The following is a 57,193-nucleotide window of genomic DNA, read 5'->3' as shown; positions in this document are numbered from 1 at the left end:
GCGCGGTTTGCGTCCGGCCTTTCCGTGTTCGATTTCCTCAAACGCACGACAACCATCGCGACCGGCCCGGACGGGCTGCGGCGCATCGGTCCCGCGGGCGTGGCGCTTGCGCAGGCCGAAGGGCTGGATGCCCACGCTTTGAGCCTGTCGGCCCGGCTGGACGCTCTTACAGGCGAAACGTGACCTTAAAGACGACCCGGAAACGGTATAAAGCCGGGTTTTGCTTGACGGAACGCGCCTTGATCCGCACATAACGCGCTGACCGATTTCCGGGAGCCCGCGCTCCCGCTTGGCAGGGCTCTTTTCCCGCCCCTTCCTCAACGAGACGAAAGACACGATGTCAAAAGAAGATATGATCGAATTCAGCGGCACCGTCACGGAGTTGCTGCCCAATGCCATGTTCCGCGTCACGCTGGACAACGAGCACTCCATTCTCGCTCATACCAGCGGCAAAATGCGCAAGAACCGCATTCGCGTTCTGGCGGGCGACCGCGTGAATGTGGAAATGACCCCCTACGATCTCTCCAAGGGCCGCATCACCTTCCGCTTCAAGTAAGAGCGTGATGGACTCGACGGTTCAGCCCGAGCCGACCGCTCTCTTGCGACCGCGCCTGATCCTGGCCTCGGCTTCGCCCCGGCGTCTCGACCTCCTGCGACAGATCGGCATCACGCCCGATGCGGTCGCCGCTGCGGAACTCGACGAAACGCCGAGGCCAAACGAACTCCCGCGAGACTGCGCCAGACGGCTCGCCCGTTCGAAGGCGCACTTCGTCGCGACGCAGGCCGATGAGCCTGCCCTTGTCATCGCCGCGGATACGGTTGTGTCGCTCGGACGACGCATTCTCCCGAAAGCCGAGAATCGCGACGAAGCGCGGAAATGTCTCGAAATGCTTTCCGGTCGCCGCCATGTCGTCATGACGGCGGTGACAGTCATGCCTACGGCGAGCTGGACACGCGGACGCGAGGTCCATCGGCTCGTGGAAAGTGCCGTTACGTTTTCCCGGCTCACCCCCCAACAGATCGACTTCCTGCTCGATCAGGGAGACTGGGAAGGCAAAGCTGGCGGCTACGCCATTCAGGGCATGGCGGCTGCCTTCGTCCGCATGCTGGGCGGCAGCCACTCGGCCGTCATGGGGCTTCCTCTTTTCGAAACCGCGCAGATGCTGCGAGGCCAGCCGGGACATTTCGTCGCATGATGGAAATCCGCGTCGCCTGTAGTCCGGGCGAAGCGCGGATCGCGGTGATCGACGGCGAAACGCTTGAAGATTTTGCGTTTTGGCGCCCTGGCCGTCCCGACGGTTACGGCGATCTCCACACAGTTCGGGTCACGGCCCCGATGGACGCCATGAACGGCGCCTTCGTTGTCCTCGCCGACGGGGGCGAAGGCTTCCTGACGGGGCGCCACAAGGAGGGAACGCTCGTCACCGCACGCGTGACCCGCAGCGCCCAGGGCGGAAAAGGACCCCGTTTACGTCCCGTCGAGGGAAAGCCCCGTGCTCATCCAGCCCTCATGGCACCTGGCCCGACGCCTCTGGAGGTCCTGGCGGACACCCATCCCGACGCTGACATCCTGATCGACGACCCTGCCTTCGCCGCCGCCCTGCCGACATCTCTGCGTTCGCGTGTCCGACGCGTGCTGTCTGCTTTCGATCCCGTTACGGAGGCTCTGTGCGACGCCCTCTCCGACCCAACCGCCGAATTGGACGGCGGCCTTCGCGCCACCTTCACGCCGACGCCCGCGCTCATCGCCATCGATCTCGACAATCCGATGCCTGACGCGCGCCGACTGCGCCCCGTCGCGCAGGTTGCCGCGAATATCGCGGCCATTCCGTCGTTGTGTCGCGAGATCCGCCTTCGCAATCTGAGCGGCGCGATTGTCATTGATCCCGCAGGCATCATACCGCGTAAACGCAGCGCCCTGCTTCCCGCGATGGAAGACGCGTTGCACTCGGACCCGCAATCGCCGCAGGTTCTGGGCGTCACCGGTCTAGGGCTGATCGAAGTCGTCCGCCCGCGCGGCCGGGCGCCCTTGCATGAACTGCTGCGGAGCCCGCATGGCATTGGGCTGGCGGCTCTGCGCGCCATGCTTGCACGCAAACCCGAACACGTCTCGGAGCCCCCAATTCTGCGGGCGTCCATTCCCGTGATCCGCGCGCTCGAGAACGATCCTCTGGCGCTGAATGCATTCGCACTCGTCTATGGTGCTGCCGTCGCCCTCGAAATCGCGCCCGACTTCCCTGTGACCTTCTGGAGCCAGGACTGATGACCACTTGCCCTATCTGCAACAAACCTGCGACCGCGAACTTCAGGCCTTTCTGCAGTCGCCATTGTGCCGATGTCGACCTCGGACGCTGGTTCAACGGCGACTACCGCGTGCCCTCGACACGGGAAGAAGACGATGATGTGGAAATAGAGTCAAAAACTTCGCGCTCCCCGCTTGATCCGGATGACAGCATCCGGTAAATCCCCGTTCGCACCCGGACGAAACGCTTTGCCGGACGCTCGGTGCCCAAGTAGCTCAGTTGGTAGAGCATGCGACTGAAAATCGCAGTGTCACTGGTTCGATCCCGGTCTTGGGCACCATTTACGCATCCGCCAGAGTGCGGGAAAGCTTGAAAATCCCCAGAAATCAGCTGATGTTGTTTCCGCCCATGTGCGGTGACGTGTGTCTTTACGCGCCATCAGCCGGAGCATCTTGGAGTATGGCTGGGGGTAGTTCCGCCTGTCCTGCCTCCGCATCGGGGTATCGGCCAAGGTATGAAACAGCCTCTCCCAGACGCCCGCATGCGACCAGCGCCGAAAACGGGGGTGGAGTGTGGCCCTTTTGCCAAAAACCTCCGGTAGATCACGCCAGTGAGCCGCATTATCGGCCATCCACAAGGTCGCATCTACGAACAGCCGATTATCGATCCCGCTTTGGCCAGGCCGTCCGATCCGGCCGGGGAGATGGTTTTTGATCCGGTTCCATTGTTCGTCTGTTAGTGTCCGTTTAGTCAAGGCTCGCCCTCCATGGACAGCCTTGAATCAGAACTGTAATCCAAGTGGAACTCCTGAATGCAGACAGGCCCTAGGTGTTTGGTCCCGGGGTTTAATGGTGTGATATTTTCACGTGAGTGGAAGGAAGCATTATGGGACAGATACGTCATGGCAGCGCCACGACCACGCACGCCGTGTGAGCAGCAATACAGCGATCGCAGGCTTCGCTCGCGGCGCTGAGCGGGGAGTTCGAGATCAACCCGAAAACCGTTGCGAAATGGCGCAAGCGTCGGACGGTTGAGAATCAGAAGACAGGTCCTAAAGAGCCGTGCTCAACGGTCTTTTCCGAGACGGACGAAGCGATGATGGTTTTCCTGCCGAACGCCTTGTCGGAGATGAAGGCATCGCATTCGAGACCGTCAATCAACGGTGGCACGTCCACACTGTCAAAGCACTGCCCGGGCATCAGACGAAAACGCACGAGATTGTTCAGGGCATCCATCAGCGCGAGGATCTTCGTCGTCATGCCGTCTTTCGAGCGACCCATGGTTTCCCCTCTTTTTGCGCCCTGGCGTGCCTGTAAACCTTCATAATCATTGCATCGACCATGGCATATTCCATATCCGGATCACCCGACAGAACATTGAAAATCCGTTCGAAGACATCGGCATTGCGCCAGTCTCTGAAGCGTCGGAATGGAGTGCTCCAGTTGCCGAACACGGCGGCCAAATCACGCCCTGGACTTGCCGTTCGGACAATCCAAAGCATCACTTTCACAAAAAGCCGGTTGTACCGACCGCTTCGACCTGGACCCGTCGATTTGCCAAGTTCCCAAGACATTAGGGTTCAGTCAGCGTCCATTGGGTGTCCGTCAGTACAAACCGTGCCATCAGAAGTTTGAATCATAGCTCAAGCCTTAAACGGATATCCGAATTCCGACCTCGAATGACAAACATGGGACATGGAAAAGATAAGGCATACGGTCCCGATGAAGAGCGAACACTAGGGCTGTTATGGCTTGAAGATGCAGTGGGTCTGCATAGCTCTTTGTGATGAGCATGATACAATCTGTGATTTCTGATGATGCTTGGCGGGTCTGGGAGACTCTGATCGAGGCGGTGCGACCTAAAGGCAAAACACCGCCGCGCAACCTGCGCCAGACGGTGTCGACGATCTTCTGACGTCACCAGAACGGCGCGAAATGGCGATCTATCCCCTCTGAATTCGGCCCCTGGTGGACCGCAGCCCAGCTTTTCATTCGATGGGCGAAGCTCGGCGTCTGGGAAGGACTCTGCGAGCGAGCAAAAAACCGGGATCTAGTCATAGGAATGGTCTTTCTCGATGGCAGGAACATCAGGGCGCATCACAAGGCAGCGGGAGCAGCCAAAAAGGGGGATTCCGAAAGAGCCAAAGCGATTGTCAGGCACTTGGTCGCTCGCGTGGAGACTTTGGCAGCAAGGTCTGCAAGCGGCCAATGGGCGCGGAAAAGCCCTGTCGTTCACCCTGGCGCCAAGACAGGCGCACGAACTGCCCTCTGCCATGGCGCTCTTGGACGCGTTGCTGGACACACCGCGCTATGTTGTCTGTGACCTGGGATACGCTTCGAACCGGTTTCGTGAAGCCCTGTGGAGCAGAGACTCACGGCCGGTCATTCCACCCAAACGAAACGAGCTGCCCGTCTCGTGCCCGAAATGGGCCTACCGGAACCGCCATCTGGTCGAGAACCTATGGGCGCGCCTAAAGGAATGGAGAGCCGTTGCCACCCGCTACGAAAAAACCGCCGCTTCCTTCATCTCCGTGATCTGCATCGCAGCTGCCGCACATCATATCAAGAACTAACAGGGCCTAACGAATGGCACTCACGGGACTGGCGCCTAACCGTTCAAGCGCATGATGACGAGACATACTATTCGAAACGGCCGCGACAATAAAAGTGTGAGTATTTAAATATATATTAAATTATAAGATCCGAATACATCTAAAGTATAAATTTATAAATAGTAGTTCTGTAAGAAAGTTATAATTTATAAATAATGTATAATACACTTAACAATTATTTTTAAATTCACTCAAGCCTAGCAACAGCATTAATTTTTACGTTATGTGAGATCTCCGCAAATGATAAAACATATATTATAGGCTTAAGCCTTTCCATTACAGATTTTACAGACAACCTAATCTCTGGATCAACAATTATCACCACAGGCCCGTTAGAGAAAGATTGATTAATAACACCCCGGATCTCATTTAAGAATTTATTAAGCTCCTGTGCGGCAATTCCTCCGATCCCTCCGCCCCTTGACGCGTTCAAAAAAACAGAACTCCACAATCCACCGAGTAAAATAGCGGAAATCTCACCCTTTTCATTGGAAAATTTTGCACTAATTTGACGAGATAAACGTAATCTCACATGAGCGACAATTTCCGGAACGAGCTTTAAACCTAGAGTAGAGGCTTCTTGTATAGCCTCCAATATCACTGATATATCTCTAATTGAAATATTTTCAGAAAGTATTGATTGAAGTATTCTATGTACTGTTCCAACAGATACAATATTTGGAATTATATTTGAAATTATTTTCATATCCTCCTCTGAACATGAAGAAATAATTTTATCAGCATCATGATATGAAAATAAATCAGATATGTTATTTTTTATAGATTCCGATAAATGAGTTACAATAACACCGATAGAATCAACAACAGTATATCCTTCCATTAAAGCCACCTCTCGATCCCGAGGATCGATCCAAAGTGCTTTGATGCCAAAAGCTGGATCTACTGTTTCCTCACCAGAAATTTTTGGAATCCCTCCTTTGGGATCCATTGATAATAATCCATTAGGCTTTACACGGCCGCTCGCAACCTCAATATCGCGCACCTTGATTGAATATGCTTCTGCCGGAAGAGAAAGATTGTCTTGTATTCTAACAGGCGGAAGTATAAATCCTATATCATTAGCAAGTAGTTGTCTTATAGTTTTTATTTTAGAAGTCAACCTAGAAGATTCACTATTCATCACAGCCAAAAGCGAAGATCCAAGCTCTATTTTCAAAGGATCTATAGTTGGGACTATAACCCTCTCGCACGCATCTACTTTCGATTCCGGAATGATCGATGAAGCATTCAGGGCAAATTCACCATGCTTATTATTATTGTAATATCCAAGTAATAAAATAGATATACAGAAAAAAGAAATTAAGAAAAATATCCAAGACGGCAAACCCGGTATAAATGAAAATATTAAACATATTATAGATGTTATTAGAATAGGTTTTTTTTCGGACGTTAACTGCCTTGACAAGACCACGTCTGTTCGCTCAGTTCCAGCCCCTTTCGTCACTACAATACCGGCAGCAGTGGAAACAAGCAGTGCTGGAATCTGCGCGATAAGCCCATCACCCACAGCAAGAGTCGAAAATGTATTCAAAGCCTCAAAAAGAGACATGTTATGTCTTACGAGGCCGATAATAAGACCTCCACATATATTTACGACTGCGATAATAATTCCTGCTATGGCATCACCTCGTACAAATTTTGCAGCACCATCCATCGTGCCAAAAAATGCACTTTCTTCCTCTAGATGACGCCTACGCGACCGAGCAACCTCATCATTAATCGCGCCCGAGGAAAGTTCAGCATCAATAGCCATTTGTTTTCCAGGCATCGCATCTAGTGAAAAGCGGGCAGCAACCTCAGCTATACGGCTGCTACCCTTCGTAATCACCATAAAATTTACAATCAAAATTATTATAAATATTATAGAACCAATAAATAAATCCCCTCCCATAAGAAGAGACCCAAACGCCGCCACAACATGACCAGCAGCATATGTGCCCTCAAATCCATGAGAAAGTATCAGTCGCGCTGTTGCCACCTCTAGAGCCAGCCTTAAAATAGTCGTAAACAATATTAGCGAAGGAAATGAGCTAAAATCCAGGGGTTTTTCTATAAATAAAGAAACCATAATTACTAAAACAGAAATAGTTAGAGACAATGACAAACCCAAATCTAAAAACACAGGGGATACTGGAAACACTATAATAGACAAAACTAAAATTACAGAAACAGCCAAAACTACCCCTGAATTTATGCGAATATTACTAATTAATGGAAATTTCTCTAAAATTAAGGTTAATTTTTTTATGCATACGTTAGAGATATGATTTATGTTTATATTTAACATACTTTAATATACCGTATTTTTAATTTGTTTTATCTTCTTCAACTCTATCCATTTTTACGATTTCCGTCATAGTAATTCCTAATTTGCTCTCATCAAGCATAACAATTTCACCTCTTGCTATTAGTCTGTTATTGACTAAAATATCGATTGATTCGCCGATACGACGATCCAGTTCAACTACAGCTCCCCGTCCTAATTTAAGGAGTTGACTAACTTGCATATTCGCCCGCCCTAAAACAGCGCTTACAGTAATAGGAACACTATAAATTGCTTCGAGTTCATGTGTATAGCGCGGATTTTCAGAAGGAAAAACCTGCTCCTCGGAGAAAGTCTCATTTTTTTCCATTATTATCTTCCATTATAGCCTATTAAGTTTTAAAGATATTTTTCCACTTTCATTGGATATATTTAAGAGTTTATTTTTTGAACTTGCATCTATCCAAATACAATTTTTCTTTTCATTCCACTCAGCAAATTTCTTGCCTGAAAAATCGCCAGAAATAGTAATTTTATCTCTTTCAGAACAACTCGTACCTTCGATATATTTTTCAATAACTTCATTGACTGTTGATTTTATTATTTTTTCATCAAGATCGCAAGAAAATTTTAATAGAAAAGCTCTCATTATTTTTTCCAAAATCTTTCTATTTAATATTTTTTCTTTATTATTTTCTTCTAAAACGCAATTGACAGATTTTTGAAGAGAAAAATATGCTCGTCTCTTATCAGACGCTACTTTAAGTCTCTCATGAGACTCTCCCTGCACTCTTCCCTCCATTAATCCTTTCTCATACACCAAATCCTGATCGACCGTAGATATTTTAATTTCTACGGGCTCTTGATTATCTATTTTGGAAAAAAAAACTTTATCCGGAATAGTTACTTTTTTCGAAAAATCATCAAAAATGAAGTTGATCATAAAATCATCTCGTCCGAGTTTGAAAAATCAGGTATCTCTATTTGTCCATCATCAATAAGATCTTTTGCTATTTGTACAATTTCATCCTGAGCATTATCAACATCTTTCAAGCGAACACTTCCCAGAGCCTCCATATCATCGCGAAGCATACGAACACTTCTTTCTGACATACATTTAAAAAATTTACTTTTTATTTCATCTGTTGTTCCTTTAAGGGCCATAGGCAGGATAGCCTTATCAACACGCGCAACGATTGTCATCATTGCATCTTGAGGCAATCTGACTACATCATCAAAAGTAAACATGAGTGTTTTAACGCGCTCTGCATCTGCCTCGCTCTCGTCTCGTAAATCTGTCATCAAACGAGTTTCAACACGCCGCTCCATTCTATTAAATATTTCAGCCACACATGCGTGATTATCCTTCATTGATCCAGCAGATGTTGTTGTTACAAATTCAGTTCTCAACGTATCTTCTATTCTCTGTATTGCATTTTTTTGAATACTTTCTGTTTTCAGTATTCTTATTATAATACTTGTCGCTACATTTTGTGGTAAGATTGAAATAATACGAGCGGCCTGACTTGGATTAATTTTCGATAAGATAATTGCCACCGCCTGTGGATGCTCACTCTTCAGATAGTTTGCTAGCGTCGCATCAGGAACATGTGCAATTTTTTCCCAAATATTTCGCCCGGATGGTCCCCTGATTTCATCCATGATTTGGGTTACTCGTGATGACGGCAGAAATTTACTGAGCATATTTTCGGTGATGTCAGCGTTACCTACGAATGTCTCGTTCCCCTGCAATGCCTTCGAAAATTCTTCGCAGACAGACTCTACAGCTTCCGCTGAAAGTCTGCCCAATTGTGACATCGCTACAGAAATATCTTTGACTTCACCGTCGTGCATTTCCTTAAAAAAAACACCACAATTTTCCGGGCCTAAAGCAAGCATCAAAATCGCAGCTTTTTGCACGCCGTTTAGATTTACGCCGCTCATGTTAACCCCCCTCTGCCGGAGAAAGCCATGATCTAAGAACAGCCAAACTCTCGTCTGGACGAGAGTTTACGAGTTCTGCTGCAGCCTGTATCGCTGAGAGCCTTATCTGACCATCCACGCCTCGCATGGAAATTAAACTACCCTCATCTATACTTTTTCCTTCTGATACATTTTCCGGAGACTCAAGCATTAAACCTGAAGACGATGTGAGCATCGGCGTTGCACTCGCCAATTTATTGTCCACAGGCACCGCCAATACTCCTCTATTTGCATTATCAGACGCCAAAGAAGAATTATTTTTCTCTTTCAAAAGCGGCCGAACAACAAATACAGCAAGCATTATTAATGCAACAAACGCTGATACAGTCTTAAGAATTCCGTAAGCATGATCGGAATTCAATATTTTTGAAATTAATGCTTGCGGTCTTCCGTTATAACTTTCAGATATATCTGAAAAATGCATCGACTGAACGGTTACGATATCTCCACGACGGGAATCGAACCCAACTGTGCTCTTCACAAGATCAACCAGACGGGATAGTTCTTCCGAGGAACGTGGCACCTGAACACTTTTACCTGCAGAATTTTTTACGCTTACATCATCTATAACTACGGCAACTGTAACCCTCGCGATTTTTGGAACATCTTGTACGAGCACCTGAGTGGTTTTGCCAATTTCATAATTATCTGTCTCATCCTGTTGTGATGACTGGCTTCCCGAATGGTTCTGTCCAGCTTGAGCATTCGGTAAATTGTTTTCTACAGAAACGTTCTTTTCTTGATCGTTGTTGATATTCTTTTTTGTTCTAGTTTGTTGTGATCGTAATACCTGCTGATCTGGATCAAAACTTTCATGTGTTTGTTTCACATGATCAGTATTCATCGTTACATTCGTTTCGACCCGGATATGGTCAAATCCAAGGCTGGCTGCCAATATACCTTCGACCGAACGTGACAGACGAAGCTCTTCTTCTCGACGCATAGCTTCAGGGTCAGTGTCGCTGAGGCTGCCGGGTTCACGGCCGTTCGCAGCCAGCACATGTCCCCGATCATCGACAACCGAAATAGCGCCTGCCTTGAGTCCTGGAACGGCGCCACTAACGAGGTTGAGAATGGCAGAAACACTTTCCGTATCGAGTTTTTGCATATGCGTGGATGAAATAATCACACTGGCCTGAGCATCCTGCTCCGCTGCGGAAAACAACTCTCTATGCGGAAGGACGAGATGAACACGAACCGATTTAATACCGTGAATCAAGGTTATCGATCGTTCAAGCTCCCCCTCCAAAGCCCGTGTACGATCAATATTTTCTTCAAAGTCACTCGTTGAAAGACCACTTTTCTTATCAAAAATTTCGTATCCGACATTTCCCGAGGAGGGCAGCCCCGCTTTTGCGAGTTGCAAGCGCGCATCTGCCAACTTATCACTGGCAACATAAACGTTCTGAGCGTCGTCTGAGACGCGATATGCAATATGTGCCTGCTTCAACTGGTCAGCGATCTCTGCACTCTCACGGGGTTCGAGATCTCTATACAATAGAGTGCTTGGCTTACTATTCTGCGAAATGAGAATCCCGACCAACGCCGTCATGACAAGCGCGACCCCACCAAGTGCTGCCAGCTTGGGAAAACCGAGAGCTCGGAGATTCGCAATAATATTATTCACCGGCGCTCCGATTGAAGATCAGCAGACGAGCTTGCACTTAAACAACGAACGACAACGGATCGCTCCCGTCAGTGCACTCATATTAGGGAGGTTATATAAATTAACGGTTAACGTGAGACGTTAGGATGTCGCTGTTCCAGCATTGGAAGCATCAATCGCAGACAAATCGTCAATCGACGTCGTCACGGATCCAAGCTGCACATTCACGCCATTGGACGTCTTTTGCACGCCCGTCACCGTGCCGCCAGTCGTCGTCTGCAAGGCTGTCGTCGCGCCTGTTGTGGTGGCTTGCACGACAGCGACATTGTAAGCGCCATCAGTCAGTTGCGCTCCGCTGTCGCTCTTCCCATCCCACGTCCATGTATTCGTCCCGGTCGTCGGCATCAATTCGTCTGTGCGAATTGTCATTCCGGCAGCATTCGTGATCGCGATGGCTACCGGTTCCGTAGAGTTGGAATCAAACGATACCGAAGCTCTCCCATTTTGTAGAGACAGCTTTGAAGAATCCAGATTCACGCTCTTGCCAACCAGACTTTGGCTAGACGTCAGGGTGTTGTCCTGGGTCGCGGAAATAAGCGTCGAAAGATTGCTATTCGTTTTGACCTGCTGTTCAACTCCAGCAAACTGCGCCAACTCGCTTGAGAACGAATCTGTATTCATCGGGCTACTCGGATCCTGATGCTGAAGCTGCGTCGTCAGCAATGTCAGAAACGAATTGTAGTTATCCGCGAGCGAAGAGAGCGCATCCGAGGAACTGGTCGCACCCATGGAAGACGAGTTGGCGTTGGAGACCGCCGAGCTTTTTGCGGCGGTCTTTGCAGCACTGAGCAAACTTGCAGAAGATACTGAAGGTGTATGCGAAATAACGGACATGATTGATCCTCAGGCGATAACGTCGAGTAGGGAAACAAAAATACTTTTCGATGGGGATTTCGCATCGCTTCCAGCATTCTCAACCTCGCTTGAAGCGGGCAGGCTTCCGACGCTGCGGTTGAGCCAGATAGGAGTTTCCATGACAGCCAACTCAATATCGGACGAGATCGTTTCCGCAGCATGATCTGTCAGATGCGTTACGCCTGCCGCATTTTGCACGACGGCGCGCAGATCATCCAACCTGTCGGCGAGAGATGCATTCATTCCTAAGTCAGTCGCATGCACTTTGAGAGACTGCTTACCATTCTCGCTGGTTGGCCCCATATGAATAACGAGACGATGTCCTTCGCCAAGATCCTGTTCGACACGCGTCTCAACAGTGTCGCCAGCGCCCGAGATTAGGGCACGCAGTCCGGTCCGCTGAGCCGCCTCAGGCGCGGCTGCCTCAGGGTCGTTTGGATCGACAACAGGAGCAGATCCGATCTCCTTGCCAGGGTCCGGTTCCAATTGGGTTGATGCTTCTGGGAGACATTCAGCAGGAGCAGCCAGCGAGATATCTCCCATCGCGTTTCCGATCTCTGGTGACAGATCGGAACTGACAATCGAATTTTGAAGGGAAGGCTCCATCTTAGCGCCTAAGTCCTCAGTCGCGTCACTGGATGCAGGACTCAGGGACTGCCCCAACCCGGAGGCCACCGCCCCCACCGAGGCGGGCTGCGGACTTCCGGTTTCTGCAATCGTCGTCTTATTATTCGAAACCACGCTTCCGGAGAGATCTGGAGGAGCACCCAAACCAGGAGAGCCCCGATCCGCACTCTCCTTGATCTGATCGAGCGTAGCATCTTCGGATTGACTTGGACGAACTGAAGAGGCTGCCTGATCAGTATCATTTAGTGATGCGCGAGAGGAACGCGAAAGACCCGGCGATACTGATAATGGTTGCGACGCCTCCGAGACGTGCCCCCCCTCCCCTACTTCTTCACCTCCACCGGATATGCTTTTTCCGGACATGCTCTTTACAGCCAAATGAGACTTAGAATTCGAGACCGTCTCATTCCCAACCGCAATGGCAGACGGCTTCGACTTCACGTCAGCTGACGACATTTCCGTCCCGTTATGCTGCAGTGAATTGACTCGTGGAGTTCTCATATCATGAGATTGAGAAGAATTCCCGACGGTCTGAGCCGGTATTTCCTTCACTTCCGAATGCTCAAAACTTTTGAGAAACGCCTGAAAGCGCTCTTCGGGTGGGGTTGGCACACCGAGAGTAGCTACGTCGCGAGTAATGATACCCGACATTGTCAAATTCTGAATCGTAGCAGCCATAGGACGTCCCTCCTGCCGCTACTCTCCCTCAGAATTGTAAAGGAAGTCTTATGATTCGCCGAGTTTAAAGCGAATCATCCAATGATTTTCACTGCCTTTCAGGGACTTCCTCATCAAAAGGCTGAACCCTGATCGCTTTTCCGGTCCGGTCATAATAAACGATCGCGCTACCACGCCTTTCCGCGTACCCATCCGGTTGCCCATCCGGCGTGCGAAAAAGAAGACGTCCGGCATCCGGCTGCTCGATAATCTTGTCTCCCGGCGGGCAATAGCGATAGCGGCTGTAATCGGCATGCGCCTTTCTTAAAGTCGTTGATCTGGCCAGATCATGCAGAGAGGGTCCCTTGGGCCCGTCATCGTCTCCCCCCTGTGCTTGAGCGGAAGACGCGGAGGCAAAACTCATGCCAAGCCCCATACAAAGAATCGCCAATCTCGTATTTGTGACGATGCCTACCCTCATTTCCAGATCCTCCGTTTTCCAGCCCCATTGATTCAGCGGATCGCACTGTTCTTATGCGTCGCCGCTTTCGATTCGACCGTCTTCTGGCTCCATCCACCGCCAAGAGCACGGTAGAGAGTGACCAGATTCTGGTATTTTGCCAGTTCGACCGTTACGAAAGCCTGCTGAGCTTGGTAGAGGTTTCGCTGCTGTGTAAGCGCGGTAAGATAGGGATCAATACCACTGTCGAAACGCAGTTTAGCGAGATCATAGGCTCCTTGCGAAGCCTCAACCAGATCATGAAGCCTCTGTCCCTGTGCGAGATAGGTCTCCCGTCCCGTCAACGCGTCTGACACTTCCCTGAACGCCGTCTGTACCGATTTTTCATACGCGGCAATCTGCTGCAACCGACGGGCCTTGGCGATTTTCAGGTTTCCCTCGTTTTGACCCCAGGTGAAAATCGGCAAGGAAATCGACGGCGAGATGGCCCACATTTCGGAACCCGGTGTGAACAGATGACGGAACTGGAGACTGCTGACACCCTCCGATGCTGTCAGCGTAACCCGCGGAAAGAACGCTGCACGCGCGGCGCCAATGTCCGCATTGGCACCAATCAGGGTATGCTCGGCGGCACGGATATCCGGCCGACGCGCCAGCAGTTCGGAAGGCAGCCCTGCGGGCAGATCCGCAAGAAGCGTTTGCTGCCCAAATGGCGCCGGAGGGGGAAGATCGGCGGGAAGCGGCACACCCACCAAAAGTTGAAGGGCATGCTCATCAAGAGCCACCTGCCGCTGATACTGCGCCTGATAGCCTGCCGCCTGATCCACCTGTGTCTCGGTCTGATGCAACGTCAGGAGATCTGTAGAACCACGATCATACATCATCTTCGTCAGACGCAGCGTCTCGCTTTGCGAAGCCAGCGTGTCGTTTGTGATCTTCAGCAGTTCCCGATCCGCGAGCCATTGCAGATAGGTTGTCGCAACCTGGGAAACCGTCGTGATCTGCACCGAACGAGCATTTTCCTCGCTCGCAAGCGCCGTCTCGGCCTGCTGCCTGGTCAGGTTCCGGATACGACCGAACAGATCGACCTCATATGAGGAAAAACCGATTCCGACCGAATAATAGCGCAACATTGCAACGCTCTGACCGACACCCGGCGCAAAGCTGAACCCGGCATTGCTCGACGGCGCGTAATACTGCCCCTGCCCCGTGGTGCTGATGGTCGGGAACAGAGAGGCATTCTGAACCTGGAACTGTCCCTGCGCCTCCATGATCGCTCCCACCTGACTGCGGAGATCACGATTATTTCGTATCGTAAGGTCGATCAACGCCCGTAGACGGGCATCCACAAAGAAGCTTTCCCACCCGATATCGGCCGCGGCCCGGTCAGCATGCTCGTTGGGGACGTGCGTGTCGTCAGGATAGGCATTCCCGACGGGCAAGGAAGGCTTCTGGTATTTGGGCGCAAGGTTGCATCCCGCCAGAAATGTCGTCGAAACCAGGACGAGGCTCAGACCTCGCACACCGCGAAAACCAGCAGAAATCAGCATCATACACCATGCTCCTGGGTCGCGACGCTGGATCGCTGGTGAGGATCGACACGGTCCTTGATACGCGTGACCCTGAAGATACGAAGGACGAGAACGAAAAACAGAGGAACAAAGTACACCGCCAGCAAGGTTGCCGACAGCAATCCTCCCACAACGCAGGTGCCAATGGCTACACGGGCGGCTGACCCTGCACCGCTTGCGATCGCGAGCGGAAACACGCCAACGACGAACGCAATCGACGTCATCAGAATCGGCCGTAACCGCTCCCGCCCTGCCTTGAGCACAGCCTCTTCAAGACTGTCACCCTGCTCGAAAAACGCTTTGGCGAATTCAACGATCAGAATAGCGTTTTTCACCGACAGGCCTACAGTGGTCAGCATGCCCACCTGAAAATAAACGTCATTGTTCAGTCCTCGTCCGTAGGTCGCCAGAATGGCGCCCAGCACACCCAGAGGCAGGACCAGCATGACGGCAAAAGGAACCGCCCAACTCTCGTAAAGCGCGGCCAGACAGAGAAGAATTACGAGCGCCGCAAGCGCATATAGCGGTCCGGTGGAGCCACCAGAAGCGATCTGTTCAAAGGAGAGGCCCGTCCACTCATACCCGATGCCATCAGGCAGCTTTTCGAGGATCTTTCGCATCTCCTGCATCGCCTGGCCGGAGCTGGCCGCAGCGGACGGTTGACCCAGAATTTCATAGGAGTTCAGACCATTGTAATCTTCGACCTTTTGCGGCCCGACGATCCATCGCCCCTGAACGAACGTGTTGAGCGGCACCATCTGGCCCGCGGCATTTCGCAGATACCATTTGCTCAGATCCGACGGCAGCATGCGCGAAGCGGCTTCACCCTGAATATAGACCTGCTTCACACGGTCGTCGCGCAGGAACTGGTTGACATAGATCGACCCCAGCGCGCCCTCGATGGTCGTGTTGATGGCCTCGTTGGTGATGCCCTGCGCAAGAGCCTTGGAACGGTCAATATCGAGATGATATTGCGGCGCATCCTCGAGTCCGTTCGGACGCACGGCCATCAGCAGAGGATTTTTGGCCGCCATCCCAAGCACCATGTTTCGTGCCGCGAGAAGCTTCTCGTGACCGACATGCCCGCGATCTTCCAGTTCCAGATCGAAGCCCGTTGCATTGCCGAGTTCAAGGACCGCCGGCGGGTTGACGGCGAAGATCTGCGCTTCAGGGTCATTCCAGAAGTGCATCATGACCTTATTGGCGATGACCATAGTGGAATTAGCCTTGCCAGGCCTGACACTCCAATCTTTCATCTTGATGAAGAAAGCGCCGGAATTCTGGGATTGTCCTGCGAAGTTGAACCCGTTCATGGCAAAGACGGATTCGACCTGATCGCCATAAGTTTTGAGGACATAGTCCGTAACGCGCCGGTTGACGCTGGCCGTCTGCTCCTGCGTCGCACCCGGACGCATCGTGATCTGCCCGAAAATCAGTCCCTGATCTTCGTCCGGCAGAAAGCCACCCGGAACGCGCATGAAGATAAAAGCCGCGGCCCCCGTGAGGAGCGCGAATGCGAGGAGCGACAGAAAGCGGAATTTCAGCACTCGGCGAACACCGCCGAGATAACCGTCAGTCATTTTCGCGAAGTTACGATTGAACCATCCCGCCAGACCTTTATCTTTCTCGTGCTCCGTGGGTTTGAGCATCGTTGCGCACAGCGCCGGGGTCATGACCATGGCCACGAGAACAGACAACCACATCGCCGCGACGATCGTGATGGAAAACTGGCGGTAGATCACGCCTGTCGAACCACCGAAGGCCGCCATCGGCAGAAACACGGCGCTCAGTACGAGCACGATGCCGACGAGGGCGCCCGAGATCTCATCCATTGATTTGCGCGCGGCTTCACGCGGGGAAAGATGCTCCTGCGTCATGACGCGCTCGACATTTTCCACGACAACGATCGCATCATCCACGAGAAGGCCGACAGCCAGGACCATGGCCAGCATGGTCAGAGTGTTGATGGCAAAGCCCAGCGCCGACATCACGGCAAATGTTCCGAGGAGAACAACCGGAACGGCGATCGTCGGGATCAGCGTGGCACGGAAATTCTGCAGGAAGATAAGCATCACGACGAAAACAAGCGCGATGGCCACGGCGAGAGTTTTAACGACATCCTCGATCGAGAGAGTGATGAACGGCTCGGTATCGAGAGGATAAACGACCTTAAGACTTTGCGGAAAAAACTTCTGCAGTTCCGCCAGCTTCTCACGGACTGCCGCTTCGGTCTTGAGCTGATTCGCTCCGGGCGCCAGTTTCAGCGCCAGGCCGCCAGCAGGGTGGTTGTTGTAAAATCCCTCCATGCTGTACGTCTGAGCGCCGAGTTCGATCTTCGCGACGTCATGCAGACGAACCTGCGAACCGTCCTGCTGCACTTTCAACAGGATATCATTGAACTGCTGCGGGTCGGAGAAACGCGTCGGACCTATGACGGTCGCATCAAAGCCAATGCCGTTCTTGGCGGGCAGGCCGCCGAGTTCACCGGAGGAAACCTGGATATTCTGATCAGAAATTGCGGTTTGCACATCCGGTACGGTCAGGGAATATTTGAAGAGCTTCGCAGGATCGAGCCAGATCCGCATCGCATATTCGGCACCGAACAGGGTGTGATCGCCGACACCCGAGACTCGCGAGAGGGGGTCGACAACGTTCGATGCCATGTAATCAAGAATGTCGTGGCCATTCATGCTGCCATCGGTCGAGATGAAACCGACCACAAGCATGAAGTTCTTGACCGCCTTGACGACATTCAGGCCCTGCGCCGTGACCTCCGTCGGCAGACGCGCCATAGCAAGCTGCAACTTGTTCTGCACCTGCACCTGGGCAATGTCGGGATTGGTTCCCTGCTCGAACGTGAGGTCGATCTCCATCGAGCCGTTCGCGTAAGACTGCGCGGACAGATATTCGAGATGATCGAGGCCGGACATCTGCTGAAGGATCGGACGCACGACCGTATTGTTCACGGTCTCGGCGGAAGCACCCGGATCGGTGACGGTAATGCCGATCTGCGGCGGCGCCACCGAAGGATACTGCGCAATCGGCATCCGGAAAATACAAACCAGGCCAAGGAGCATGATGATGCACCCGATGACCCAGGCAAAAACCGGGCGATCGATGAAAAAACGTGACATGCCGCTTATTCCGCTCCGTTGGCCGGTTTCGCATCATGCGGCGCGACGCTCGCGCCCGGCTTGACCTTCTGGACGCCCTCGACCACCACGCGGTCACCTGCTTTGAGGCCATCCGTCACGACCCAGTTCGTGCCCACGGCACGCCCTACGCTGATGTGCCGCGATTCCACCTTGTCATCCACGCCAACGACGAAGACCGTCGGCTCGCCCTTCGTGTCGCGTGCCACGGCGATCTGCGGCACCAGAAGGGTTCCTGACTCCACGCCTTCGTCGATGCTCGCATGGACGAACAATCCAGGCAGCAGCAACTTGTCCGGGTTCGGAAACTCCGCGCGCAGGACGAGCGTGCCGGTCGCCGGGTCAATCGTGACTTCGGACAGCTTCAGTTTGCCTGGATGTTCATAGGTGCTGCCATCGTCCAGCACGAGCGACGCCTGCGGACTGCCGTCGCCATCGCGCCGCAACTGCCCTTTCGCCATCTCGCGACGAAGACGCAGCATGTCGGTATCGGCGAGGTTCACGTCGACATAAATCGGATCGAGTCTCGTGACGACGGCGATGGCGAGAGTCTGCCCCGGCGTGACGAGCGTGCCGGGGGTGACCAGCATGCGTCCAATACGCCCGTCGATCGGCGCCCGCACGGATGTCCAGTCCAGATTGACCCTCGCGCTTTCGACATTCGCCTTGGCCTGGGCGATATCGGCGTCCGCTGAGCGGGCCTGAGCCAATGTATTGTCATAATCCTGACGACTGACCGCGTGCGCGGCGGCGAGCGGTTTATAACGATCGAGCTGCGCATGGATGCTCATCGCCGCCGCTTCGGCATGCAAAAGCTGGGCGCGGGCCTGGTCGTAGCTCGCCTGGAAAGGGGCCGGATTGATCTGGTAGAGGAGCTGGCCGACTTTGACGTCCGCTCCCTGCTCGAAAGTGCGCTTGAGAATCAGACCGCCGACCTGCGGGCGGATCTGGGCCTGCTCGAAGGCTTCCGTGCGACCGGGCAGAACTGTTTCCTGCTTCACGTCCTGCGGCTGTATCGTGACGACACCAACAGCCTGCGGTGGTGGCGGGGGCGGGGGCGCTTTTTTCTGACAGGCGGCCAGACCGATCACCGATATCATGGCCGAGGTCAGCGGAAGCGCACGGCGAAAGCCGACTCCTCGCGTCTTTTTTGAAGTGAAACTCAAAAATTTCGTTCCGGCCTGCATGTCAAAGCGATCCGTTCGGCTTTTTAAAGATATCCGGACATAACGTCCGTATGAACAGAGAGAAAGGAAACTCTATGGTTTCCAATGATGGAAACTAGATGGTTTCCATTTTTCGGTCAACCGGGCTAAAAGCATGACAGGAGAGCTGAAGACCATGACCAACGACGTATGCACCGCCATCGATCTCGACACCGACGATGTGAACCCGCCTGCGGATCACGCCCGGTGCGATGCGGCGCGACGCGAAAAAATCATGGGTGCGGCCACCCGCTCGGTCGTGAAATACGGTTATCAGGCCACCTCGATGGACAGGATCGCACATGGATCCGGCATGTCCAAAAAGACAGTCTATCGCATGTTCAGTTCCAAGCAGGAGCTCTTCGAGACACTGCTGCGCGAAAAATTATTGCGCAAGGAACCTCAGGACCTGCCGCTTGAAGGCAAGAACTACGCGGACCGGCTGACCCGTGGCATATGCATGCTGGCGGACGATTTCCTTGGCACGGAACGGATCAGCCTCATGCGCGCGGTCATCGGCGAACTCGCACGCCACCCTGAGATCGGACAGTTCATGGAAAAGTATTTCGCGACAGAGAGCAAAACCTACCCCATGCGCGTCTGGCTACAGGAACTTCATGACCAGAACGCACTCAAAACCGACGATATCACCGCGACCGCCGATCGCCTTTTTGGAATGACGCTCGGCGTTCTCGCACTTGGCGAACTCACACAGTGCCGCCCCTGTCTGCCCAAGCCCGAGCGCGACGCTTTTATTGCAGAGAGTGTAAGGATCTTTCTCTCCGGCGCGGGACCGCACGCGGGCGGCGGGTTATAGATCCGCCGCATCGTAACGGATTCGCGCCCCTTCGATCTCCCCACGATTGGCCAGAGCCCATTGCCCGATCGGTTCGGTGACCTCCCTCAAGGACTGCCCGAGAGACGTTAATGCGTAATCCACACGGGGCGGCTTGCTCGGCGTCACCTCCCGGCTGACAAGACCATCACGTTCGAGATGTCGCAGGGTCACAGTCAACATGCGCTGCGAAATGCCGCCGACCGCACGCTGCAGGGCATTGAACCGGGTCGGCCCGTCGCCGAGAATGCGCAGGACGAGAATACTCCACTTGTCGCCCGCCCTCGCCAGGACGCCGCGCACCAGTGCGCAGTCATCATGATCCAGCAGATTTTCATCCGGAATTTCGCCATCCTGACCGCCCGCACGAACATTCATGTGCCCTGTTTCCCTTCATGTGCCTTCTTGCGGCATTTCGCGCTCATCGCCACAAATCACGGGTCGACGCTTTTCTCAACCTGCTCGAGGCTCTTTGCAGCATCGGCGCATCCCGTCCAGGAGACAGGATCCTTGAAACTTCTTCACATCGATTCGAGCATTCTTGGTGACAACTCTGTCAGCCGCGCACTGTCGGCCGACGTGGTGGCACACCTCGAAAACAAGGCTGAAACCGAGATCACCTATCATGATCTCGCTGCCCGCCCCATTCCGCATCTCACAGGCCGCTATCTTGCGGGAAAGAGCCCCGATGTGCAGCATGATCCGGCTCTGCAGGAGGACCTGCATCTGGGCGGCAAGGCCCTGGAGGAGTTCCTCGCTGCCGACACCGTTGTCATCGGCGTTGCGATGTATAACTTCACGATTCCAAGCCAGCTCAAGGCTTGGATCGATCGTATCGTGGTGGCCGGCAAGACCTTCCATTACACGGAGAACGGTCCCGTCGGCCTCGCTGGCGACAAGCACGTCATCCTGGCCCTGGCCCGGGGCGGCATTTACTCACCTGGCACCCCGGGAGCTGCCATTGAGCATCAGGAAAGCTATCTGCGCGCCATCTTCGGCTTCATCGGCATCACCAGAATCACGAGCATTCTGGCCGAGGGTGTCGCGCTCGGTGCGGAAGCCCGCGAAAAATCGATTGCGGTCGCCCGCGAAGCCATCGCGAAGCTCTGAAACGGCAAAAGGGCTGGAGCAGGTCACCCTGCTCCAGCCCTTTTTACCTGAATATCAAGTCCCGTCACGCGATGACGAGATGCCCTTCCTTGTCGACCAGTTCGATCGGGTAATCACCCGTGAAGCAGGCATCGCAATAACGGCCACGAGCCTCCTCGCGTCCCGCATGGCCGAGCGCGCGATAAAGCCCATCGAACGAAATGAAGGCGAGACTGTCCACACCAATGGCTTCCGCCATTCCGGCGAGATCATGCGTGGCCGCCAGCAGCTTGCTCTCTTCCGGCGTGTCGATTCCATAGAAGCACGGATGGCGGGTCGGCGGGCTCGAAATCCGCATGTGCACTTCGATCGCGCCCGCCGCACGCACCATGTCCACGATCTTGCGCGACGTGGTCCCGCGCACGATCGAATCATCGACGAGAATGACGCGCTTGCCCTCAAGCACGGCCCGATTGGCGGAATGCTTCATCCGCACACCGAGATTCCGGATCTGGTCCGTCGGCTCAATGAAAGTGCGGCCGACGTAATGGTTGCGGATGATGCCCATTTCGAACGGAATGCCGCTCTCGACCGCATACCCCATGGCTGAAGGCACACCGGAGTCGGGCACGGGCACGATCACGTCGGCATCCACGCCGCTCTCGCGGGCCAGCTCGAAACCAATGTGTTTGCGGGCCTCATAGACCGAATGGCCTTCAAGCACCGAATCCGGCCGGGCGAAATAGATATATTCGAACACACAGAAGCGCGGCGAAGTTTCGCCGAACGGCTTGATGGAACGGATGCCATCGCCCTCGATCACGACGATTTCGCCCGGGTCCACGTCACGCACGAAGTCCGCGCCGATAATGTCGAGCGCACAGCTCTCGCTCACCAGCACCCAGGCGCCGGAACGGGGCATGCGGCCCAGGATCAGGGGACGCACACCCAGCGGATCACGCATGCCGATCATCATGTCCGCCGTCAGGGCGATGAGCGAATAGGCGCCCTTCACCTGCTTGACGGCATCGATCAGGCGATCCAGGACGCTGGCGTAAAGAGAAATCGCGATGAGATGGACGAAGACTTCGGTATCTGTCGTGGACTGGAACAGGCAACCGCGTCTGACAAGCGCCTGACGCAGTGTCGCCGCGTTCGTCAGATTGCCGTTATGCGCGACCGCCAGACCGCCGAATTCATAGTCCGCATAGAGCGGCTGGACATTACGCAGCAGGGTGGCGCCTGTCGTCGCATACCGGTTGTGCCCGATCGCGGTATGACCCGGCAGCGTCGCCATGACACGCTGGTCATGGAAGACTTCACCAACCAGGCCGAGCCCCTTGTGCTGGTAGAAACGTTTGCGATCGTGACTGACGATACCGGCGGCCTCCTGCCCCCGATGCTGCAACGCATGCAGACCGAGCGCCGCGAGCGCCGAAGCGTCCTCCGCACCCCAGACGCCCACCACGCCACATTCTTCATAAGGACGATTGCTCTGTTCCGGCTCAGGCATGATGTTGATATCGCAAGGGCGGCTCATGGGCAGGCTCTCCACATGGATGGGCGGACGCGGCGGGTCAGATGGCGGCGTCATGGCCCTTCACGCGAAATGGCGCAAGCCCTGTCTGCTCCAAACCCGGTAGTGTTTCTTCCAGATAGGTTGCCGCACCCTCAATATAAGGGGCCAGGCTGCTGCCATGCAGTCCCAGCAGCACGGTTTGTCCAAAAATCATGTGGAGCACCACGAATCCCACGCTCAGCACGCCAAACCCGATCACGACACCCAGAACCATGCCAAGCAGCCGATCCATGGTTCCGAGGACGGAACCCTTCACCGCGCGCGCGATCCTGCCGGCTACAACGGACAGGGTCAGAAGCAGTACGACGAAACAGATCAACAGGGCCAGCCCCGCGGCGACCGGCGCGCCAGGCATATAAGGCAAGATCAGCAGCATGACCCGGCGATAGACATGGAGCGTGATCCAGCCCGCCAGTCCCCAGGCCACGAAACCCAGAACAAGCGCCCAGAATCCGCTGATCAGCCCCCAGAGTCCCGAAAGCGCCATGACGGTCAGGGCGACAATGTCAGCAACATGCATCAAAAAAGAGAACCCGCTTCAGGGCAGTTTGGTTGTAGCGGGACGCCAGAAGCGGCGGCGGGCACCCGGTTCCGCCTGCGCATCCTCGCTGTTGAAGCGCAGCAGCAATTCAGAAAGCTGCATCCGATGATCCAGTTCTCGATACACATCCGCACGATCCAGCCCCCGCATCGCCCAGATTTCAGCGATCAGATCCAGAAAGACTGCGCTTTCCAGCACAAGCGCCTCCCGATCCCGCACGACATAGGCCTCGGTGCAGCGCATGGCACACTCACCGAGTTGTCCCGCCACCTGTCGCATCGCAGGAGACACTGTCTTGCGCTCGACCTTCGCACGCGCGGGACGCGGCCCTCTTCGCATGGCGGCATGGTCCAGGGGATGCGCGGAGAGACGCGTCTGACGCGGTGTATTCATGGCAACAGGCTGGACGCCCGGCAACAAAACGTCAATTCGCAACGAGGCTTACAAACCGGAAAGATAAGCATGGACGGGCGGAAGTTCATCGAATGACGCTTCCACCGCGTGACCACCCTCCTCGAACAGCGTACCCGTCGTCGAACCGGTGATCACGACCGTTCCGGCCGTTATCGGAAGTCCCCGACGCATGGCGTGATTGGCGAGCCAGACAAGAAGCCGTCGCGTATCTCCCGCCGTATTGCCCCCTTTATGGGTGCAGGCCGTCACGCCATCGATCTTCAGCATCACCACGAGATCGGTGGACAGGATATCCCGCCAATCCTCTTTTCCGGGTCCAATGATGGCGACGCCATGGCTGGACTGATCCGCAAGATGCGCAAGAGGCGGCTGCGATTTGGGGGCGCGAAATCTTGTATCGACGACTTCGATCGCAGCGTGAACGGAGCCGATCGCGGCAAAGACCTCCTCCTCGGTCCACGGCGCGTCCCGTTTCGGAAGCGAACCGGCGAATCGATAGGCGATTTCGGCTTCAACCCCCTGGAAGCGACACAAGCCCTTGGGAATGGTGGCGCCATCGGCAAAAATTGTATCACGATGAAGTGGGGCGGCGCTCGGCTCGGAACTTGCGGAAGACGCGCCAACCTTCCATCCCATGACAGGTCCGAGTTCGTCGCCCATAAGGGCTGCCACCCTGTCCTGCACCTCGTAGGCCGCGGCCTCGTCGGCAGGCAGCAGATCAGCCTCGACATCACCGCTGGCGACCCTGTTTCGACGTGCTTTGACGAGATGCGCCGCCAGAGCGGATGCGGCGTGAGACACGGTCATCGGAAACCCTTTCCATGCGACGGAGATTTGGCCCGAAATGACAGGCGTTCCGTCCATTCCCATAGAGACATACAAACACCAGATCTCAAACAGGCGTGAAAATATCTCAGTCGCCCGGCATTCCCATGTGAAAGCCGCGACGTCTTCACTGTGGATGAGAGCAGACTTTTCTTAACGATCCGGAATACATACGATACAGGAATGAATACCGTCGAAACCATCCCCCATGAAACCTGCCTCAACTGCAACACAGCACTCATGGGTGCTTATTGCCACGTCTGCGGGCAGGACGTTCGGGCGGCCGAGCCGTCCCTGAGGGAATTCCTCCAGGAATTCGTGGAAATGATGACCCATGCCGACGGCAAGGTCATACGCACACTTCGGCGGCTGATACTGGAACCCGCGAGCCTGACCTGTGATTACATCCGAGGCAAACGGGCGAGCGAAATCCCGCCGGTACGGATGTTTTTCGTATCTCTGCTTTTTTTCTTCGCGTTCACCTCCGTCGAGCCTTTCCATAAAATGATCGCAACAAACCCCGCTTCGGTTGCGACCGGCTCCACCGGGAAAGATCACGATCCGCTCAAGCAGGGGGTCCGGCAGATCCATTTCGGGGGTCCCCGCGTCGTCCAGGACTGGTTACGCGCCCATCTCACCGCAGCGGCAGACGATCCTGATGAAGTCCAGCACGTGATGGGCGAGTGGGCTGAACGCGTCGTGCTTCTCCTCCTCCCGATCAGTGCCCTCGTTCTGTGGCTGCTCTATGCCTGGCCACGCCCAGTGGCGCTCTATGATCATCTGATCTTTTCATTGCACTCCCTCACCGTAATTTTCCTGTTCATGACCATTTCAAATGTCGCCGCACATATCCTGCCGAGCCGTCTTTCGGGCTGGCTGACCCTCTCGCTCATACTGGCAATGGTCGCGCATCTTTTCTTCCATCTCCGCGGCTTCTATCGAAGATCTGTCGGAGGCACGCTCATTCGAATGGTTTTGCTTGGCGTCTCGACGGGTTTTGCCGCCCTTGCGTTGCTGTTTGTCCTGGGACTGATCGGACTTCAATTGGGTGCGGAGACAGGCGGTTAAAACTGAAGGGATTCGGAAATGAAGGCGCGGGACGGGGGCGGCTGAGACCGCCCCTTTCCTGCCTGCGCCTCTATGCGGGAAGGTAGAGTTTCCCCCCCTGCTCGTGAAAGACCTCGCGCATCTGCTCCATGCCTTCCTGCCGTTCGGCCTCCTTGCGGATGTCGTGGCTGATTTTCATCGAGCAGAATTTCGGCCCGCACATCGAGCAGAAATGCGCGGTCTTGTGTGCCTCCTTGGGAAGCGTCTCGTCGTGATAGGCCCGCGCCGTATCGGGGTCGAGCGCCAGATTGAACTGGTCTTCCCACCGGAACTCGAAACGAGCGCGTGAAATCGCGTCGTCGCGGATCTGCGCCGCCGGATGTCCCTTGGCCAGATCCGCCGCATGGGCCGCAATCTTGTAAGTGATGACCCCAACTTTCACGTCGGATCGATCCGGCAGGCCGAGATGCTCCTTCGGTGTGACGTAGCAGAGCATCGCGCAGCCAAACCAGCCGATCATGGCGGCCCCGATGCCCGAGGTGATATGGTCATAGCCCGGCGCGATGTCAGTCGTCAGCGGACCGAGCGTGTAGAACGGCGCTTCGCCGCACTCGCTCAGCTGCTTGGTCATATTGACCCGGATCTTGTGCATCGGCACATGGCCCGGCCCCTCGATCATGACCTGGCAGCCCTTGGCCCAGGCGACCTTCGTCAACTCGCCCAAAGTTTCCAGCTCGGCGAACTGCGCGGCGTCGTTGGCATCCGCGATCGAGCCGGGACGCAGCCCGTCCCCCAGCGAGAACGCGATGTCGTAGGACCGCATGATGTCGCAGATGTCCTCAAAATGTTCGTAGAGGAAGCTCTCGCGATGATGCGCGAGACACCAAGCCGCCATGATCGAGCCGCCCCGCGAAACGATGCCCGTCGTGCGACGCGCGGTCAGGGGAACATGCTGCAAGCGGACGCCGGCATGGATCGTGAAGTAATCCACGCCCTGCTCGGCCTGCTCGATCAGCGTGTCACGGAAAATCTCCCAGGTGAGCTTCTCGGCCTCGCCCCCGACTTTTTCGAGCGCCTGATAGAGCGGCACGGTTCCGATCGGCACCGGAGAATTGCGCAGGATCCAGTCGCGGATGTTGTGGATGTTGCGACCGGTCGAGAGATCCATGACGGTATCCGCGCCCCAGCGGATCGACCAGACGAGCTTGTCCACCTCTTCGGCGGCCGACGATGTCACCGCCGAATTGCCGATATTGGCGTTGATCTTCACAAGGAAGTTGCGCCCGATGATCATGGGCTCGAGTTCGGGATGATTGATGTTCGACGGAATGATGGCCCGTCCGGCCGCGATCTCCGAACGCACGAATTCCGGCGTGATGAAGGCCGGAATCTCCGCGCCGAAATCCTCGCCATCCGCACGACGCTCTTCGGCGCCCTCGACCATCGTCAGACGACCGAGATTTTCGCGGTGCGCGACGTAGATCATCTCTTCCGTGACGATCCCGGCCCGCGCGAACTCATACTGCGTGACCGGCTGCCCCGGCTGGCCTTTCCAGACTTCGTGCGGCGCGGGACAGCGGGCGACGAGATGGCTCCCCGATGCGAAGCCGTTGTCCTCGGGGCGCACTTCGCGCGTGTGCTCGACGCGCGAAAAGCCGCGCTTCCCCAGCCATTCGGCGCGCACCGCCGGAAGGCCGTCCTCTACGTCGATCGAAGCCGTCGGATCCGTGTAGGGGCCGGATGTGTCATAGACGCGCACCGGCGGCTCGTTCGCGGTCGGGTGTAGGGCGATTTCACGAAACGGCACACGAATATCTTCGCGGCCTTGAGGCGAGGTCCAGATCTTCACCGAACCCTCGATCGCGCCGGTGGTCACCTGTCCCGAAGGCGGCCGCGCATCGCGGTGGATGGGTTGTTTGAGCGTTTGGTCGTCCATATCGCGCTTTCCTCATGCGAATACGGATCGCCCAAGCGTGTGAGGAAAGCATGTCGGCGCGCCGGTCCGGCTAGGCGCACGCACACCAATCCCTACGCCGGTACGAACCGGATCAGGTTCTTCGAATGCGCCTGTCGCATTCGATAGGGTCGCTGCGCTGCGGATCCTGGTTGTCCGCCAGCAGCCTCTCAGCCTCTTGTCGAGGCCCCCCCTGGTCGCGCGCAGCCTCCGCCACACTCCCATGTGATGTCAATCATTCTTATGAGGTTTTCTCCGCACGGCTTGTTCACGGTTTCGCAAGCCGATACGACACGAAGTGAATGCCCTGACCAAGCCTGCCCCATTTTCCGGACTTTTTATGCCCGATCTCGTTTCGAGCCGCTGGCCGCGCTCACACATCCTGATTTTGATCCTGCTGCCCATAGCGCTCTATCTGCCCGAATGGATGGGAGTCCTGAGCGCCGATCCGCTGCGTATCTGGGCACAGGCGGTCGATCATCCCTATGCCTTTACCGATGGCGGTCTGCTGCCCGGAAATCCGGGCTGGATCGACGGTTGCGCGGGCGTGATCGTCGAGGCTCTGGGGCGTCTCGTGGCCCATGACTGGGCCCATGGGATCGTGCCCTGGTGGAATTCCTATAGCGGCGTCGGCATGCCACTGGCGGGCGAATACCAGCCCGCCGCGTTCTTCCTGCCCTTCGTGCTGTTTCTCGGATTGCCCAACGGCCTTCTGATGATGAAATGTACGCTCCAGATCATCGCGGCCCTGTCGAGCTACGCCCTGATACGGCAGTTGCGCATGGCGCCGCGCGTGGCTCTGATCGGGGGCATCCTCTATGCGTTCAACGGCACTTATGCGTGGGCGTCGGATGGACCCTCCGAGCCGCTCGCTTTCCTGCCTCTGGCCGTGTACGGCGTGGAACGTGCACGCATCGTCAACGGCCGCGGTGGGCACTGGGGTTGGCTTGGGCTGGGCCTGTCCTATCTTCTGCTATCGGGTTTTCCGGAAACCGCGTTTCTCGTCGGAACGCTTGTGCTCGGCTGGGCCATTTTCCGCCTTTTCGGAGCCGTGGACCGGCTGGCCTTCACGATGCGCATTGCTCTGGCCGGTATCGCGTCCCTGCTGATCGCCGCGCCACAACTCATCGCTTTCCTGACCTTCGTGCCCCATGCGTATCTTGGCTCGCATACAGGGCTGAACGACGGGACGCTCCCGGCCTCATGCTGGGCGATGCTGCTTTTTCCTTACGTCAACGGCACGTTTTTCTACGGCAACCAGTTCGATAACTGGTACGCTCTCGGCGGTTATACGGGGCTTGTCCTGCCCCTGCTCGCCCTGACAGCCATCGGCGGGCGCCGCGAGCGCGGTCTGCGCTTCCTGCTGCTGGGCTATGTCGTGGCCGTGGTCGGCAAACAGGCGGGTATGCCGGTCCTGACGCCACTGGTAGATCTGATACCCGGCGTTGCCCATACGGTATTCTACCGACTGAGCGAGCCCGTGATTGAAGCAGCGCTCATCGTGCTCGCCTGTTTCACGCTCGACGACGTGGCTCGTGGCGTATGGCGAAAGCACGCGACCATCGCAGCAAGCAGCGCGCTCACGGTCATGGTGGTCGTCGCGTGGCGTCTGGACCGACCGATGCGTCATATCCTGAACCAGGTCTCGCACGGCCCGGTTTCTACCCGGCAGTATATAGTCTTCTCATTCGCTTTCGGAATGTCGCTGGTGATACCCACGGCGTGGCTGCTGCTCCGGCGGCGGCGGCCGGAGCTGATCGCTGGCGCTCTGGTGCTGGAAGCTCTGGTTCTGTTTGCGTTTCCCTTGCTCAGCGCGCGCCACGTCCGGCCCATCGACACGTCGCTGATCGGCGCGCTGCGTCAGGAAACCGGTCTCCAGCGCTTCGTAACACTCGGCCCTGTCCCGCCCAATTACGGCGCATGGTTCCGTATCGCATCGCTCAACCACAACGCCATCCCGACGCCCGCGGCTTTCATCGCACGGCTGCGCCATGATTTCGGAGACCGTCTCGATCCCGTGACGTTCGACGGAAGCTTCCCGACCGATATGGACGGTCTCGGCTACCTCGAAGGGCCGCTGGCGCGAAACCCGGTGCTCTTTTCGGCCCTTGGGGTCACGACCGTCCTCGTCCCTCCCGGCAGCGGGCCTCCTTCCGTCACGCCCTTTCCCCTGACGCAGGGCCGTCCGGCGCAGATCGAAGTTTCGCCCCCGTCACCCGAAATCCGTCTCGACATCACACGATGGAACATACCACCGTCCCGCCGGATCGGCTTTTCTGTCGGCACGTTTGGCGGACAATCGGACGGAACCCTCGCCGTTTCCCTGTGTGACGGCCCGCAATGCGCGCGCGGCCGCGCGCGCCTGCAAGGAGCCGCTGACAACGCGCTCCTGTTCATGTCTCTCGATGCCACGATTCCCCCCCATGCGCGCGAAATGACGATCCGCCTGGAGGACGCCACGCGCTCCGTCGTGCTCTGGAGCCGTGCGACAGATGCGGCGACGTGGCCCGTCACACGTTTTGAGACCAATGCCGCGAGTGCAGCCCTGACGCCGGTGCTTTCAGGCGCCGCGGCCGACCTCTATCGTCTGAACGATCCCGCGCCCTATTTCGACGCGGGGACGTCCTGCAAAGTTCAGGCCGTGGATCGCGAACACGTCGTTGCCGATTGCACCCGGCCCGCCACGCTCATCCGGCGGGAGTTGATGCTGCCGGGATGGACGGCGACGATCAACGGCGCACGCACGATCCCGGAGACCTACGACGACCTGTTCGAAAGCGTGCCGCTCCCGACGGGTCGCAGCACGGTCAGCTTCGCTTTCGCCCCGCCCGGCGCGACCTATGGCTGGTTCGGGATGCTGTTCGGGATCGGATTGCTGGTCGCGGGATTCACGCCACTGTCTCAGCGCACCGGTCTCAGCGCAGCCGATTTCTTCGGGCGCCGGCGAAAGCGGGCACGAGCTTGCCGATCTCCTGATCGTGACGCACCTGTCCGGCGGGCGTAATTTCAAATCGTCCGTCCTCACGGATACGCGCCAGTCCCATCCGGCCCAACCGCTCCAGACAGGGCTGATCACGCAGCCCCTGCGGCCGCCCGAGATCCTCGCACAGCAAAAGCCGATGCAGCGCCGAGCGACAGCAGGTTTCGAGATAAGGTTCATCCCACATAGCTCTGTGGCCTTACCCGATCGGCGTCCCGACGGAAACGACGAACTGCAGGGACCGCCATAAACTCTCGTCCCGAACACTCGCCCCGGCTCCGCCCACGCGCTATGACGCGAACCACGCCGCCAAACACACGGGACCCAAGCCGATGACCGCACTGGACGCCATTGCCACGACTCTCCTGCATCGCCTTGATCCGGAACGGGCGCATGAAGTCGCCATACACGGCCTCGCTCTCGGCCTGGGCGCCACCGCCGCGCCGGACGTGCCCGCCCTGAGCACGCGGGTTCTCGGAATGCGTTTTCCGAACCCGATCGGACTGGCGGCGGGTTTCGACAAGGATGCCCGCGCCGCCAGACCGCTGGCGCGGCTGGGATTCGGCTTCGTGGAATGCGGCACCGTCACGCCGAAACCGCAGCCGGGCAATCCGTCCCCGCGTCTGTTCCGTCTCCCCGAAGACGGCGCGATCATCAACCGTATGGGTTTCAATGGCGGCGGCCTCGACCTTTTCTGCAAACGCCTCGCCCGGCTGAACCGCCCCCGTCCCAACGGCGGACGTCACGGTATCGGACGTGCGCCGCTGGGCGCGAATGTCGGCATCAACAAGGAGGGCGCCGACCCGCTGCGTGACTATCCCGAACTCGTCGCGCGCGTCAGCCCGTATGTCGACTACGTGACGATCAACCTCTCGTCGCCCAACACCCCCGGACTGCGTGATCTCCAGAGTGCGAACCTGCTCGGCGACATTCTGGATGCGATCGCGATCAGGAATCCGGAACGGCCGCCTCTTTTCGTCAAGCTCGCGCCGGACATCAATATCGACAGCCTTGAGTCGATCGTGGAAGCCGCCGTCGCCCATGGCGCGGACGGACTGATCCTCACCAACACCACGATTTCAAGGCCCCCAGGTCTCCAGAGCCCCCTGGCCAGGGAAAAAGGCGGCCTGTCCGGACACCCTCTGCGTCCGTTGGCGGTCGACATGCTGCGGCGCGTCTCCGCCATCAATCGCGGTCGCCTGACGCTTGTGTCGTGTGGCGGCATCGCGAGTGGGCGGGACATTTTCGAACGCATTCGCGAGGGCGCGGATCTCGTTCAGATTTATACGTCGTTCGTCCTTGAAGGCCCCGGCATCCTGTCGCGACTGAAGCGCGAACTGCTCGATACCCTGCGCGACGAGGGGCTGGAAATGGTGGATGACATCCGCTCACTCCGCAGCAGATGATCGGGCAGCGCGGTTTTTCTCGACGTCGAGAGAGCTTTGCGATAGTTTGACATGATTGTTTTCCCGTCAGGACACATGCCCCTGGCAGAGATGAAAAACTTCCTGAAATCGTGCCGGAAGCAGCGCCTTGCGGCGCGCATGCTCTGGACGTCAACAGCCCATGTCCCTACCGGCCGATCATCCCACCGGCGTCTCCGACAACCTTCTCAGGCTGCCCGTCCGCGTCCAGAGATTCAATCTGCAATGCGCCGCGATCTACCTCGGGATCTCACCGCTCCGACTTCGGGTGATGGGATGGTTCGGTGCGGGGCCGGTGCCGTCTGAAGGCAGGCTGTTCCGCACGGACGACCTTGATAGCTACATCGCCCATCTCTATGAAACCGCCGATATTTCCGCTGAAGAGATGCAGCGCAGACGGCAGGCCCGCGCCGACCAGCGCAGCGCCGCTTTGATGGCGCTGACCCAGCCCGACGCCCGGAGCCGTTACCTTCCGCCTCCGGGCGATCCCTTCATGACACTGGCGACCCGCAACGACATCATGAGTCAAAGCGTCTTCATCGTCCTGAAAGCGCTCGCCCTGTTCGGCCTCATCATGCTCTGCCTCTCCATCAGTCCCCTGCTGAAGACAAGTTTCTAGGCTCTCGCGGCTTCAAGCTCTCGTCGGCGCTTGTTCGCGATCGTCACGCCGTGGCGATCGAGGGAAGCAGCATGGCCATGTCGAATTTACGGTCGTCAAAGAAAAGTTCGTTACCGTTCACTTCGGTCGAGACGATCAGCAGCGATCCGATCGCGTCCGTGAGGGCAAGACGACTGGCGGCATTGTTCTGGTCCGCCTCCATCCTCCGCAGTTTCTCAAGAGCATCCCCGACGACGGCCCGCAGTTCCTCCACGGTCAACCGATGCGTGGCCATACGGGAGAACATGTCCTCGAGCGCGGCCCTCGCATCGTCCGGCATGGTCGGCTCGGCATTGACGCGGCGGAGATGGATGAGATTGCGCCCCATCGTCATGACCGCCAGCGTGCCATGCAGATAGGTATCGACGAGCGGGGGCACATTGCGACCGGCATAGCGGATCAGGCGCTGCATGCTCTGGGTCGTGATACCGATCCAGCGGTTGTCATCCAGACTGCGCCGAACGCCCCGGCCGATATCACTCAGCCCCGTCAGAACCCGAAGACGCATGATGCGGCACACGCGCTTTTCGTCGAACGGCAGCACGCAGCGGAACACGAGGACGCCGCCGCCCAAGCCCGCAAGCAGGGCCATCGAACTGTTGAACCACGTGATTTCGTCCATGCGATGCTGGTTATCGAGACCGAGGATCGCGGGAAAAAACGTGGCGAAGGATGCCGCGGGAAGGGCCGTGCCTGGATTGCGAAGCGCCAGCCCCGAGAGGAACATCGCAGGCCCCAGAGCCAGAGCCAGCGCTCCGTAACTCGACGCGACCGGAATCATCAGAAACACCGGGATCGTGGAGACCAGCACAGCGACACAGGCGCCATAAAAGAACTGGTTGCTGACGAGGACCGTATTTTCAAATGTGCCGAAACGGCCACACACAACCGCGATGAACGACACGAAACCGGCTCCGCTCGGCCAGGCCGTCATCTCCCAGATCAGAGCGGCCAGCACGATGGCCGCCGACGTCCGCACACCGTTATGAAGGGCAGCCCGCCAGTTCGGCAGATGACGCAGCCTGTAATGGGCGGGACGGAGCTTGCGCTGCTCATCGCCATGAAAGAACGTCAGCAGCATGTGATACTCGCCGAGGATCAGGCGCAACCCCTGCAACGCAATACGATCGTTGATCGCAAGCGTGCGGGCGGCCTCGTCATCGCCAGCCGCGTTTTCATTCTCCAGCGTGACCCCGATGGCATGAACGCATTGGGCAATCAGTTCGTCGAGTTGGTCGCGCGCTTCAGGCACATCCTCCGCCAGAGCCAGGCGTTGTGGCAGCGCCGACAGGAATTCGGTCGTACGAATCAGGATGGTCTGCGAAACCCGGCTGCGGCCCGGCACAGCGGCCAGACGGGCCTTGAGACCAAGCGCCCGCGACATGATCCGCGACAAAATGCCTGTCGTCGCATAGGCATACTGGACCGAATGCTCGTTGCGACCGATTTCGACAGCGCTGAATTCGATCTGATCATGCAGCGTCAATGTCTGACCATACACCGCGCGCACATCGCTCTCCGGCGGCGGTTCCTCGCGAACGATATCATAGACGGCGGCCGTGGCGCTCGTAATGGCGTCGAGCAGTCGGGCGCGCATGATTTTCCGCGCCTGCCGGGGCAGATCCTGGGAGAAGACCATGCCCGCCACCATCTCGCAGATGACGCCCAGGAAGATATAGGTCCCGCGCGCCATGGCGATCTGAAAGACGTGGTGAGGCGCAGCACTCGCATCCATGGCGATGATGGCGCAGGTATAGGCGGCCAGCACGAAGGCGTAAGACCGGAAATTATGGACGAGCGTGGCCAGCCCCGTGCACAGCCCCGCCCATAAGGCGAGAACCGGAAGAAACAGCCACGGTTGCTGGGGAAAGACCGCGACGAGGGAAATCGCCGATACCATGCCGAGAATGGTGCCGACCAGACGCCAGCGCCCTTTCGACAGGGACTCCCCACGCGATCCCTGCGCCACGATCCAGACGGTCATCGCCGCCCATTGCGGCTCACCGAGCTCCCACCAGAACGCGATGGCCAGAGCGAAGAGCGCGGCAATCGTATTTCGCAGCGCAAATTCGATATCGCCCGGCTTGGGAGCGTAAACCCAGGCCAGCGGCCATTCGGCGATCGGTCGGCGATTCAGCGCGCTGTTGACCACCCAGGTCTTTATCGTGCTCAGCATGGGGGGCAGTTATATGACCGCCAGATGAGGAAGACGATAGCGTCATCACGTTTTCCGGCGTGTTATCGTGCGACCATGCGCTTTCTTCTGGCATTGTCGGCATATTTTCTCTATGGACCCACGTTCCGTGTGCGGCGTGCAGCAGGTCTGCGACGCCTGTGAGCGTTCGCCATCCTTTCGGCGCACGGCATCCTTCTTTTGCCGAGTTTCAGATCATATGAGTTTCCCCGATACCGTTCCTTCCCTGAGCCGCGCACTAGCGGCCCGCGGCTACGAGACGCCGACGCCCGTGCAGGAGGCCGTTCTCCGGCCTGGCCTGGAAACGCGGGATCTCCTCGTGTCCGCCCAGACCGGATCGGGGAAGACGGTTGCCTTCGGGCTCGCCATCGCGCCGACCCTGCTGCCCGAGGGCGCCGAACGTCTCGCACCGGTTCACGCGCCGCTCGCGCTTGTGATCGCACCCACGCGCGAACTCGCCATGCAGGTCCAGACGGAGCTTCAGTGGCTTTACGACGAGGCCGGCGCCAAGATCGCAAGCTGCATCGGCGGCACGGATGCTCGCCGCGAGGCCCGCGCGCTCCAGAGTGGCCCCCACATCGTCGTCGGCACGCCCGGCCGTCTGTGCGATCATCTCAAGCGCGGCAATCTCGATCTCTCGTCTCTGCGCGCCGTCATCCTCGACGAAGCCGACGAGATGCTCGACATGGGCTTTCGTGACGAACTCGAGGAACTGCTGGACGCAGCCCCGGCAGAGCGACGCACCTTGCTGTTCTCGGCGACGATCGCACGCGAAATCGCAACGCTCGCCCGCCGCTACCAGAAAAACGCGGAGCGCATCGACACCGCTGGCGGCGCAAAGCAGCACTCCGACATCAGCTACGAATGCGTCGTCACGGCTCCGAACGAACTCGGCCGCGCCGTCGTCAACGTTCTGCGCTTTCACGAGAGCGCGACGGCCATGCTGTTCTGCAACACGCGCGCCATGGTCGCCGACGTGCAGGCGGCCCTGCTGGAGCGTGGTTTCGCGTCGGTCGCCATATCGGGCGAGATGGGCCAGAACGAGCGTTCGCGCGCCATCGAGGCCCTGCGCTCGGGCATAGCGCGCGTGTGCGTTGCCACGGACGTGGCCGCCCGCGGCATCGACGTTCCCGCGCTCAGCCTCGTCATCCACGCCAACCTGCCGACCGAAGCCGCCACCCTGCTCCACCGCTCGGGACGCACGGGCCGAGCGGGACGCAAGGGCACCTGCGTGCTTATGGTCCCGGTCAGCCAGCGCCGCCGCGCCGAGCGTCTGCTGGCGATGGCCAAGATTACCGACGCCCAGTGGACGACGGTGCCGACACCCGCGCAGATCCATGAGCAGGATGCCCAGCGCCTCTTGCAGGACGCGGAACTCTTCGCACCGTCGACCGCGGCCGAAGACGCTCTCGCAAGCCGCCTCTCGGAAGCGCACGACGCGCATCAGCTCGCGACGGCCCTCGTGCGGCTCTACAATTCGCGCCTGCCAAAGGTCGAAAACACCCGCCCGGTGAACGTGGAAGCGCCGCGGGCCGCGAGCGATCGTGGCGAGCGCGCTCCTCGGGAGCGCAGCGAACGCACGGAAGCCATGAACGGCGAATGGTTCAGCCTTGCCGTGGGCCGTTCGGAGAAAGCCGACCCGAAATGGCTCATCCCGCTGATCTGCCGCCTCGGAAACGTGACGAAGCGCGAGATTGGCGCCATCCGCATCGCGGCTGACCGGACGTTCTTCGAGATTGCGCCGGACAGCGCCGGACGTTTCCGCTCCTGCATCGAAGGTCTGGATTCGGACGAACCCCGGATCGAGCCCGCGGAAGCTCCGGCGCCGGGAAGCACCTCGCGCTCCGCGCGTCCGCCGCGCGACGGATATGCGCCCCGTCGCGACGACGCCGGCGGTCCGCGTCCGGCAAAATTTGCGGGACGCAAGCCCGCTTATGGCAAGGCGTCGACTCGCAAGCGCAGCGTCTGAAGACCGCGCATGCTCCCCGACGGCGCGCTTCAATGCCCCGTCGGGACGTCGCCGATGGCCCGTCTCGCGGCCTCACCGCTTCCGGATGACATGCCGGACGGACGGCTTCGAGACATGACGGATGCGTCGTCCGGCCATACCAGCCAGTGACCGGCCCCGGCCAGCCGTAGGGCCAGAAGCCCAGTCGCCGATAGAAAAGCCCCCGTCGCCCTGCACAGACGCATATCGCGGCTGATGTGATGTCGGGCCCGTTCACGGTCGCCCGCCTGCATGGCAGCCGTCGCCGCCAGCAGCACGACCTCCAGAGGCGTGAGCACCGCCACCCCCGCACTGGCAATGTCGAGTGGCATATCCGCACCCTCATCAATGCGTGCGAAAGCACCCTCGAGCGCCTGAGCGACACCATCGAAATCTTCACGGAAACACGGGAAGAAGATGCCCTGCATCAGGCAGATCTGGCCGCCGCACGCCGAGCCGCGGTAACGGGCGAAGCGACGGAGCACCCATAAGGCGAGGCGTTCGCTACAGGGAAGATCAACGGATCGAACAGACGTCGTCATGAGCGTCATTCCCTTCCACCAAAAGGCAGATACGATGATGCGCGCGAGCGGGACGCTGAAAATGCTCGACAAAACAATGGTCTAGAGCGATTTCGGTGAACCAGTGTGAACGGATACGGCTCTAGAGAAAAGAGGCGACCACATCGGCGGGGCGGCGCGACGGTGGCAACCCGCTGTCATTGGCCCGCTGTTGCAGCAGCGCCCGCAACGTGCAGACCATTCCCGGAACACAGTTGCCACACTGAGCCTTGCAGTTCCGTGCGGCGTAAATTTCCGAAGGGCGTCGCGCGCCCCTGTCTACGGCATGTTCGACATCGTGATTCGTAAGCGCATTGCACGAGCAGATGATCATCGAAAGTTCCATCACGGCAGGACACAGCCATTTAACCACCGATGAGAACAATTCGCAATATCATCGCAAGAAAAATGCACTCATGCTTGATCGGACACGGAGAATGCTCTCCTCAGGGCTTCCATACGATCGCTTCTGGCGCGGATCGCAACCGGAGCATGGGGCGCAACGTCGAAGGCGTGAAACGCGCCGGGATATACGACCAGTTCCACCGGGACGCCCGCGGCGGCGAGGTCGCGCACGAAGCGCAGATCTTCATCGAGAAAAAGATCCAGCGCGCCCACACACAGCCAGGTGGGCGGCAGACCCGACAGATCCTGCGCGCGCGCCGGGGCCGCGTAGGGAGAAACAGGGCCATCGGTCTTGGAGCCAAGATAAGCCTGCCATGCGAACGCGTTGCTCGCGCGGGTCCAGCAAAACGCGCCGACCAGCGGATTGTCCGTCGCATCCGGCCGCTCATCGAGCATCGGATAGATCAGATTCTGAAACAGAAGCGGCGGTCCCTTCCGATCCCGCGCCATCAGGCTTACCGCCGCCGCAAGGTTGCCTCCCGCACTTTCGCCGGTCACGCCGATTCTGGTCGGATCGACCCCCAACGATTCGGCATTCGCATGCAGCCAGACAAGTGCTGCGTAGCAGTCCTCGATGGGCGCCGGAAACGGTGCCTCCGGAGCCAGGCGGTAGTCGACGGAGACGATGACGATGTCCAGCGTGTCCGCCATCTGGCGCAGCACGGGCAGGCTCAATTCCGGCATGCCCATGACCATGCCGCCGCCATGACAGTGCAGCATCGCGCCCCGACCGGCGCCCCCGGTCTTCGGCGCGACCACCAGGACGCGCACGTCCGCAGCCCCCTCAGAACCAGGCACGTGGCTTTCCGTCACGCTCACAGCCAACCCGTCCTGGGTGCGCTCCTGTAGCGCCACCAGATCACGCATGCGGGACCGGCGCCATGCAAGCGTCTCGGCCGTCACGTCCCCCGCAGGCAGCAGGTCGAGAAACGGCAGCAGCGCCGGATCGACGAGCGCGCGCGGATCGCCCTGGTCAGAGATTTTCATGATTTTCCCTTTGCATCGTGGTTGGACGGCTCATCGCCGATGGTATCGTTCCTGAGACGGCGGCGCAGATCTGAGAGCTTGGTGAGAATTTCCGGCGCCGCGGGCGGAGGCTCCGGGTTGATGGTTTCCAGCATCGCGATCAGCGCCTCCATCACGACAAATCGTGAAAACCACTTATGGTCCGAAGGAACGACGAGCCAGGGTGCATAAGGTGTGGCGGTCCCGGCCACGGCTTCCTGATAGGCCCGATGATAGGCGGGCCAGAACGTGCGCTCCGTGAGATCGGACTGATCGAATTTCCAGCGCTTCTCCGGACGGTCGATCCTTTGCAGGATGCGCGAACGCTGCTCGTCCGGCGAAATATGCAGGAAGACCTTGAGAATGCAGAAATTCTGCCGCGTCAGGTAGCGCTCGAAATGACGGATGTCCTCCAGGCGCCCGTCCCAGAAGGCCGGGGTCTCGGGATCTCCTGCGAAGGCATGCCTGTCGAGACGTTCGGCATGCACCCTCGCCACGAGCACGTCTTCATAATGACTGCGATTGAAAACGCCGACCTGCCCCCGCGCTGGCATCGCCGCGTGCACGCGCCACAGGAAGTCGTGTTTCTGCTCGTCGACGCTGGGCTGCTTGAACGAGGTCACATGTGTGCCCTGGGGGTTCATCCCGGACATCACATGACGGATCAGGCTGTCCTTTCCCGCCGTATCCATGCCCTGGAGCACAATGAGTATCCCATGCTCTCCATTCGCCGCCAGCCTCTCCTGGAGGGCCGCGAGCCGCATCCTGCAATCCCTGAAGATCCGGCGCACCGTGGATTTGTCGAGACCGCCTTTTTCAGCCGTCGGCACCTTGTCGAGGTCGAAATCCTTACCGTCCCGGACGAGAAAGCGTTCGACGAGTTCGCGCCCCAGAGCGCGGTAATCCTTGGCGTCACCCAAGATGACGATCCACTGCTGGCCCGGACGGCGCCTGACAAACCGGCATCATTTCCATCCTGTTGATGTTCACGTGAGCGGGAAGACCGATCAGCCACGAGACGGTCTCCGCGATGTCCTCGGGCGTCAGAGGGGTCGTGCCCTGATAGACCGCGGCGGCCCTGGAATCGTCACGCAGGCGGACTTCGCTGAACTCGCTCCCTCCACACAGGCCGGGCTCGATATTCGTGACCCTTATGCGCGTGCCCAGCAGATCGGCGCGCAGATTGAGCATGAACTGTTCAACAAAAGCCTTGGTCGCCCCGTACACGTTGCCACCCTTGTACGGATATGTCCCGGCGATGCTGCCCAGCGAGAGGATATAGCCGCTGTTCCGCGCGACCATTCCCGGAAGGAGCGCGCGCGTGATGGCGGCGAGCCCGGTGACATTCGTGGCGATCATGGTCTCCCAGTCCGACCACGCGGCATCCTGGGCCGGAGCGATACCCAGCGCCAGCCCCGCATTGTTCACCAGCACATCGACCTCTCTCCAGCCTTCGGGGAGCGAACCCGGCAAGGCATGGATCGCTGACAGGTCGCTCATGTCCAGACGGAACGGCAGCAGGACCGTGGCGCCGAGTTCGTCGCGGAGCGCCTCGAGCCGCTCCTGCCGACGACCGGTTGCAATGATCCGATGTCCTTCACGCACCAGTCGTCGCGTGATGGCACGGCCAAATCCGGCCGTGGCACCGGTGACAAGAACAGTCGCCATGATTGTCTCTCCTTTGTTTCCGTATCGAGTCTGAGGTCGAGCGGCCTGACCTGGGTCGTTTTCAGCGGATAGAGGCTGACCCGGATCGGGCCCGGCTTGCAAACCCGCCCCGAACCTCCGACATTGCGGGATATGACTTCCGATGCCAGCCCCCGGAGCCTGACGGGCTTTCTCCTTGTGGCCACCCCCGCACTTTCGGACTCCGAATTTGCCCATAGCGTCATTTATCTGTGCGCCCATACGCCCGAGGACGGCGCCATGGGACTTGTCGTCAACAAACATCTGTCCCATCCCGGCCAGGATGCCCTCTTCGATCAGCTTGGCATCGAGCCCGCGCCGTCGAAGCGTCGCATCGGCGTTTGCAAAGGGGGCCCAGTCGAGGATGAACGCGGTTTCGTCCTGCATTCGCCGGACTGGACGAGCGACAGCAGCGTCGTGGTCGATGCGGAACGAACCCTGACGGCCAGTCTCGATATCCTGCGCGACATCGCTGACGGGTCCGGCCCCCGCGACGTCCTTCTCGCCATCGGCCATGCCTCCTGGGCGCCGGGTCAGCTCGAAGAGGAACTGATCCGGCACAGCGCATGGATGGTCGCGCCCGCCACGCAGGCCCTGGTGTTCGGCGGCGACCATGCCGGGAAATGGCGTCGGGCGCTGGCGTCCATCAACATGGACCCGCTCACCCTCACAGGCGCAGTCGGCCACGCCTGAAATGGTGAGCCACGCGGGCGTTCTTATGCGCTGAAGTTCTTACGCACCGAACATGTGAGTCGCATGGGTGATCGCGCCACCCGCGCGAATGGCCGCCGCGACGAGCGCCGCTTCGGAGAGCTGCGCATCCGTGGCGCCAGCTTCGCGCGCGGCCTTGGTGTGCAGCTCAATGCAATAAGGACACTGTGTCGTCATCGCGACGCCCAGGGCAATCAGTTCCTTCGTCAGGCGGTTGAGCGCTCCATCCGCGAAGGCCGCGTCATTGAACGCCCAGAAAGCCTTCATGCCCGGCTCGGCGGCCGTGTTCATCTTTTCGAGGTTCGCGAGTTTCTTCATGTCATACATGACGGGTCCATCCTTTGAAGTGAAGCTGTCTCCATCCCATAGAACGCCGCAACACCGTGTTGCGTTCACACCTTGGAGAGCGGTCTCGCTTGCCCTTCGCGCTCGGGAGCGCTAGAAGCCCGCGTCATTCCGGCGCTTCACGCGCGCCTTTATCCAGTCCCGGGAACCCCACCATGAAACAGCAGGCGAACCTGATCCGCGCTGGCCAGGTCATCGAGCATGACGGCCGCCGCTGGACCGTCCTCAAGCAGCAGATCATCACACCGGGCAAGGGTGGCGCGTTTATCCAGGTCGAAATGCGCGACCTCAACACCGGCAACAAAACCAACGAACGCTGGCGCACGGCGGACTCGGTCGAGCGCCTGATGACCGAGGACAAGGACTACAGCTACTCGTACGAAGATGGCGACAACATCGTCCTCATGGACCCTGAGACGTTCGAGCAGCTCATGCTGCACAAGGATTTCTTCGGCGACCAGCTTCCGTTCCTTCAGGACAACATGGCCCTGAACGTCAAGCTTGTGGAAGGCGATCCGGTCGGCGTCACCCTGCCGCCACAGGTCACGCTCGAAATCGTCGAGGCCGATCCCGTGGTCAAAGGCCAGACGGCAAGCTCGTCCTATAAGCCAGCGCTCCTGTCCAACGGCGTCAAGACGATGGTTCCGCCCTTCATCGAGGCCGGAGAGCGCGTCGTGATCCGCACCGAAGACGCAAGCTACGTGGAGCGTGCAAAGGGCTGACCGCGGCCCTTCCACCTGACGTCGTCCCGACCCGTTTCCTGCTCTTTTCACCTTCGAATCAGAAAGCCACGCCATGCGCCTCTCACCGCACATGACCGTCATGCAGAATGCCGCGACCAAGGCGGCCCGGCGCCTGGTCCGCGACTTCGCCGAAGTGGAGCAGTTGCAGGTCAGCGTCAAAGGTCCGGGCGATTTCGTGTCCCAGGCCGACCTTCGCGCCGAGACGATCATTCGCGAAGAACTCGAGCGCGCGCGCCCGGGCTATGCTTTCCTGATGGAAGAGAGCGGCGCGTCGGGCGGCGAGAACTGGACATGGCGCTGGATCGTCGATCCGCTCGACGGGACGACAAATTTCCTGCACGGCATTCCGCAATGGGCCATTTCGATCGCCCTCGAGCGCCGCCTGTCAGACGGTCAGACCGAGATCGCCGCGGCCCTCGTCTATAATCCGGTCAATAACGAAATGTTCTGGGCCGAGCGCGGCGTGGGCGCTTTCCTCAACGACCGCCGCCTGCGCGTTTCCGCGCGCCGTGAAATGCTCCAGTCCGTTTTCGCGACCGGCATCCCTTTTGCGAAAGTCCCGGCCCAGCGCCGCCTTCCCTTCGCGCGGACGCTTGGCGCGCTGATGCCGCAGGTCGCGGGCATCCGTCGCTTCGGCGCGGCGGCCCTCGACCTCGCCTGGGTTGCCGCAGGTCGTTACGAAGGGTTCTGGGAAATCGGCCTCAAGCCCTGGGACTGCGCGGCAGGCATCCTGCTCGTGCGTGAGGCGGGCGGTTACGTGACCGATGAGAACGGGCGTGAAATCGCGAATTTCGACGGAGACCTGACGGTCGTTGCCGGAAACGCCCACATGCATGGCCCCCTGCGCGCCATCCTGCACGCCGCGATTCATCCTGAAGCCTGAAACAGACTGGGGCAGGCCCGGCGTCTGCCTCTTGGCGTCCCCTGCCCCCGACGGCCAGCAACCAAATCCGCTCGAGGATCAAGACGGGCCATTGCTCCCCACGGAAGGGCGTGGTTAGGATTGCGCCAACATGAAACGGCCGCAACCATTCACTCTCCGTCTTCTCCCGGTGGCCCTCGCGGCTGCCCTCCTCACCGGGCCGACCGCCCACGCCCAGATTTCGACCAATCCCGATGCTCTGCCGATGGCAGCGCCGCCGCCGCCCAAGGCCGTCCCGAGCCGCACGACGCACAGCCCCGTCGCCAGAAGCGCCCGTTCCGGCACGATACCGAACAAGCCAGGGACCGCACCGGTCACGCCGCCACCGACCTCGATGGCCACGCATGCGGTTTTACCGCCTGCCGTGCCCGCAGCGGCGCCCGCGCCCGTCATCATACCGCCTCCCACCGTCGAGGTGCCGATACATCCCGCCGTACCCCCGACCCCGGTGACGCCCGTGGCCGGCGCTCCGGGCTCCGTGAGCGAGCGACCCGACGGCGTCCGCGTCCTGTTCGGTCAGGACAAGGCCGATGTCAGCCCCGCGACCTTTGACGCGTTGAAAGCGGCGGCCAGCCGCCTGGCCGCGCGGCCAGATTTGCGGGTCACGCTCCTGAGCTACGCACCGGGCAAAACTGACGATTATTCCATGCCCCGCCGTGTCGCCCTGGCGCGTGCACTTGTGGTGCGGTCGATCCTCATCAACAGCGGCGTCGCCACCACACGCATTTACCCGCGGGCCATCGGCGTGCCCCCTGCTGGCGATTCCAGTCCACCCGATCGCCTGGACGTGATCGCCGAGGGGGCCGTCCCGCTCAAACCCGCGCAGGCCCAGTTCGGCACCGCCGCGGTCCCGGTTCCTTCATCATCCTCTCCTGCTCAAAAGGCCACGCCGTGACCAGACCGACCATTTTCCTGCTTCGCATGGCCGTGTTCCTCGTCGCCGTCGCGGCGGTCGGGGCCATGCTGTGGCGTACGCTGACCGCGGCCTTTCTCAGCAATCCGCTCCTCGACGGGCTGATCCTCACCATCCTTCTCATCGGCGTCGCCTGGAACATCAGCATCGTCTTGAGGCTTCTTCCCGAAGTGAAATGGGTCGAACTGCTGCGGCAGCCGCGCACGGGCCTCGCCCCGCCCAGTCCTCCGCGCCTGCTCGCGCCCATGGCCAGCATGCTCGCCTCGCGCAACCGGCACGACCGGATCTCGCTCTCCACGCAGACGACGCAGATCATGCTCGACAGTCTGTCGTCGCGCCTCGACGAATCGCGCGAAATCTCGCGCTACATGACGCAGCTCCTGATTTTCCTGGGTCTTCTCGGCACCTTCTACGGCCTGCTGCTGACGGTCAGTTCGATCGCCAATGTGATCGGGGACATGTCGGTAGGAGACGGCAACCTCGACAATATGTTCGGGCAGTTGAAAACGGGCCTGGCAGCGCCACTGCATGGAATGTCCACGGCGTTTTCAGGTTCGATGTATGGCCTGGCCGGCGCCCTCGTCCTGGGCTTTCTCGACCTGACCGCCGGGCAGGCCCAGACACGTTTTTTCAATGAACTTGAAGAGTGGCTCGCCGGACTGACACGCGTCGGTGGATCGGCCATCGAAACTGGTGACTCCTCGGTTCCGGCGTATGTCCAGGCCCTGCTCGAGCAGACGGCCGAAAACATGGAAGCCCTTCAGAACGCAATCATACGCGGAGAGGAAGGACGTTCAAAACAGGTCCTGCTTCTCGAAGCCCTGCAGGAGCGTCTCGGCGATATGACCGAAGCCCTGCATGCCAACCAGAAGCTTGTGACGCGTCTTGCCGAAACCCAGCTTGCGCTCGCTCCCCTCGTCAAACACGCGGCGGACGCGGTGACGCCGGGCTCTCCCGCTTTCGATGAAGCCCGCCAGACCCGCGAACAGTTTGCCAGGATCGAAGCCCAGCTCGGTCGCCTCATCGAAGACTCCCATCAGGGGCGCCTCCAGCTCAGCGGTGAAATCCGCACGGATCTGCGCGTGATCGCACGGACGATTGCCGCCAGCTCCAACCTGCACGGCCAGGGCTGAGCCCCGCATATGGCCCGCCGCCGCCGCACCTCCCATAATGGTCTTGACGCCTGGCCCGGCTATGTGGACGCCCTGTCCACGCTGCTGATGGTCGTCACATTCGTCCTGCTGGTTTTCGTGCTCGGCCAGCAGTTTCTATCGGTTTCCCTCAGTCAGCGAACGCATGCGCTGGACGCGATCAAGGCTCAACTGGCGGAACTGCAACACACGCTGTCCTTGAGTGAAAACCGTAACCGTTCGCTGGATGCGATGGTCGCGTCCCTCACCAGTGAACGCGATCATCTTAAGGCGGAAGCCGATGCGCTGACGACGCAGGTCGGAACGCTTAACGGCACGATCGCCCAGAAGGATCAGGCGCTGGCCTCCGCCGGGCAGGCCACGCAATCCGATCAGGCCACCATTACCGAGCTGAAGTCCCAGATCGAACAGCTCAATATCCAGCTCAAGGCCATCAGTGACGCTCTGGACATCAGCAAAAAGGATGTCGCGTCGCGCGAGGAGCAGATCAAGGACCTGGGCAATCGCCTGAACCTGGCACTTGCCGACAAGGTCAACCAGCTCAAGCGTTATCGTTCGGAATTCTTCGGTCGCATGCGCGAGGCCATGAAGAACCAGAAGGGCGTGGAGATCGTCGGCGACCGTTTCGTGTTCCAGAGCTCCGTTCTCTTCCCCGAGGGCAGTGCGGACCTCACGCCCGAAGGCGTGAAGGAAATCAGGACACTGGCAACGACGTTCAAGCAGGTCTCGGGGCAGATCCCGAAAGATATTCCATGGATTTTGCGGGTCGACGGGCACGCCGACAAGCAGCCGATCCACAGCAAGTTTCCCAGCAACTGGGAGCTGTCGTCAGAACGCGCGATCATGGTCGTGAAGCTGCTGATCCAGCAGGGCGTCGATCCGCGCCATCTGGCTGCGACCGGCTTTGCGGATTACCAGCCACTAGACAGCGGCAATACGGCACAGGCCTATGCGCGTAACCGCCGTATCGAGTTCCGCCTGACCGATCGATGAACGATTATGATGAACGATCATACCGAGATGACGTCTCCAGACGTCATCTCGGTATCTTTGGCTGGTCACCAAAGCCGCCCCCATAAAACGATCGGGCGGATGCCCTTCGTGGACATGCTTCGATCTGACGGGGAAACTTCTTAAAGACGCTTGCGTTGAGTCGAAGCGAGATCGCCCGAACATCATGATCTGCGAATACGCTCAACGCGTGAGCGGACAGCCATGATCGTGGAAGCGTCCGTCGCACTGCGAAGGAGTTCATCATGACCGCCAAAGAGCACGGCAAGAAAGAACCTGCGAAAAAAGAGCGGGACCTCGACGAAGCCCTCAAGGAGAGCTTCCCGGCGAGCGACCCGCCATCGCAGGAAGATCCCGACCGTCCCAAAAAATAGGCAGAACCCGGAGAACGGCAATAATTGCCTGCAAGGAGGCGCTGACATTGCTCCGGCGATCCTCTATGTAGCGCACCATGACCGCCACTCCGCTTTCCCAGATTCGTAATTTCTCGATCATCGCCCATATCGACCATGGCAAATCGACGCTTGCCGATCGTCTGATCCAGGCATGTGGCGCGCTGACCGAGCGCGAGATGAAAGCGCAGGTGCTCGACAGCATGGAGCTGGAGCAGGAGCGCGGCATCACCATCAAAGCCCAGACCGTCCGCCTGACCTATCCGGCCAAGGACGGCAAGACCTATATCCTCAACCTGATGGATACGCCGGGCCACGTGGACTTCGCCTACGAGGTCAGCCGCTCGCTCGCGGCATGCGAAGGCTCGCTTCTGGTCGTGGATGCCTCCCAGGGCGTCGAAGCGCAAACTCTGGCCAATGTCTATCAGGCCATCGACGCGAACCACGAGATCGTCCCGGTCCTGAACAAGGTCGATCTCCCGGCGGCCGATGTGGAGCGCGTCCGCGCGCAGATCGAGGAAGTGATCGGCATTCCGGCCGACGACGCGGTGGAAGTTTCCGCCAAGACCGGTCTGAACATCGAGGGCGTGCTCGATGCGCTCGTGACGCGGCTGCCCGCTCCAAAGGGCGATCGCGACGCACCGCTTCAGGCGCTTCTCGTCGATAGCTGGTATGATCCGTATCTCGGCGTCATCATCCTGATCCGCGTGATGAACGGCACCGTCAAACGCGGCGACCGCATCCGCATGATGCAGGCAGGATCGACCTACCATGTCGATCAGGTCGGCGTTTTCCTGCCCAAGATGACCAATGTCGACGAACTTGGTCCGGGCGAGATGGGTTACATCAACGCCGCCATCAAGACGGTCGCGGATGTCGCCGTCGGTGACACCATCACCCTGGATCGCCATCCGGCCCCGGCGGCGCTCGCAGGGTTCAAGCCATCGATCCCGGTCGTGTGGTGCGGTCTCTTCCCCGTAGATGCCGATGACTTCGAAAAGCTGCGCGAATCGCTGGGCAAGCTGCGCCTCAACGACGCGTCTTTTCACTTCGAAGCGGAAACGTCCGCCGCACTCGGCTTCGGTTTTCGCTGCGGCTTCCTCGGACTGCTCCATCTCGAAATCATCCAGGAGCGCCTGTCGCGCGAATTCGACCTCAATCTCATCGCGACCGCCCCGTCCGTCGTCTACAAAATGACCATGACGGACGGGACGAAGGAAGACCTGCACAACCCCGCCGACATGCCCGATATCGGCAAGATCGCCTCCATCGAGGAGCCGTGGATCAAGGCGACGATTCTTGTCCAGGACGAATATCTCGGCGCGGTGCTGACGCTGTGCAGCGAGCGTCGCGGCGTGCAGCTCGACCTCACCTATGTCGGCAACCGCGCGATGGCCGTCTACAAGCTGCCGCTGAACGAAGTCGTCTTCGACTTCTATGATCGCCTGAAATCACTGACGCGCGGCTATGCGAGCTTCGACTATCACATGGACGGCTATGAAGAGAGCGATCTCGTCCGCATCTCCATTCTCGTCAATCAGGAGCCTGTGGACGCGCTCGCGTTCGTCGCGCATCGCACCGTGGCCGAAAATCGCGGTCGCGCGATCTGCGCGAAACTCAAGGACTTGATCCCGCGGCAGCTTTTCAAGATTGCCATTCAGGCCGCGATCGGCTCGCGTGTCATCGCCCGCGAGACCATCGGCGCCATGTCGAAAGACGTGACCGCCAAGTGCTATGGCGGTGACATCAGCCGCAAACGGAAACTGCTGGAGAAGCAGAAAGAGGGTAAAAAGCGCATGCGGCAGTTCGGCAAGGTCGAAATTCCGCAGAGCGCCTTCCTCGCCGCCCTGAAAATGGACTGAGCCTGCTCCGGGAGGCGGGCGCGTCGGGAACATTGAAGAGCACCGCTGCGCCGAACCTCCGATCTTTAAAATGAACGACAGGTCGCCGCAACAGATTGATCGCGCACGTCCGCGCTGTCACTGTCGGTACATGCGCCGTCTGCCCCTATGCCTCCTGTTCCTGACGATTCTCTCGGGCTGTGCTCAGCCTGAAACCTCCTTTCCGACGAGTCCGGGTGGCGGCCCGGTGCCTGTCATCATGATTTCGCTCGACGGGTTCAGAAACGACTATCTCTACCAGGGCGATACGCCGACGCTCGATCACCTCGCCGACACCGGCGCCGTGGCCGACATGCATCCGTCTTTTCCGTCCGTGACATTTCCCAACCACTATACGCTCGTCACCGGCCTTCGCCCGGACATGCACGGCATCGTCGGCAACCGGATGCTGGACCCGGCTATTCCTGACGAAGTCTTCGATGTCTCGCGCGGAACGGGGTTGCAGGATCCGCGTTGGTGGGATGGCGCGGAACCGGTCTGGGTCACGGCGGAAACCCATGGGCTGCATGCGGCGTCGATGTTCTGGCCGGGCACGGATACGCCGATCAAGGGCGTCCTGCCGGATGACTGGGCGCATTACGACAAGACCCTGTCGGCCGATGACCGCATCACCCGCGTTCTTGGATGGTTTCAGAGACCTGTGGCCGAACGTCCCGTTCTGACGACGATCTATCTCGAAGACGTCGATCATGCGGGTCACAGCGACGGGCCGAATTCCGAAGCCCGACATACGGCCGCGGCAACCGTCGATCACGCGGTCGGGATGCTGCTCGACGGTCTGCGACAGAACCATATCATCGCGAACATCATCATCGTTTCCGATCACGGCATGGCTCAGATAAGCCCGCATCGCGCCATTCCCCTGTCCCGTCTGGCGCCGGTCGGAGAGATGGAGATCGTCACGTCCGGCGCCTATGCAGGCATCAATCCGACGCCGGGTCATGAACGGTCCCTGGCCGACGCCCTGGCCAAACCGCACGATCACGTCCAGTGCTGGCCCAAGGAGCATATCCCGGAGCGGCTGCATTACGGTCGAAACGCCCGCGTTCCGGCATTTATCTGCCTGGCTGACGTGGGGTGGGTTCTGACCGGCCCGCGCGATACGCATCCGGTTCACGGAGGCGCTCATGGCTACGACCCGGCGGCGCCAGAGATGACCGCGATCTTTATCGGCAATGGCCCCGCGTTTGCGCGCGGCACGAAGCTCGCGCCCATCAACAATACCGACATACAGCCTCTTGTGCTTCATCTTCTGGGTCTCGTAGGCCAGACCGGCGACGGGACGTTCAGGGATCTCCGCGCCGCGCTGACCCCCGCCTACGCGGATCTCCAGTAGCGGCGTTGAATAGCGGACTTGCGGAACGTCATCGCAACGAACATCATGTCTCCCACCGGACGTTCCAGCCCCTCCCCCATGGGCATCATGACGCATTGTCGGGAGACAGACCTTCTTGCCTCAGAAATCCCCGTCATGGCTCGACCGTCATTTCAGCATCTCGGAGCGCGGCTCCACCCCGCAACGTGAGATTCTGGCGGGTCTGACCACGTTCGGTGCGATGGCCTACATCATGGCGGTCAATCCGGCGATCATGGGCGCTGCGGGGCTGGACCGCCATGACATGATCATGACGACCATCGCAGCCGCCTTCTGCGGAACTCTGCTGATGGCCCTTGTCGCCAACCTGCCGATCGCCCTGGCGCCAGCGATGAGCAGCAACGTCATTTTCGCGCAGGTCGTCGTCCAGCAGATGCACGTGGCACCCGCCACGGCATTCACCATCATTCTGCTCGGAGGAACGGCTTTTACGGCGCTCTCGGTCTCGAGGTTGCGCGAAAAGCTCGTGCGGGCCTTCCCGCAGCCCGTAGTGATGGGCATTCAGGTCGCGATCGGCATTTTCATCGCGCGGATCGGCATGATCACAGGTGGCCTGGCCGTTCCGGCGGCGGACGGGTTTCACTTTGGAGAACTGGGAAACCCGGCCGTCCTGCTCTGTCTGGGCGGCCTGGGAGTCGCAGCCATCGCGACCGTCTGTCGCCTGACGGGTGGCCTCCTGCTGGCGATCGCCGTCGTCACGATCGCGGGCCTGTTCCTCAACGATCACGGTCATCCGATAACGCGCTGGCCGGAACACCTCGCGGAATGGCCGCATTACCCCACGCATCTTCTCTTCGCGTTCGATTTTCACGACTTCGCCTCGCATCTCGGCCTTCTGCTTCCCATCACCCTCTATTTCCTCATCAGCGACTTCTTCGACGCCACGGGCACGATGTTCAGCATCACCGGCCGGGCCGGGATTCTCCAGGCGGACGGCACACCGACACCCAGCCGCGCCGCCTTCGCCGCCGACGGCGCGGCCAGCATGATCGGGAGCGCCCTGGGGACATGCACGGTCTCGGCCTATATCGAGAGCCTCGTCGGCGTGGAAGCGGGCGGGCGCACGGGTCTGACCGCCGTTGTCGTCGCACTTCTCTTTCTGGCGTCCGCCGTCTTCTGGCCCATTATCACGATCATACCGGCCATCGCGACCGCCCCCGTTCTGATCCTGGTCGGACTGGGGATGCTCTCGCATATCTTCTCGATGCAGGACCGTGCTCCCGAAGCCGTCATGACGCCCCTGCTGATGCTGCTGATCGCCGTACTGACCGGAAATTTCATGTACAGCCTAGCGCTTGGCCTGATTTTTTACTCCGTGTTGCTCATGGCCACGCGACAGTTCGCGCGTCTCACCCCGACGCTGCTCGGACTGGACGCGATCTTTCTGTTTTATCTCATTCTGACGAACCAGCTCGGACTTGGCACCAGCGGCTGACACATAAACCCACCCGGCATTAACCCGTCCGAAACTCCTGATCGGCAGACTGACGCCACGATCACCGAGCGTCAGGACACCATGCCCCATATCTTTCTCGCCACGCCATGCTATGGCGGCCTGCTGACCCAGAGCTACATGCAGTCCGTTCTCGGTTGCGTCATGGAGGCCGGTCAGCGCGGCATCCAGGTCACTCTGGCTACCATCGGCGACGACGCCCTGATAACCCGCGCCCGCAACACGCTGCTGCATCAGTTTTTCACGCGCACGGATGCGTCGCACATCCTGTTTGTCGACAGCGATATCGGCTTTTCGGTCTCAGATATCGAAGCTCTTCTGGCCGCGGAAAAACCCGTCATCGGTGGCGCCTATCCCCTCAAGGCGCGATACTGGGACAACGCGACAAGCCGCCTGATGGCTCTTGGCGAGCCGCCTGAAACCGCGAGTCTGCGCTATGTCGGCGACTGCGCTTCCATCTATGAACAGGCCGGCACGAAAGCCGGAGAGCCTCTGGCGAAAGTCGCCTATCTGGGCACCGGTTTCCTGCTGATCGAACGCGAGGTCGTCGCACGCCTGCGCACGGCGCACCCGGAAACGCGCTATCGAAGGATCGACGCCCCAACGACCGACGCATCGCCGGAACAGGACGCCTACGCGCTCTTCGACTGCATGATCGACCCGGAAACGCAGACCTATCTGAGCGAGGATTTCACCTTCTGCCACCGCTGGCGGAAACTCGGCGGCGAAGTCTGGCTGCATCGGGGTCCGAAACTGAGCCATACCGGCCCGTCCACATTTCAGGGCGATCCCATGATCCGTCGGATCAGCGTCGTATCCTGACCCGACAATTTTTATCGAAACGCCGCGCAGTCCGATCCCGGCTCGACGCCGCGCAGGGCATTCTGCGCGAAGGTCATGCCCTCGTCGCTCGACACGAATAGCGCGCTCATGTGGTTCTGATCCGGGTCATGGCGCACCCGCATGCGGGTGCCAGCGCGACATAGATCGGCAGCGAGGCGATCCTGCGCGGCGCCGGGAACCTGAACGTCCTTTCCGCCAATAGCGAAGAAAACGGGGGCCTGGATACGCAATGTCGGGTAGGCCGCCCAGTCGAATGCCGGTTTCAGATCCTCGAACGCCGAAGCGGTGAGCGCTGTCGCGGGCGTGAGGCCCGAAGTCGCGAGAAGTGCCATGAAGGGCACCGGACAGAGTGTTCCCGCCTGCTGATAGACAGTCCGGGCCTGCGGCGAAAAGGCCCGCGCGGCGTCGCCTGTCGGCATCGCCGCGGCGAGAGATGCGCCCATCAGCATCAGTTCTCCCAGTTCTGGATCACGTTGATGGCCGCTCTCCCCACGGACCTGCCCCGCCAGCATCGCCACACTGCGGGAGTCCCAGTACGGCGCCCCGCTGACCACGACCGCACCGATCCGCAACTCCGGCGCGTACTCCGCCACCATTCCGGCCGCCGAAAGAGCGGCGTGCGCGCCGGGTCCATGCCCTGCCAGCACGGTGCGACGACTGAAACGCCCGTCATTCGTCGTGACGGCGCGCACGGCGTCCAGCATGCTCATGCCTTCTTCCCGCGCGTTCAGATAAAATGGCCGCCCGCGCCTTGGCTGGTCCGTCATGATCACAGCGAAACCGCGTTTGAGCCAGGACAGAAGATAGGGGCCGTAAGGACCGCGCGATACGTCTGTCGCTGTGGGGGCGCAATCGTCGGCCAGTCCGGGCATTCCGTCGCCCCACGCCATGACGGGCCAGCCCCCGACCGGCGGCGGTCCTGCGGGCGTGAACACCATCGCAGTGACCGTCAGCATATGGGCCGGGACGAGAACATCCGTCGTGTAATAGGTCACGACCGCCGAGCGACCGGGAAAGTCGTTCTCTTTCGGAATGACCGAAATCAGCGCTCCCGGCTGGGGACGAAAGGAAAGAGGCGCGTCAACCTGTGGCGCCTCACAGCCGCCCAGCGTCCCCGTCAGGCCCACGGCCAGAGCGATTGCCCAGGACATCCTTCTCGGAAATGCGCCAAGACCTGCCACGAGATCAGCCCGGATGACACGTCGATGCGGGCGCCCGGCCGGACAGGAGGCCGTCCGCGAAGTCCAGAGCGTCCATCTGCGCGCGACGCAGCACAGGCGTATGTTCCGCCCCGGCATAATGGTACACGCTGACAGGCGTGCCTGCCGCGCATAGATTCTGTCCGAGACGTTCCTGAACGCCGAGAGGGATCTGCGTATCCCCGCCGCCGATGGCCAGCATGAGCGGTTGCTTGAGGGCCAAAGTGGGGTAGCGCGACCAGTCAAGAGCCGGTTTGAGAGCCGTCGCCACCCCCGGAGCAAAAGCATTGGCCGGCGTCAGACGGCGATGCTCCATGGCGGCGAAGACGTCGCTGCGACACTCGCGGGATGCCTTGCCATAAAGTTCCATGGCCCGGTCCGTGAACGCGCGTTCGGGAATAAACTGCGAATCCGCCCGACCGAGCGAAGCACCCATCATCAGCGCGTAGAACACATTGGGCGAAAAGCGGCTCTCGCCATGCACACCTGAAAAGAACTGCGGATCGTTGGCCGGATCGGGCGCCCCGACCGCGATCGTCCCCAGGATCTGAAGTTCGGGCGTGTAACCCGCGGCCATCCCCGCCGCCGCGATCACGGCATGCGCGCCCTGATCGTGGCCGAGCAGCACCACGCGGTCGCTCAGCCCTCTCACGGCCCGGGTTGCGGCGCGCACCGAATCCAGAACGGCCATGCCTTCCGAACGCGAATTCAGATAAAGCGGCGTCCCGGCCTCGCCCAACCCCGGAAAATCCGTTCCGACGACCGCAAACCCGCGTCGGATCCATGCCCCGTAGAAGCTGGCCTGTGGCCCGCCGATCCCCATGATCGAAGGCGCGCAGGTAATGGCAAGGCCACTCGTCCCATGAGCCCACGCCACGACCGGCCATCCGCCAGAAGGCGGCCTGCCGTAAGGCACGATCACGGTCGCCGACACCGCCACGAGCTGATGCGGCAGGTGCGCATCCGTGGAGCGATAGGCCATGCGATAGGTCGTGCCGGGCGCCTCGCTCGCCTGATGCTTGAGTGAAATCACCTCTCCCGCCGACGCGTACGCCCGCGCGGAATAATCCTCGTCATCGCCCATGCGGTGACAGGCGGTCATCGCCAGAAAAATGAGGCCGAACAGGGCGGGATGAAAACGCATCGGCAAAAAGCTTCTTCTTTAGTCGTGGTGAGTTGCGGGAGTCGCGGACGGTGGATAGGCCGGCAGCCAGGCAGGAGGCATCGGGATGACCGGTGGATTCGCCTTGAGTTCGTCCATGAGAACCGACACACCCTTTTCGAGCTGTGCATCATGGCCAGCCAGAAGATCGGCGGGTTCGTTCTCGATGTCGATATCCGGATCAACCCCGTGATTCTCGATCACCCATTGTGATTTTCGATCATAAAGCGCGGTCTCGGGAATGGAAATCGTGCTGCCGTCGAGCAGTGGCCACATCCCGCGGATGCCGCGCACGCCGCCCCATGTCCGCGTCCCGATCAGCTTTCCGAGTTTATAATCCCGGAAATAGAACGGGAACATATCGCCGTTCGAGGCGGAATAGTGGTTGATGAGCGTGACCTTCGGGCCGACGATCAACTGCTGGGGGATCGAACGCCCCACGCCCTGCCGCGTCACGTCCATGCCGTCCAGAACACGTCGCAGACGCTCAAGCAGGATCTCGTCGATAAAGCCGCCGCCGTTCCAGCGATCGTCGATCATGAGCGCCTTCCTGTCGAGCTGCGTATAGAACTGACGGATGAACTGCTGCATCCCCAGCCCGGACATGTCGGACAGATAGATATAGGCGATCTGTCCGTGCGACAGACGATCGACCGTTTCGCGGTTATGCCGGATCCACTCCGCTTCGCGCAGCGACAGCTCGCTCTCCACGGGCTCGACCGTCACATCACGCCTCTTCCCTTCGATCGACGCGGCGATGGTCAGGGTCAGCGGGCCGTTCCTGCCGACGAACAGGCTGTAGGGATCGGTCGGCGCGCGCAGATCCTCGCCATCGACAGCAAGCAGGTAATCGCCATCACGGACGTTCATGCCGGGCTGCGCGAGCGGGGCGCGATAAGCGGGGCGCGCATTATCCCCGCGCAGCACATGCGCGAGGCGATAACGCCCCGACGCCGCATCGAGCGCGAAATCCGCTCCGATCAGGGCCGTCGGGAAGCGCCGTCCGGGCGGCTCGCCCACGCTCTGCGCATAGGTATGGGAATTGGCAAGTTCGCCCTGCAACTGCCCCAGAAGATAGCCGAAATCGGCCGACGACCCGAGCAGCGGGACAAGCTTCTCGTAGCTTGCATGGATCTGGTTCCAGTCCACGCCATTCATCATCGGATTGTAGAAAAAATCCCTCTCCAGGCGCCACGCCTCATTGAACATGGCGGCCCACTCCCGGGGCGGCGTCACGAAGGCCGTCATCGCATCGACCTTGAGCTTGTGAGGTTCGGATTTCGGCCTGGCCTCGGCGATGAACCAGTCATGACCATTCCGCCACAGCATGAACGCGCCATCATAAGACAGCGTCAGCGCGTCGTATTTCTGCTGGATCAACAGGCTTTTCCGAGCGGCGACATCATAGCTGAAAAGCGAGCGTTCGCCGCCATCCGGCGTCGCTCCGTCAATGGATTCCTTGGGTTCCGTTTCGTAAAAGAGCCTGTCTCCGCGCATGGCGATCTTCGTCACGCCGGGCCGGATATCCGGCACCGGCTCCGCACGCGAAAGAATCCCGTAAACGTCCACCCCCGCGGAAGGATCGGTGTGCTTCGCATCGGCGCCAGCGTGCTGATCCGCGCCGTCCCCCGCATTCTTCCCGCCCTCGGACGGGCCTGACTCATCGGACCGTATTCCGAACATGGCCGGTGTCGAAGCCGCCAGAGCCGCGACATAAATACCCGTGCTCTGCATGGAATAGGCGTTGAACTCGTGCTCGTCGAAGACGGGGTGTTCGAGACGCTGGGACGTGAAGAAAAGATACCGGCCATCCCTGGAAAATTGCGGCTTCGTGTCGGCCTCCGCGCCACCCAGCGGCATGAGCTGGCGCGTTTCGATATCATACAGGAAAAGGCCAGGCTGGTGATTGTCACGCTTCATGCTGAAAGCGAGATAATGTCCATCCGGAGAGAAAGCCTGATCGTGAATCTCGTCCTGAATGTCCTGGGCGACCGGGACCGGATCGGACCCGATCGTCATGACCCACAGCCGGTTGTTGTTGTCTGAAAAGGCCAGTTGCTTGCCGTCCGCCGAGAAGATCGGGGCATAACGGTATCCGTCGCGGAAATGCGTCAACTGACGCGCCGGGCCGCCATCGACGGCGCGCAGCCATATCTGCTGCTCGCCATTTTCGTCCGACGTGTAGGCCAGCTGGCTGCCATCCGGCGAGAAGACCGGATGCTCGTCATCCGCATCACTGCTATGGGTCAGGTTGCGCACGGCCCCATGTTCGGCCGGAAGCGAGAACAGATCGCCGCGCGCCACGAGAGCGGCGCGCCGTCCATTCGGCGCAACGGCAAAATTGGGTTCATGGGCATAATCGCTGTCGCGGATGGCATCCGCTGCGGCGACGGGACGCGACATGGTCCGCATGCCGTCGTCAGGCACCGTAACGTCAAGACGATGAAGCTCTTCCGAAGGCAGATCCATCACCCACAAAGCGCCGCCCTGCTGGAATGTCAGGCCGCTGTCACCCAGCGAGGGAAAATCGACATCGAAATCCGTGAAATGCGTGAGTTGCCGCGTCTGGTGCGTT

The 57,193-nt window shown here is 59.1% G+C and carries 53 protein-coding genes, 1 tRNA gene and 3 pseudogenes (2 of these 57 cut by a window edge); 26 read left to right on the top strand and 31 right to left on the bottom strand.

Annotation, left to right across the window (positions count from 1 at the left end):
- The 6 genes from hisD to PWM43_RS02250 all read left to right on the top strand — a co-directional run.
- On the top strand, positions 1-183 hold the 3' end of the coding sequence (hisD, locus tag PWM43_RS02275) for a histidinol dehydrogenase (RefSeq protein ID WP_289840936.1). 1,122 nt of this gene lie to the left of the window's left edge; 183 of the gene's 1,305 nt are visible here — the last part of the coding sequence; its start codon lies beyond the left edge, outside the window; the stop codon is at positions 181-183.
- Positions 184-337: 154 nt separating this feature from the next.
- Complete coding sequence (infA, locus tag PWM43_RS02270; protein ID WP_289840935.1) at positions 338-556, top strand: translation initiation factor IF-1; 219 nt, start codon at positions 338-340, stop codon at positions 554-556.
- Positions 557-563: 7 nt separating this feature from the next.
- The gene (locus tag PWM43_RS02265; RefSeq protein ID WP_289840934.1) at positions 564-1,196 is read left to right on the top strand and encodes a Maf family protein; all 633 of its coding nucleotides are present in this window, start codon (positions 564-566) and stop codon (positions 1,194-1,196) included.
- A complete protein-coding gene (locus PWM43_RS02260; RefSeq protein WP_289840933.1) occupies positions 1,193-2,263 on the top strand; it encodes a ribonuclease E/G in 1,071 nt (356 codons plus the stop codon). The genes PWM43_RS02265 and PWM43_RS02260 overlap by 4 nt, the downstream gene beginning before the upstream one ends.
- A complete protein-coding gene (locus PWM43_RS02255) occupies positions 2,263-2,463 on the top strand; it encodes a DNA gyrase inhibitor YacG (protein ID WP_289840932.1) in 201 nt (66 codons plus the stop codon). Before PWM43_RS02260 ends, PWM43_RS02255 begins: the two co-directional genes overlap by 1 nt.
- A gap of 44 nt (positions 2,464-2,507) precedes the next feature.
- Positions 2,508-2,583: transfer RNA gene (locus PWM43_RS02250), tRNA-Phe, on the top strand.
- Between the two features lie 156 nt (positions 2,584-2,739).
- Here the strand turns inward: PWM43_RS02250 and PWM43_RS02245 are convergent.
- A pseudogene (locus PWM43_RS02245) lies at positions 2,740-2,997 on the bottom strand (transposase); the annotation flags it as partial.
- Positions 2,998-3,182: 185 nt separating this feature from the next.
- Between PWM43_RS02245 and PWM43_RS02240 the strand changes: the two are divergent.
- Positions 3,183-3,347: pseudogene (locus PWM43_RS02240) on the top strand (IS481 family transposase); the annotation flags it as partial.
- Here the strand turns inward: PWM43_RS02240 and PWM43_RS02235 are convergent.
- Together PWM43_RS02235 and PWM43_RS02230 are read right to left on the bottom strand one after the other, a co-directional pair.
- Entirely contained in the window at positions 3,281-3,502 is a 222-nt protein-coding gene (locus tag PWM43_RS02235) for a hypothetical protein (RefSeq protein WP_289840931.1), read from the bottom strand. The pseudogene PWM43_RS02240 and the gene PWM43_RS02235 sit on opposite strands and share 67 nt — an antisense overlap.
- Complete coding sequence (locus PWM43_RS02230) at positions 3,499-3,816, bottom strand: transposase (RefSeq protein ID WP_289840930.1); 318 nt, start codon at positions 3,814-3,816, stop codon at positions 3,499-3,501. The genes PWM43_RS02235 and PWM43_RS02230 overlap by 4 nt, the downstream gene beginning before the upstream one ends.
- A gap of 230 nt (positions 3,817-4,046) precedes the next feature.
- On the opposite strand from PWM43_RS02230, the pseudogene PWM43_RS02225 reads away from it, so the two are divergent.
- Positions 4,047-4,815 (top strand): annotated as a pseudogene (locus PWM43_RS02225) (IS5 family transposase).
- 226 nt (positions 4,816-5,041) lie between these two features.
- Here PWM43_RS02225 and PWM43_RS02220 read toward each other — a convergent pair.
- The 11 genes from PWM43_RS02220 to PWM43_RS02170 all read right to left on the bottom strand — a co-directional run bounded on the left by PWM43_RS02220 (position 5,042) and on the right by PWM43_RS02170 (position 19,209).
- Complete coding sequence (locus PWM43_RS02220) at positions 5,042-7,162, bottom strand: flagellar biosynthesis protein FlhA (RefSeq protein WP_289840929.1); 2,121 nt, start codon at positions 7,160-7,162, stop codon at positions 5,042-5,044.
- Between the two features lie 19 nt (positions 7,163-7,181).
- Positions 7,182-7,508, bottom strand: coding sequence for a flagellar motor switch protein FliN (gene fliN / locus PWM43_RS02215; protein ID WP_289840928.1), 327 nt, complete (start codon positions 7,506-7,508; stop codon positions 7,182-7,184).
- A 12-nt stretch (positions 7,509-7,520) separates the two neighbouring features.
- A complete protein-coding gene (locus PWM43_RS02210; RefSeq protein WP_289840927.1) occupies positions 7,521-8,081 on the bottom strand; it encodes a hypothetical protein in 561 nt (186 codons plus the stop codon).
- Positions 8,078-9,082, bottom strand: a complete 1,005-nt coding sequence (locus tag PWM43_RS02205; RefSeq protein ID WP_289840926.1) for a flagellar motor switch protein FliG — start codon at positions 9,080-9,082, stop codon at positions 8,078-8,080. Before PWM43_RS02205 ends, PWM43_RS02210 begins: the two co-directional genes overlap by 4 nt.
- Position 9,083: 1 nt before the next feature.
- Complete coding sequence (gene fliF / locus PWM43_RS02200) at positions 9,084-10,748, bottom strand: flagellar basal-body MS-ring/collar protein FliF (protein ID WP_289840925.1); 1,665 nt, start codon at positions 10,746-10,748, stop codon at positions 9,084-9,086.
- 120 nt (positions 10,749-10,868) lie between these two features.
- Positions 10,869-11,621 carry a flagellar hook assembly protein FlgD gene (locus PWM43_RS02195; RefSeq protein ID WP_289840924.1) on the bottom strand — a complete coding sequence of 251 codons (753 nt, stop codon included), beginning with the start codon at positions 11,619-11,621 and terminating at the stop codon, positions 10,869-10,871.
- Positions 11,622-11,630: 9 nt separating this feature from the next.
- Complete coding sequence (locus PWM43_RS02190; protein ID WP_289840923.1) at positions 11,631-12,947, bottom strand: hypothetical protein; 1,317 nt, start codon at positions 12,945-12,947, stop codon at positions 11,631-11,633.
- An 88-nt stretch (positions 12,948-13,035) separates the two neighbouring features.
- Positions 13,036-13,350 carry a hypothetical protein gene (locus tag PWM43_RS02185; RefSeq protein WP_394356010.1) on the bottom strand — a complete coding sequence of 105 codons (315 nt, stop codon included), beginning with the start codon at positions 13,348-13,350 and terminating at the stop codon, positions 13,036-13,038.
- An 89-nt stretch (positions 13,351-13,439) separates the two neighbouring features.
- On the bottom strand, positions 13,440-14,939 hold the full coding sequence (locus PWM43_RS02180) for an efflux transporter outer membrane subunit (protein WP_289840921.1): 1,500 nt from the start codon (positions 14,937-14,939) through the stop codon (positions 13,440-13,442).
- Positions 14,936-18,091 (bottom strand): efflux RND transporter permease subunit, encoded by a 3,156-nt coding sequence (locus tag PWM43_RS02175; protein ID WP_289840920.1) that lies wholly within the window; start codon positions 18,089-18,091, stop codon positions 14,936-14,938. Before PWM43_RS02175 ends, PWM43_RS02180 begins: the two co-directional genes overlap by 4 nt.
- Positions 18,092-18,096: 5 nt before the next feature.
- The gene (locus PWM43_RS02170) at positions 18,097-19,209 is read right to left on the bottom strand and encodes an efflux RND transporter periplasmic adaptor subunit (protein WP_289841158.1); all 1,113 of its coding nucleotides are present in this window, start codon (positions 19,207-19,209) and stop codon (positions 18,097-18,099) included.
- Between the two features lie 241 nt (positions 19,210-19,450).
- Here PWM43_RS02170 and PWM43_RS02165 point away from each other — a divergent pair, with 241 nt between their 5' ends.
- Complete coding sequence (locus PWM43_RS02165; protein ID WP_289840919.1) at positions 19,451-20,131, top strand: TetR/AcrR family transcriptional regulator; 681 nt, start codon at positions 19,451-19,453, stop codon at positions 20,129-20,131.
- Here PWM43_RS02165 and PWM43_RS02160 read toward each other — a convergent pair.
- Positions 20,126-20,527, bottom strand: coding sequence for a winged helix-turn-helix transcriptional regulator (locus PWM43_RS02160; RefSeq protein WP_289840918.1), 402 nt, complete (start codon positions 20,525-20,527; stop codon positions 20,126-20,128). The genes PWM43_RS02165 and PWM43_RS02160 overlap by 6 nt on opposite strands.
- 132 nt (positions 20,528-20,659) lie before the next feature.
- Between PWM43_RS02160 and PWM43_RS02155 the strand changes: the two genes are divergently transcribed.
- Complete coding sequence (locus PWM43_RS02155) at positions 20,660-21,259, top strand: FMN-dependent NADH-azoreductase (RefSeq protein WP_289840917.1); 600 nt, start codon at positions 20,660-20,662, stop codon at positions 21,257-21,259.
- A 64-nt stretch (positions 21,260-21,323) separates the two neighbouring features.
- On the opposite strand, the gene purF is transcribed toward PWM43_RS02155, so the two are convergent.
- The 4 genes from purF to PWM43_RS02135 are packed head-to-tail and all read right to left on the bottom strand — an operon-like array spanning position 21,324 to position 24,579.
- Complete coding sequence (gene purF, locus PWM43_RS02150; protein WP_289840916.1) at positions 21,324-22,778, bottom strand: amidophosphoribosyltransferase; 1,455 nt, start codon at positions 22,776-22,778, stop codon at positions 21,324-21,326.
- Between the two features lie 37 nt (positions 22,779-22,815).
- On the bottom strand, positions 22,816-23,337 hold the full coding sequence (locus PWM43_RS02145; protein WP_289840915.1) for a CvpA family protein: 522 nt from the start codon (positions 23,335-23,337) through the stop codon (positions 22,816-22,818).
- 18 nt (positions 23,338-23,355) lie between these two features.
- Entirely contained in the window at positions 23,356-23,751 is a 396-nt protein-coding gene (locus PWM43_RS02140; protein ID WP_289840914.1) for a phosphoribosyl-ATP pyrophosphatase, read from the bottom strand.
- Between the two features lie 48 nt (positions 23,752-23,799).
- Positions 23,800-24,579: a 2-keto-4-pentenoate hydratase gene (locus tag PWM43_RS02135; protein ID WP_289840913.1), complete on the bottom strand. Its 780-nt coding sequence runs from the start codon at positions 24,577-24,579 to the stop codon at positions 23,800-23,802.
- Between the two features lie 201 nt (positions 24,580-24,780).
- On the opposite strand from PWM43_RS02135, the gene PWM43_RS02130 reads away from it, so the two are divergent.
- The gene (locus PWM43_RS02130; protein WP_289840912.1) at positions 24,781-25,665 is read left to right on the top strand and encodes a DUF3667 domain-containing protein; all 885 of its coding nucleotides are present in this window, start codon (positions 24,781-24,783) and stop codon (positions 25,663-25,665) included.
- 70 nt (positions 25,666-25,735) lie between these two features.
- Here the strand turns inward: PWM43_RS02130 and thiC are convergent, their stop codons facing one another.
- On the bottom strand, positions 25,736-27,580 hold the full coding sequence (gene thiC / locus PWM43_RS02125) for a phosphomethylpyrimidine synthase ThiC (RefSeq protein WP_289840911.1): 1,845 nt from the start codon (positions 27,578-27,580) through the stop codon (positions 25,736-25,738).
- Positions 27,581-27,938: 358 nt separating this feature from the next.
- On the opposite strand from thiC, the gene PWM43_RS02120 reads away from it, so the two are divergent.
- Positions 27,939-30,602, top strand: a complete 2,664-nt coding sequence (locus PWM43_RS02120; protein ID WP_289840910.1) for a hypothetical protein — start codon at positions 27,939-27,941, stop codon at positions 30,600-30,602.
- On the opposite strand, the gene PWM43_RS02115 is transcribed toward PWM43_RS02120, so the two are convergent.
- The gene (locus PWM43_RS02115) at positions 30,514-30,765 is read right to left on the bottom strand and encodes a hypothetical protein (RefSeq protein ID WP_289840909.1); all 252 of its coding nucleotides are present in this window, start codon (positions 30,763-30,765) and stop codon (positions 30,514-30,516) included. The two genes, PWM43_RS02120 and PWM43_RS02115, sit on opposite strands and share 89 nt — an antisense overlap.
- A 145-nt stretch (positions 30,766-30,910) precedes the next feature.
- On the opposite strand from PWM43_RS02115, the gene PWM43_RS02110 reads away from it, so the two are divergent.
- Positions 30,911-31,984, top strand: a complete 1,074-nt coding sequence (locus PWM43_RS02110) for a quinone-dependent dihydroorotate dehydrogenase (protein WP_289840908.1) — start codon at positions 30,911-30,913, stop codon at positions 31,982-31,984.
- A gap of 160 nt (positions 31,985-32,144) precedes the next feature.
- The gene (locus PWM43_RS02105) at positions 32,145-32,621 is read left to right on the top strand and encodes a hypothetical protein (protein ID WP_289840907.1); all 477 of its coding nucleotides are present in this window, start codon (positions 32,145-32,147) and stop codon (positions 32,619-32,621) included.
- A 43-nt stretch (positions 32,622-32,664) separates the two neighbouring features.
- Here the strand turns inward: PWM43_RS02105 and PWM43_RS02100 are convergent, their stop codons facing one another.
- Positions 32,665-34,836 (bottom strand): FUSC family protein, encoded by a 2,172-nt coding sequence (locus tag PWM43_RS02100; protein WP_289840906.1) that lies wholly within the window; start codon positions 34,834-34,836, stop codon positions 32,665-32,667.
- A 217-nt stretch (positions 34,837-35,053) separates the two neighbouring features.
- Here PWM43_RS02100 and PWM43_RS02095 point away from each other — a divergent pair, with 217 nt between their 5' ends.
- Entirely contained in the window at positions 35,054-36,823 is a 1,770-nt protein-coding gene (locus tag PWM43_RS02095; protein ID WP_289840905.1) for a DEAD/DEAH box helicase, read from the top strand.
- 29 nt (positions 36,824-36,852) lie between these two features.
- Here the strand turns inward: PWM43_RS02095 and PWM43_RS02090 are convergent, their stop codons facing one another.
- The 5 genes from PWM43_RS02090 to PWM43_RS02070 all read right to left on the bottom strand — a co-directional run bounded on the left by PWM43_RS02090 (position 36,853) and on the right by PWM43_RS02070 (position 40,482).
- On the bottom strand, positions 36,853-37,383 hold the full coding sequence (locus PWM43_RS02090) for a hypothetical protein (protein WP_289840904.1): 531 nt from the start codon (positions 37,381-37,383) through the stop codon (positions 36,853-36,855).
- A gap of 121 nt (positions 37,384-37,504) precedes the next feature.
- Positions 37,505-37,735, bottom strand: coding sequence for a (2Fe-2S)-binding protein (locus PWM43_RS02085; protein WP_289841157.1), 231 nt, complete (start codon positions 37,733-37,735; stop codon positions 37,505-37,507).
- Between the two features lie 80 nt (positions 37,736-37,815).
- On the bottom strand, positions 37,816-38,793 hold the full coding sequence (locus PWM43_RS02080) for an alpha/beta hydrolase (protein ID WP_289840903.1): 978 nt from the start codon (positions 38,791-38,793) through the stop codon (positions 37,816-37,818).
- A complete protein-coding gene (locus tag PWM43_RS02075) occupies positions 38,790-39,731 on the bottom strand; it encodes a PPK2 family polyphosphate kinase (RefSeq protein WP_289840902.1) in 942 nt (313 codons plus the stop codon). Before PWM43_RS02075 ends, PWM43_RS02080 begins: the two co-directional genes overlap by 4 nt.
- Positions 39,724-40,482: an SDR family NAD(P)-dependent oxidoreductase gene (locus tag PWM43_RS02070; protein WP_289841156.1), complete on the bottom strand. Its 759-nt coding sequence runs from the start codon at positions 40,480-40,482 to the stop codon at positions 39,724-39,726. The genes PWM43_RS02075 and PWM43_RS02070 overlap by 8 nt, the downstream gene beginning before the upstream one ends.
- Before the next feature lie 129 nt (positions 40,483-40,611).
- On the opposite strand from PWM43_RS02070, the gene PWM43_RS02065 reads away from it, so the two are divergent.
- Positions 40,612-41,190: a YqgE/AlgH family protein gene (locus PWM43_RS02065; protein ID WP_289840901.1), complete on the top strand. Its 579-nt coding sequence runs from the start codon at positions 40,612-40,614 to the stop codon at positions 41,188-41,190.
- A 39-nt stretch (positions 41,191-41,229) separates the two neighbouring features.
- Here the strand turns inward: PWM43_RS02065 and PWM43_RS02060 are convergent, their stop codons facing one another.
- The gene (locus tag PWM43_RS02060) at positions 41,230-41,535 is read right to left on the bottom strand and encodes a carboxymuconolactone decarboxylase family protein (RefSeq protein ID WP_289840900.1); all 306 of its coding nucleotides are present in this window, start codon (positions 41,533-41,535) and stop codon (positions 41,230-41,232) included.
- Positions 41,536-41,708: 173 nt separating this feature from the next.
- Between PWM43_RS02060 and efp the strand changes: the two genes are divergently transcribed.
- From efp to PWM43_RS02010, 10 genes are all read left to right on the top strand, one after another.
- On the top strand, positions 41,709-42,275 hold the full coding sequence (efp, locus tag PWM43_RS02055; RefSeq protein ID WP_289840899.1) for an elongation factor P: 567 nt from the start codon (positions 41,709-41,711) through the stop codon (positions 42,273-42,275).
- A gap of 73 nt (positions 42,276-42,348) precedes the next feature.
- Complete coding sequence (locus PWM43_RS02050) at positions 42,349-43,179, top strand: inositol monophosphatase family protein (protein ID WP_289840898.1); 831 nt, start codon at positions 42,349-42,351, stop codon at positions 43,177-43,179.
- A 130-nt stretch (positions 43,180-43,309) separates the two neighbouring features.
- Entirely contained in the window at positions 43,310-44,113 is an 804-nt protein-coding gene (locus PWM43_RS02045; RefSeq protein WP_289840897.1) for an OmpA family protein, read from the top strand.
- Positions 44,110-45,264, top strand: coding sequence for a flagellar motor protein MotA (locus PWM43_RS02040; protein WP_289840896.1), 1,155 nt, complete (start codon positions 44,110-44,112; stop codon positions 45,262-45,264). The genes PWM43_RS02045 and PWM43_RS02040 overlap by 4 nt, the downstream gene beginning before the upstream one ends.
- Positions 45,265-45,273: 9 nt before the next feature.
- Entirely contained in the window at positions 45,274-46,275 is a 1,002-nt protein-coding gene (locus PWM43_RS02035) for a peptidoglycan -binding protein (RefSeq protein WP_289840895.1), read from the top strand.
- Positions 46,276-46,538: 263 nt separating this feature from the next.
- Entirely contained in the window at positions 46,539-46,667 is a 129-nt protein-coding gene (locus tag PWM43_RS02030; RefSeq protein ID WP_289840894.1) for a hypothetical protein, read from the top strand.
- 77 nt (positions 46,668-46,744) lie between these two features.
- Positions 46,745-48,547 (top strand): translation elongation factor 4, encoded by a 1,803-nt coding sequence (gene lepA, locus PWM43_RS02025; RefSeq protein WP_289840893.1) that lies wholly within the window; start codon positions 46,745-46,747, stop codon positions 48,545-48,547.
- Positions 48,548-48,617: 70 nt separating this feature from the next.
- Complete coding sequence (locus PWM43_RS02020) at positions 48,618-49,922, top strand: nucleotide pyrophosphatase/phosphodiesterase family protein (RefSeq protein WP_289840892.1); 1,305 nt, start codon at positions 48,618-48,620, stop codon at positions 49,920-49,922.
- Between the two features lie 115 nt (positions 49,923-50,037).
- Positions 50,038-51,396 carry an NCS2 family permease gene (locus tag PWM43_RS02015; protein ID WP_289840891.1) on the top strand — a complete coding sequence of 453 codons (1,359 nt, stop codon included), beginning with the start codon at positions 50,038-50,040 and terminating at the stop codon, positions 51,394-51,396.
- A gap of 81 nt (positions 51,397-51,477) precedes the next feature.
- Entirely contained in the window at positions 51,478-52,236 is a 759-nt protein-coding gene (locus tag PWM43_RS02010) for a hypothetical protein (RefSeq protein WP_289840890.1), read from the top strand.
- Between the two features lie 11 nt (positions 52,237-52,247).
- Here PWM43_RS02010 and PWM43_RS02005 read toward each other — a convergent pair whose 3' ends face one another.
- The 3 genes in view from PWM43_RS02005 to PWM43_RS01995 are tightly spaced (at most 34 nt apart) and all read right to left on the bottom strand, a layout consistent with a single transcriptional unit that may run on beyond the window.
- Positions 52,248-53,408, bottom strand: a complete 1,161-nt coding sequence (locus tag PWM43_RS02005) for a lipase family protein (RefSeq protein WP_289840889.1) — start codon at positions 53,406-53,408, stop codon at positions 52,248-52,250.
- Positions 53,409-53,442: 34 nt separating this feature from the next.
- On the bottom strand, positions 53,443-54,600 hold the full coding sequence (locus tag PWM43_RS02000) for a lipase family protein (protein WP_289840888.1): 1,158 nt from the start codon (positions 54,598-54,600) through the stop codon (positions 53,443-53,445).
- Positions 54,601-54,618: 18 nt separating this feature from the next.
- Positions 54,619-57,193, bottom strand: the 3' portion of a protein-coding gene (locus PWM43_RS01995) for a S41 family peptidase (protein ID WP_289840887.1). 809 nt of this gene lie beyond the right edge of the window; 2,575 of the gene's 3,384 nt are visible here — the last part of the coding sequence; its start codon lies off the right edge, out of view; it ends in the stop codon at positions 54,619-54,621.

Origin of the sequence: Brytella acorum, assembly GCF_029309905.1 — a bacterium.
GTDB classification, from domain to species: domain Bacteria; phylum Pseudomonadota; class Alphaproteobacteria; order Acetobacterales; family Acetobacteraceae; genus Brytella; species Brytella acorum.
This window is presented reverse-complemented; position numbering and strand designations above follow the sequence as displayed.

What these genes read in the sequence shown, in the direction of transcription:
- infA (WP_289840935.1), top strand. Translation starts at nt 338, where the DNA reads ATGTCAAAAGAAGATATGATCGAATTCAGCGGCACCGTCACGGAGTTG.
- PWM43_RS02265 (WP_289840934.1), top strand. Translation starts at nt 564, where the DNA reads ATGGACTCGACGGTTCAGCCCGAGCCGACCGCTCTCTTGCGACCGCGC.
- PWM43_RS02260 (WP_289840933.1), top strand. Translation starts at nt 1,193, where the DNA reads ATGATGGAAATCCGCGTCGCCTGTAGTCCGGGCGAAGCGCGGATCGCG.
- PWM43_RS02255 (WP_289840932.1), top strand. Translation starts at nt 2,263, where the DNA reads ATGACCACTTGCCCTATCTGCAACAAACCTGCGACCGCGAACTTCAGG.
- PWM43_RS02235 (WP_289840931.1), bottom strand. Translation starts at nt 3,502, where the DNA reads ATGACGACGAAGATCCTCGCGCTGATGGATGCCCTGAACAATCTCGTG.
- PWM43_RS02230 (WP_289840930.1), bottom strand. Translation starts at nt 3,816, where the DNA reads ATGTCTTGGGAACTTGGCAAATCGACGGGTCCAGGTCGAAGCGGTCGG.
- PWM43_RS02220 (WP_289840929.1), bottom strand. Translation starts at nt 7,162, where the DNA reads ATGTTAAATATAAACATAAATCATATCTCTAACGTATGCATAAAAAAA.
- fliN (WP_289840928.1), bottom strand. Translation starts at nt 7,508, where the DNA reads ATGGAAAAAAATGAGACTTTCTCCGAGGAGCAGGTTTTTCCTTCTGAA.
- PWM43_RS02210 (WP_289840927.1), bottom strand. Translation starts at nt 8,081, where the DNA reads ATGATCAACTTCATTTTTGATGATTTTTCGAAAAAAGTAACTATTCCG.
- PWM43_RS02205 (WP_289840926.1), bottom strand. Translation starts at nt 9,082, where the DNA reads ATGAGCGGCGTAAATCTAAACGGCGTGCAAAAAGCTGCGATTTTGATG.
- PWM43_RS02195 (WP_289840924.1), bottom strand. Translation starts at nt 11,621, where the DNA reads ATGTCCGTTATTTCGCATACACCTTCAGTATCTTCTGCAAGTTTGCTC.
- PWM43_RS02190 (WP_289840923.1), bottom strand. Translation starts at nt 12,947, where the DNA reads ATGGCTGCTACGATTCAGAATTTGACAATGTCGGGTATCATTACTCGC.
- PWM43_RS02185 (WP_394356010.1), bottom strand. Translation starts at nt 13,350, where the DNA reads ATGAGTTTTGCCTCCGCGTCTTCCGCTCAAGCACAGGGGGGAGACGAT.
- PWM43_RS02180 (WP_289840921.1), bottom strand. Translation starts at nt 14,939, where the DNA reads ATGATGCTGATTTCTGCTGGTTTTCGCGGTGTGCGAGGTCTGAGCCTC.
- PWM43_RS02175 (WP_289840920.1), bottom strand. Translation starts at nt 18,091, where the DNA reads ATGTCACGTTTTTTCATCGATCGCCCGGTTTTTGCCTGGGTCATCGGG.
- PWM43_RS02170 (WP_289841158.1), bottom strand. Translation starts at nt 19,209, where the DNA reads ATGATATCGGTGATCGGTCTGGCCGCCTGTCAGAAAAAAGCGCCCCCG.
- PWM43_RS02165 (WP_289840919.1), top strand. Translation starts at nt 19,451, where the DNA reads ATGACCAACGACGTATGCACCGCCATCGATCTCGACACCGACGATGTG.
- PWM43_RS02160 (WP_289840918.1), bottom strand. Translation starts at nt 20,527, where the DNA reads ATGAATGTTCGTGCGGGCGGTCAGGATGGCGAAATTCCGGATGAAAAT.
- purF (WP_289840916.1), bottom strand. Translation starts at nt 22,778, where the DNA reads ATGAGCCGCCCTTGCGATATCAACATCATGCCTGAGCCGGAACAGAGC.
- PWM43_RS02145 (WP_289840915.1), bottom strand. Translation starts at nt 23,337, where the DNA reads ATGCATGTTGCTGACATTGTCGCCCTGACCGTCATGGCGCTTTCGGGA.
- PWM43_RS02140 (WP_289840914.1), bottom strand. Translation starts at nt 23,751, where the DNA reads ATGAATACACCGCGTCAGACGCGTCTCTCCGCGCATCCCCTGGACCAT.
- PWM43_RS02135 (WP_289840913.1), bottom strand. Translation starts at nt 24,579, where the DNA reads ATGACCGTGTCTCACGCCGCATCCGCTCTGGCGGCGCATCTCGTCAAA.
- PWM43_RS02130 (WP_289840912.1), top strand. Translation starts at nt 24,781, where the DNA reads ATGAATACCGTCGAAACCATCCCCCATGAAACCTGCCTCAACTGCAAC.
- thiC (WP_289840911.1), bottom strand. Translation starts at nt 27,580, where the DNA reads ATGGACGACCAAACGCTCAAACAACCCATCCACCGCGATGCGCGGCCG.
- PWM43_RS02120 (WP_289840910.1), top strand. Translation starts at nt 27,939, where the DNA reads ATGCCCGATCTCGTTTCGAGCCGCTGGCCGCGCTCACACATCCTGATT.
- PWM43_RS02115 (WP_289840909.1), bottom strand. Translation starts at nt 30,765, where the DNA reads ATGTGGGATGAACCTTATCTCGAAACCTGCTGTCGCTCGGCGCTGCAT.
- PWM43_RS02110 (WP_289840908.1), top strand. Translation starts at nt 30,911, where the DNA reads ATGACCGCACTGGACGCCATTGCCACGACTCTCCTGCATCGCCTTGAT.
- PWM43_RS02105 (WP_289840907.1), top strand. Translation starts at nt 32,145, where the DNA reads ATGTCCCTACCGGCCGATCATCCCACCGGCGTCTCCGACAACCTTCTC.
- PWM43_RS02100 (WP_289840906.1), bottom strand. Translation starts at nt 34,836, where the DNA reads ATGCTGAGCACGATAAAGACCTGGGTGGTCAACAGCGCGCTGAATCGC.
- PWM43_RS02095 (WP_289840905.1), top strand. Translation starts at nt 35,054, where the DNA reads ATGAGTTTCCCCGATACCGTTCCTTCCCTGAGCCGCGCACTAGCGGCC.
- PWM43_RS02090 (WP_289840904.1), bottom strand. Translation starts at nt 37,383, where the DNA reads ATGACGACGTCTGTTCGATCCGTTGATCTTCCCTGTAGCGAACGCCTC.
- PWM43_RS02085 (WP_289841157.1), bottom strand. Translation starts at nt 37,735, where the DNA reads ATGATCATCTGCTCGTGCAATGCGCTTACGAATCACGATGTCGAACAT.
- PWM43_RS02080 (WP_289840903.1), bottom strand. Translation starts at nt 38,793, where the DNA reads ATGAAAATCTCTGACCAGGGCGATCCGCGCGCGCTCGTCGATCCGGCG.
- PWM43_RS02065 (WP_289840901.1), top strand. Translation starts at nt 40,612, where the DNA reads ATGACTTCCGATGCCAGCCCCCGGAGCCTGACGGGCTTTCTCCTTGTG.
- PWM43_RS02060 (WP_289840900.1), bottom strand. Translation starts at nt 41,535, where the DNA reads ATGTATGACATGAAGAAACTCGCGAACCTCGAAAAGATGAACACGGCC.
- efp (WP_289840899.1), top strand. Translation starts at nt 41,709, where the DNA reads ATGAAACAGCAGGCGAACCTGATCCGCGCTGGCCAGGTCATCGAGCAT.
- PWM43_RS02050 (WP_289840898.1), top strand. Translation starts at nt 42,349, where the DNA reads ATGCGCCTCTCACCGCACATGACCGTCATGCAGAATGCCGCGACCAAG.
- PWM43_RS02045 (WP_289840897.1), top strand. Translation starts at nt 43,310, where the DNA reads ATGAAACGGCCGCAACCATTCACTCTCCGTCTTCTCCCGGTGGCCCTC.
- PWM43_RS02035 (WP_289840895.1), top strand. Translation starts at nt 45,274, where the DNA reads ATGGCCCGCCGCCGCCGCACCTCCCATAATGGTCTTGACGCCTGGCCC.
- PWM43_RS02030 (WP_289840894.1), top strand. Translation starts at nt 46,539, where the DNA reads ATGACCGCCAAAGAGCACGGCAAGAAAGAACCTGCGAAAAAAGAGCGG.
- lepA (WP_289840893.1), top strand. Translation starts at nt 46,745, where the DNA reads ATGACCGCCACTCCGCTTTCCCAGATTCGTAATTTCTCGATCATCGCC.
- PWM43_RS02020 (WP_289840892.1), top strand. Translation starts at nt 48,618, where the DNA reads ATGAACGACAGGTCGCCGCAACAGATTGATCGCGCACGTCCGCGCTGT.
- PWM43_RS02010 (WP_289840890.1), top strand. Translation starts at nt 51,478, where the DNA reads ATGCCCCATATCTTTCTCGCCACGCCATGCTATGGCGGCCTGCTGACC.
- PWM43_RS02005 (WP_289840889.1), bottom strand. Translation starts at nt 53,408, where the DNA reads ATGTCCTGGGCAATCGCTCTGGCCGTGGGCCTGACGGGGACGCTGGGC.
- PWM43_RS02000 (WP_289840888.1), bottom strand. Translation starts at nt 54,600, where the DNA reads ATGCGTTTTCATCCCGCCCTGTTCGGCCTCATTTTTCTGGCGATGACC.